Source organism: Vibrio sp. ECSMB14106, from assembly GCF_000972265.1.
Classification (GTDB): domain Bacteria; phylum Pseudomonadota; class Gammaproteobacteria; order Enterobacterales; family Vibrionaceae; genus Vibrio; species Vibrio kanaloae.
The window spans coordinates 1-57,671 of record NZ_LAUM01000011.1 but is presented as its reverse complement, the minus strand read 5'-3'; the positions used below and the strand labels follow the sequence as shown (position 1 = coordinate 57,671).

The 57,671-nt window shown below is 45.1% G+C and carries 52 protein-coding genes, 1 tRNA gene and 1 other RNA gene (1 of these 54 running past the window's edge); 19 read left to right on the top strand and 35 right to left on the bottom strand.

What is annotated here, in order from left to right; translation table 11 throughout:
- The 10 genes from ftsW to rsmI form a co-directional block, all read right to left on the bottom strand.
- On the bottom strand, nucleotides 1–419 hold the 5' portion of the coding sequence (gene ftsW, locus WR49_RS09875; RefSeq protein ID WP_046223880.1) for a cell division protein FtsW. It extends 778 nt beyond the left edge of the window; only the first 419 of its 1,197 coding nucleotides appear in the window; its start codon is at nucleotides 417–419; the stop codon falls past the left edge of the window.
- Between the two features lie 22 nt (nucleotides 420–441).
- Nucleotides 442–1,758: a UDP-N-acetylmuramoyl-L-alanine--D-glutamate ligase gene (gene murD / locus WR49_RS09870; protein ID WP_046223879.1), complete on the bottom strand. Its 1,317-nt coding sequence runs from the start codon at nucleotides 1,756–1,758 to the stop codon at nucleotides 442–444.
- A gap of 62 nt (nucleotides 1,759–1,820) precedes the next feature.
- Nucleotides 1,821–2,903, bottom strand: a complete 1,083-nt coding sequence (gene mraY, locus WR49_RS09865) for a phospho-N-acetylmuramoyl-pentapeptide-transferase (protein ID WP_017056044.1) — start codon at nucleotides 2,901–2,903, stop codon at nucleotides 1,821–1,823.
- Nucleotides 2,900–4,273, bottom strand: coding sequence for a UDP-N-acetylmuramoyl-tripeptide--D-alanyl-D-alanine ligase (locus WR49_RS09860; RefSeq protein WP_017056043.1), 1,374 nt, complete (start codon nucleotides 4,271–4,273; stop codon nucleotides 2,900–2,902). Before WR49_RS09860 ends, mraY begins: the two co-directional genes overlap by 4 nt.
- On the bottom strand, nucleotides 4,273–5,757 hold the full coding sequence (gene murE / locus WR49_RS09855; protein WP_046223878.1) for a UDP-N-acetylmuramoyl-L-alanyl-D-glutamate--2,6-diaminopimelate ligase: 1,485 nt from the start codon (nucleotides 5,755–5,757) through the stop codon (nucleotides 4,273–4,275). The genes WR49_RS09860 and murE overlap by 1 nt, the downstream gene beginning before the upstream one ends.
- Nucleotides 5,758–5,775: 18 nt before the next feature.
- Complete coding sequence (locus WR49_RS09850; RefSeq protein WP_046223877.1) at nucleotides 5,776–7,533, bottom strand: penicillin-binding transpeptidase domain-containing protein; 1,758 nt, start codon at nucleotides 7,531–7,533, stop codon at nucleotides 5,776–5,778.
- Nucleotides 7,530–7,847 carry a cell division protein FtsL gene (gene ftsL, locus WR49_RS09845; RefSeq protein WP_017056040.1) on the bottom strand — a complete coding sequence of 106 codons (318 nt, stop codon included), beginning with the start codon at nucleotides 7,845–7,847 and terminating at the stop codon, nucleotides 7,530–7,532. The genes WR49_RS09850 and ftsL overlap by 4 nt, the downstream gene beginning before the upstream one ends.
- Nucleotides 7,848–7,850: 3 nt before the next feature.
- The gene (rsmH, locus tag WR49_RS09840) at nucleotides 7,851–8,801 is read right to left on the bottom strand and encodes a 16S rRNA (cytosine(1402)-N(4))-methyltransferase RsmH (RefSeq protein ID WP_046223876.1); all 951 of its coding nucleotides are present in this window, start codon (nucleotides 8,799–8,801) and stop codon (nucleotides 7,851–7,853) included.
- A gap of 227 nt (nucleotides 8,802–9,028) precedes the next feature.
- Nucleotides 9,029–9,468: RNase P RNA component class A (gene rnpB / locus WR49_RS20805), an RNA gene on the bottom strand.
- A gap of 183 nt (nucleotides 9,469–9,651) precedes the next feature.
- A complete protein-coding gene (rsmI, locus tag WR49_RS09835; RefSeq protein WP_046223875.1) occupies nucleotides 9,652–10,518 on the bottom strand; it encodes a 16S rRNA (cytidine(1402)-2'-O)-methyltransferase in 867 nt (288 codons plus the stop codon).
- Between the two features lie 61 nt (nucleotides 10,519–10,579).
- Between rsmI and WR49_RS09830 the strand changes: the two genes are divergently transcribed.
- The 4 genes from WR49_RS09830 to WR49_RS09815 are packed head-to-tail and all read left to right on the top strand — an operon-like array spanning nucleotide 10,580 to nucleotide 13,997.
- Complete coding sequence (locus WR49_RS09830) at nucleotides 10,580–12,397, top strand: penicillin-binding protein activator (RefSeq protein ID WP_017056037.1); 1,818 nt, start codon at nucleotides 10,580–10,582, stop codon at nucleotides 12,395–12,397.
- Entirely contained in the window at nucleotides 12,384–12,782 is a 399-nt protein-coding gene (locus tag WR49_RS09825; RefSeq protein WP_017056036.1) for a YraN family protein, read from the top strand. The genes WR49_RS09830 and WR49_RS09825 overlap by 14 nt, the downstream gene beginning before the upstream one ends.
- A gap of 2 nt (nucleotides 12,783–12,784) precedes the next feature.
- Nucleotides 12,785–13,375 carry a phosphoheptose isomerase gene (locus WR49_RS09820; protein ID WP_010434705.1) on the top strand — a complete coding sequence of 197 codons (591 nt, stop codon included), beginning with the start codon at nucleotides 12,785–12,787 and terminating at the stop codon, nucleotides 13,373–13,375.
- 16 nt (nucleotides 13,376–13,391) lie between these two features.
- Nucleotides 13,392–13,997 carry a BON domain-containing protein gene (locus tag WR49_RS09815; RefSeq protein WP_017056035.1) on the top strand — a complete coding sequence of 202 codons (606 nt, stop codon included), beginning with the start codon at nucleotides 13,392–13,394 and terminating at the stop codon, nucleotides 13,995–13,997.
- A gap of 91 nt (nucleotides 13,998–14,088) precedes the next feature.
- Here the strand turns inward: WR49_RS09815 and sspB are convergent, their stop codons facing one another.
- The 8 genes from sspB to zapE form a co-directional block, all read right to left on the bottom strand.
- Nucleotides 14,089–14,583 (bottom strand): ClpXP protease specificity-enhancing factor, encoded by a 495-nt coding sequence (gene sspB / locus WR49_RS09810; protein ID WP_046223874.1) that lies wholly within the window; start codon nucleotides 14,581–14,583, stop codon nucleotides 14,089–14,091.
- A gap of 5 nt (nucleotides 14,584–14,588) precedes the next feature.
- The gene (gene sspA, locus WR49_RS09805) at nucleotides 14,589–15,224 is read right to left on the bottom strand and encodes a stringent starvation protein SspA (RefSeq protein WP_017056033.1); all 636 of its coding nucleotides are present in this window, start codon (nucleotides 15,222–15,224) and stop codon (nucleotides 14,589–14,591) included.
- 97 nt (nucleotides 15,225–15,321) lie between these two features.
- Nucleotides 15,322–16,059, bottom strand: a complete 738-nt coding sequence (locus WR49_RS09800; RefSeq protein ID WP_017056032.1) for a cytochrome c1 — start codon at nucleotides 16,057–16,059, stop codon at nucleotides 15,322–15,324.
- Nucleotides 16,056–17,321 (bottom strand): cytochrome b, encoded by a 1,266-nt coding sequence (locus WR49_RS09795; RefSeq protein ID WP_017056031.1) that lies wholly within the window; start codon nucleotides 17,319–17,321, stop codon nucleotides 16,056–16,058. Before WR49_RS09795 ends, WR49_RS09800 begins: the two co-directional genes overlap by 4 nt.
- Nucleotides 17,321–17,911 (bottom strand): ubiquinol-cytochrome c reductase iron-sulfur subunit, encoded by a 591-nt coding sequence (gene petA, locus WR49_RS09790; RefSeq protein WP_017056030.1) that lies wholly within the window; start codon nucleotides 17,909–17,911, stop codon nucleotides 17,321–17,323. Before petA ends, WR49_RS09795 begins: the two co-directional genes overlap by 1 nt.
- A 331-nt stretch (nucleotides 17,912–18,242) precedes the next feature.
- A complete protein-coding gene (rpsI, locus tag WR49_RS09785; protein ID WP_004740758.1) occupies nucleotides 18,243–18,635 on the bottom strand; it encodes a 30S ribosomal protein S9 in 393 nt (130 codons plus the stop codon).
- 13 nt (nucleotides 18,636–18,648) lie between these two features.
- Nucleotides 18,649–19,077: a 50S ribosomal protein L13 gene (gene rplM, locus WR49_RS09780; protein ID WP_017056029.1), complete on the bottom strand. Its 429-nt coding sequence runs from the start codon at nucleotides 19,075–19,077 to the stop codon at nucleotides 18,649–18,651.
- A 247-nt stretch (nucleotides 19,078–19,324) separates the two neighbouring features.
- Complete coding sequence (gene zapE, locus WR49_RS09775; RefSeq protein WP_046223873.1) at nucleotides 19,325–20,428, bottom strand: cell division protein ZapE; 1,104 nt, start codon at nucleotides 20,426–20,428, stop codon at nucleotides 19,325–19,327.
- A 219-nt stretch (nucleotides 20,429–20,647) separates the two neighbouring features.
- On the opposite strand from zapE, the gene zapG reads away from it, so the two are divergent.
- The 3 genes from zapG to degS all read left to right on the top strand — a co-directional run bounded on the left by zapG (nucleotide 20,648) and on the right by degS (nucleotide 23,860).
- A complete protein-coding gene (zapG, locus tag WR49_RS09770; RefSeq protein ID WP_046223872.1) occupies nucleotides 20,648–21,103 on the top strand; it encodes a Z-ring associated protein ZapG in 456 nt (151 codons plus the stop codon).
- Nucleotides 21,104–21,229: 126 nt separating this feature from the next.
- Nucleotides 21,230–22,585 carry a DegQ family serine endoprotease gene (locus WR49_RS09765; RefSeq protein WP_046223871.1) on the top strand — a complete coding sequence of 452 codons (1,356 nt, stop codon included), beginning with the start codon at nucleotides 21,230–21,232 and terminating at the stop codon, nucleotides 22,583–22,585.
- A 210-nt stretch (nucleotides 22,586–22,795) separates the two neighbouring features.
- Nucleotides 22,796–23,860, top strand: coding sequence for an outer membrane-stress sensor serine endopeptidase DegS (degS, locus tag WR49_RS09760; protein WP_017056025.1), 1,065 nt, complete (start codon nucleotides 22,796–22,798; stop codon nucleotides 23,858–23,860).
- 155 nt (nucleotides 23,861–24,015) lie between these two features.
- On the opposite strand, the gene parC is transcribed toward degS, so the two are convergent.
- From parC to nudF, 6 genes are all read right to left on the bottom strand, one after another.
- Nucleotides 24,016–26,274, bottom strand: a complete 2,259-nt coding sequence (gene parC / locus WR49_RS09755) for a DNA topoisomerase IV subunit A (protein ID WP_017056024.1) — start codon at nucleotides 26,272–26,274, stop codon at nucleotides 24,016–24,018.
- Nucleotides 26,275–26,277: 3 nt separating this feature from the next.
- Complete coding sequence (gene parE, locus WR49_RS09750) at nucleotides 26,278–28,158, bottom strand: DNA topoisomerase IV subunit B (RefSeq protein ID WP_046223870.1); 1,881 nt, start codon at nucleotides 28,156–28,158, stop codon at nucleotides 26,278–26,280.
- A gap of 239 nt (nucleotides 28,159–28,397) precedes the next feature.
- Entirely contained in the window at nucleotides 28,398–29,003 is a 606-nt protein-coding gene (gene yqiA / locus WR49_RS09745) for an esterase YqiA (RefSeq protein ID WP_046223869.1), read from the bottom strand.
- Nucleotides 29,004–29,034: 31 nt separating this feature from the next.
- Entirely contained in the window at nucleotides 29,035–29,859 is an 825-nt protein-coding gene (cpdA, locus tag WR49_RS09740; protein ID WP_046223868.1) for a 3',5'-cyclic-AMP phosphodiesterase, read from the bottom strand.
- A gap of 59 nt (nucleotides 29,860–29,918) precedes the next feature.
- Nucleotides 29,919–30,359 (bottom strand): DUF1249 family protein, encoded by a 441-nt coding sequence (locus WR49_RS09735; protein ID WP_017056020.1) that lies wholly within the window; start codon nucleotides 30,357–30,359, stop codon nucleotides 29,919–29,921.
- A gap of 4 nt (nucleotides 30,360–30,363) precedes the next feature.
- Nucleotides 30,364–30,993 (bottom strand): ADP-ribose diphosphatase, encoded by a 630-nt coding sequence (nudF, locus tag WR49_RS09730; RefSeq protein WP_046223867.1) that lies wholly within the window; start codon nucleotides 30,991–30,993, stop codon nucleotides 30,364–30,366.
- 227 nt (nucleotides 30,994–31,220) lie between these two features.
- On the opposite strand from nudF, the gene tolC reads away from it, so the two are divergent.
- A complete protein-coding gene (gene tolC, locus WR49_RS09725) occupies nucleotides 31,221–32,546 on the top strand; it encodes an outer membrane channel protein TolC (protein WP_017056018.1) in 1,326 nt (441 codons plus the stop codon).
- 136 nt (nucleotides 32,547–32,682) lie between these two features.
- Here the strand turns inward: tolC and hldE are convergent, their stop codons facing one another.
- From hldE to WR49_RS09710, 3 genes are all read right to left on the bottom strand, one after another.
- Nucleotides 32,683–34,113 carry a bifunctional D-glycero-beta-D-manno-heptose-7-phosphate kinase/D-glycero-beta-D-manno-heptose 1-phosphate adenylyltransferase HldE gene (hldE, locus tag WR49_RS09720; RefSeq protein ID WP_046223866.1) on the bottom strand — a complete coding sequence of 477 codons (1,431 nt, stop codon included), beginning with the start codon at nucleotides 34,111–34,113 and terminating at the stop codon, nucleotides 32,683–32,685.
- Nucleotides 34,114–34,233: 120 nt separating this feature from the next.
- Entirely contained in the window at nucleotides 34,234–37,083 is a 2,850-nt protein-coding gene (glnE, locus tag WR49_RS09715) for a bifunctional [glutamate--ammonia ligase]-adenylyl-L-tyrosine phosphorylase/[glutamate--ammonia-ligase] adenylyltransferase (RefSeq protein ID WP_017056016.1), read from the bottom strand.
- Between the two features lie 218 nt (nucleotides 37,084–37,301).
- The gene (locus tag WR49_RS09710) at nucleotides 37,302–38,558 is read right to left on the bottom strand and encodes a methyl-accepting chemotaxis protein (RefSeq protein ID WP_017056015.1); all 1,257 of its coding nucleotides are present in this window, start codon (nucleotides 38,556–38,558) and stop codon (nucleotides 37,302–37,304) included.
- Between the two features lie 97 nt (nucleotides 38,559–38,655).
- Here WR49_RS09710 and WR49_RS09705 point away from each other — a divergent pair, with 97 nt between their 5' ends.
- Nucleotides 38,656–39,405, top strand: coding sequence for a potassium channel family protein (locus tag WR49_RS09705; RefSeq protein WP_046223865.1), 750 nt, complete (start codon nucleotides 38,656–38,658; stop codon nucleotides 39,403–39,405).
- Between the two features lie 39 nt (nucleotides 39,406–39,444).
- Here the strand turns inward: WR49_RS09705 and WR49_RS09700 are convergent, their stop codons facing one another.
- Nucleotides 39,445–40,962, bottom strand: coding sequence for a CYTH and CHAD domain-containing protein (locus WR49_RS09700; RefSeq protein ID WP_046223864.1), 1,518 nt, complete (start codon nucleotides 40,960–40,962; stop codon nucleotides 39,445–39,447).
- A gap of 207 nt (nucleotides 40,963–41,169) precedes the next feature.
- On the opposite strand from WR49_RS09700, the gene WR49_RS09695 reads away from it, so the two are divergent.
- The 3 genes from WR49_RS09695 (at nucleotide 41,170) to WR49_RS09685 (ending at nucleotide 44,059) form a co-directional block, all read left to right on the top strand.
- Nucleotides 41,170–41,850 (top strand): TIGR00153 family protein, encoded by a 681-nt coding sequence (locus WR49_RS09695; RefSeq protein ID WP_017056012.1) that lies wholly within the window; start codon nucleotides 41,170–41,172, stop codon nucleotides 41,848–41,850.
- Between the two features lie 129 nt (nucleotides 41,851–41,979).
- A complete protein-coding gene (locus WR49_RS09690) occupies nucleotides 41,980–43,242 on the top strand; it encodes an inorganic phosphate transporter (protein ID WP_017056011.1) in 1,263 nt (420 codons plus the stop codon).
- A 205-nt stretch (nucleotides 43,243–43,447) separates the two neighbouring features.
- Nucleotides 43,448–44,059: a TIGR04211 family SH3 domain-containing protein gene (locus WR49_RS09685; RefSeq protein WP_046223863.1), complete on the top strand. Its 612-nt coding sequence runs from the start codon at nucleotides 43,448–43,450 to the stop codon at nucleotides 44,057–44,059.
- Nucleotides 44,060–44,179: 120 nt separating this feature from the next.
- Here WR49_RS09685 and WR49_RS09680 read toward each other — a convergent pair whose 3' ends face one another.
- Both WR49_RS09680 and WR49_RS09675 read right to left on the bottom strand, forming a co-directional pair.
- Nucleotides 44,180–45,130 (bottom strand): general secretion pathway protein GspB, encoded by a 951-nt coding sequence (locus WR49_RS09680; protein WP_046223862.1) that lies wholly within the window; start codon nucleotides 45,128–45,130, stop codon nucleotides 44,180–44,182.
- Complete coding sequence (locus tag WR49_RS09675; protein ID WP_197078528.1) at nucleotides 45,130–46,800, bottom strand: ExeA family protein; 1,671 nt, start codon at nucleotides 46,798–46,800, stop codon at nucleotides 45,130–45,132. The genes WR49_RS09680 and WR49_RS09675 overlap by 1 nt, the downstream gene beginning before the upstream one ends.
- A 36-nt stretch (nucleotides 46,801–46,836) precedes the next feature.
- On the opposite strand from WR49_RS09675, the gene WR49_RS09670 reads away from it, so the two are divergent.
- Nucleotides 46,837–48,153 (top strand): multifunctional CCA addition/repair protein, encoded by a 1,317-nt coding sequence (locus WR49_RS09670; RefSeq protein ID WP_046223860.1) that lies wholly within the window; start codon nucleotides 46,837–46,839, stop codon nucleotides 48,151–48,153.
- Between the two features lie 100 nt (nucleotides 48,154–48,253).
- Here the strand turns inward: WR49_RS09670 and WR49_RS09665 are convergent, their stop codons facing one another.
- Genes WR49_RS09665 through folB form a run of 3 tightly spaced genes read right to left on the bottom strand, consistent with a single transcriptional unit; the run spans nucleotide 48,254 to nucleotide 49,910 of the window.
- Nucleotides 48,254–49,057, bottom strand: a complete 804-nt coding sequence (locus WR49_RS09665) for an undecaprenyl-diphosphate phosphatase (protein WP_017056006.1) — start codon at nucleotides 49,055–49,057, stop codon at nucleotides 48,254–48,256.
- Between the two features lie 14 nt (nucleotides 49,058–49,071).
- The gene (gene folK, locus WR49_RS09660; RefSeq protein ID WP_017056005.1) at nucleotides 49,072–49,554 is read right to left on the bottom strand and encodes a 2-amino-4-hydroxy-6-hydroxymethyldihydropteridine diphosphokinase; all 483 of its coding nucleotides are present in this window, start codon (nucleotides 49,552–49,554) and stop codon (nucleotides 49,072–49,074) included.
- A complete protein-coding gene (folB, locus tag WR49_RS09655; protein ID WP_017056004.1) occupies nucleotides 49,551–49,910 on the bottom strand; it encodes a dihydroneopterin aldolase in 360 nt (119 codons plus the stop codon). The genes folK and folB overlap by 4 nt, the downstream gene beginning before the upstream one ends.
- 138 nt (nucleotides 49,911–50,048) lie before the next feature.
- Here folB and plsY point away from each other — a divergent pair, with 138 nt between their 5' ends.
- Nucleotides 50,049–50,645, top strand: coding sequence for a glycerol-3-phosphate 1-O-acyltransferase PlsY (gene plsY, locus WR49_RS09650; RefSeq protein ID WP_017056003.1), 597 nt, complete (start codon nucleotides 50,049–50,051; stop codon nucleotides 50,643–50,645).
- Nucleotides 50,646–50,737: 92 nt separating this feature from the next.
- Here the strand turns inward: plsY and WR49_RS09645 are convergent, their stop codons facing one another.
- A complete protein-coding gene (locus WR49_RS09645) occupies nucleotides 50,738–51,553 on the bottom strand; it encodes an alpha/beta fold hydrolase (RefSeq protein WP_046223859.1) in 816 nt (271 codons plus the stop codon).
- Nucleotides 51,554–51,651: 98 nt separating this feature from the next.
- Nucleotides 51,652–52,671 carry a tRNA (adenosine(37)-N6)-threonylcarbamoyltransferase complex transferase subunit TsaD gene (gene tsaD / locus WR49_RS09640; protein ID WP_046223858.1) on the bottom strand — a complete coding sequence of 340 codons (1,020 nt, stop codon included), beginning with the start codon at nucleotides 52,669–52,671 and terminating at the stop codon, nucleotides 51,652–51,654.
- 258 nt (nucleotides 52,672–52,929) lie between these two features.
- On the opposite strand from tsaD, the gene rpsU reads away from it, so the two are divergent.
- The 5 genes from rpsU to WR49_RS09615 all read left to right on the top strand — a co-directional run bounded on the left by rpsU (nucleotide 52,930) and on the right by WR49_RS09615 (nucleotide 57,667).
- A complete protein-coding gene (gene rpsU / locus WR49_RS09635) occupies nucleotides 52,930–53,145 on the top strand; it encodes a 30S ribosomal protein S21 (RefSeq protein WP_004396009.1) in 216 nt (71 codons plus the stop codon).
- Nucleotides 53,146–53,170: 25 nt separating this feature from the next.
- Nucleotides 53,171–53,614 (top strand): GatB/YqeY domain-containing protein, encoded by a 444-nt coding sequence (locus tag WR49_RS09630; RefSeq protein ID WP_017056000.1) that lies wholly within the window; start codon nucleotides 53,171–53,173, stop codon nucleotides 53,612–53,614.
- A gap of 119 nt (nucleotides 53,615–53,733) precedes the next feature.
- Nucleotides 53,734–55,485 (top strand): DNA primase, encoded by a 1,752-nt coding sequence (gene dnaG / locus WR49_RS09625; RefSeq protein ID WP_046223857.1) that lies wholly within the window; start codon nucleotides 53,734–53,736, stop codon nucleotides 55,483–55,485.
- A 99-nt stretch (nucleotides 55,486–55,584) separates the two neighbouring features.
- Nucleotides 55,585–57,426 (top strand): RNA polymerase sigma factor RpoD, encoded by a 1,842-nt coding sequence (gene rpoD / locus WR49_RS09620; RefSeq protein ID WP_017055998.1) that lies wholly within the window; start codon nucleotides 55,585–55,587, stop codon nucleotides 57,424–57,426.
- A gap of 165 nt (nucleotides 57,427–57,591) precedes the next feature.
- Nucleotides 57,592–57,667: transfer RNA gene (locus WR49_RS09615), tRNA-Ile, on the top strand.
- Nucleotides 57,668–57,671: the final 4 nt, after the last annotated feature.

The window sequence follows — 57,671 nt, the reverse complement described above, 5'->3', positions numbered from 1 at the left end:
ATAAAGATAAACAGCGATAGTTTAGCGACTTCGGCAGGTTGTAAGTTAAACAGCCCAAGTGGAATCCAACGCGATGCACCGTTAACCGATTTACCTACGGCCAATACCACGATCAGTAGAAAGAATGATAAACCCAGTAGATACGTGCTGTATTGAAACCAGCGCTTCATCGGTATCTGTAGGATCACGCTGGATACGCCTAACGCCAAAACAAGGAAGATGGCGTGGCGAAACATAAAATGAAATGGCTGATCGGTTAAGCGAGCGCTGATAGGAAACGAAGCCGACGTTACCATCACCAACCCCGTTAACATTAACCCAAGAGCAATCCATACCAATTGACGATCGTAAAGTGCCTCTCGTGTGGCGCGGTTCAGCCACTGCCAAATGAATTGGTTAATCTCTTTCACTCTTAGCACTAAATGTTAGTCCTTCAACACGTTAAGCATACTCATGAGCAAGTTCAGTGAACGCATCACCTCTCGCCATGAAATTATTAAACTGATCGAAGCTTGCACAAGCAGGAGACAGCATCACCATATCCCCCGGAGCGAGCTGTTTAGAAATACTCTCAATAATATCGTGCATAGTTTCAAACGTCTTAGCCGATGGATGCAGAGGCATAAACTGCATCGCATCTTCACCGAAGCAACATAGCTGAACACGCTCTAGTTCTGATAACACAGGTTTAAGCTCACTAAAATCGGCTCCTTTCCCTACGCCGCCTACCAAGAGATACAAAGTACCTTGACACTCTAAACCAGTAAGAGCCGCTAATGTGCTGGCCACATTGGTCGCTTTTGAATCATTGACCCACTTGATCGCGCGTTTATCAGCCACCACTTGGCAACGATGAGTTAGACCATTGTAGACTTTCAGAGCTTCAAGGCTCTTTCTGTAATCAATACCAACTTGCTTCAATAGTGCTAAAGAGACTAACGCATTCGCCACATTATGACGTCCAACCAATGTTAAATCTTGGGTAGGAATTATCAGTTCATTGTTATCCACTAGCCATTCGATGCCACTACTCGTTGCAACACCAAACTCTTGGTCATCGAGACCAAATGTCACCAACGGCATCGTATGCTCTGGATAAGTCTCTTTGTCTTCGCGGTTTACAATCGCACACTGAGCATGATTAAAAATTCTTAACTTGGCATCACGATAATCGTCCATACCTTGATAGCGATCCATATGATCTTCTGACAGGTTCAAAAACGCTGCCGCCACTAGCTTTAGATTCGATGTTGTCTCTAATTGAAAGCTTGATAGCTCAAGGACATACAAATCGGCATCGAGCTCAAGAAGGTCTAAAGCTGGGATGCCAATGTTGCCACCGACACCAACGTTAAGACCAGCGGCTTTAGCAAGCACACCTGTTAGATCGGTCACCGTACTCTTGCCATTTGAACCTGTAATTGCCACAACAGGTTTATTCACCGCCCAGCCAAACAACTCGATGTCACCAACAACAGGCGTGCCCGCTTGAATAACATCTTGTATTTCTGGCGTCGCTAAGGCGATACCTGGGTTAGCAACTACCAAGTCAGCTTCCGCTAACCATTGGCTGTTCCAACTTCCAGAATGCAGTTTCACCGATTCAGGTAATGATTCTCTGCCCGGTGGTAGCTCACGAGTATCAATCACCTTAACATGAGTATGAGACTGATATTTTACGAGATGTTTAACGACAGAGAGCCCGGTAATACCGAGCCCTACAACCACTACATTTTGAATATTCTGCCAACGTTCCATTTTAAACAAGACGCTCTTAATAGTTTGAAAGAGCCTCTACGAGTTGAGAGGCTCGCTTAGGGTTAACGGACTTTCAATGTCGCTAGACCAATCAGTACTAATACCATTGAGATGATCCAAAAACGTACGATTACGCGCGGCTCCGGCCAACCTTTAAGTTCATAATGGTGGTGAATCGGTGCCATTCGGAAAATACGCTGACCACGCAGTTTGTAAGAACCCACTTGCAGAATAACGGACAAGGTTTCCATAACAAAAACACCACCCATAATAACCAGTACCAACTCTTGGCGGACTAACACAGCAATGACACCCAATGCACCACCCAGCGCTAGAGAGCCAACATCGCCCATAAATACTTGAGCAGGGTATGTGTTGAACCATAAGAAACCAAGCCCAGCACCCACAATTGCCGTACAAACCACAACCAGTTCAGATGTGTATGGGATGTATGGAATGTGTAGGTATGCCGCGAAGTTAACGTTACCCGTAGCCCAAGCAATCACAGCAAAACCAGCCGCAACCATAACCGTTGGCATAATAGCTAAGCCATCTAGACCGTCTGTTAGGTTTACCGCATTACTGGTACCAACAATAACAAAGTACGTCAGTACTATGTATAACAAGCCTAACTGTGGCATCACTTCTTTGAAGAAAGGAACAACCAGTTGTGTTGCCGCGGTATCTTGCCCGTGAGCATACAGAGCAAACGCCACAACCAATGCAATAGCCGACTGCCAAAAATACTTCCAACGAGCAATCAGGCCATCGGTATTCTTGCGAACAACCTTACGATAGTCATCAACAAAACCGACCGCACCGTAACCACCAAGTACAACTAATACCGCCCAAACGTAAGGGTTTGAAAGATCAGTCCACATCAATACCGTAATAATGATCGCAGCTAAGATCATCACACCACCCATGGTCGGTGTACCACGTTTGCTAAAGTGGGATTCAGGTCCATCATTACGAACAACTTGACCAATTTGTAGCATTTGCAGACGCTCAATTAAACGAGGTCCCATCCACAACGACAGACACAAAGCAGTCAAAATACTCGCGATTGCACGAAACGATAAGTATTCGAACAAACGGAAAAAAGAAAAGTGTGGCTGTAGTAGTTCTGCAAGCCAAATTATCATGAAAAGTTCTCCTTTAAAGCAGCGGCTATTTTACTCATTCCTGCACTATTTGCGCCTTTTACCAACAAGGTATGTGACGCGTTTTCTGGCAAGCATAAGTGCTGCTCTATGTGCGCGATCATCGCTTGATGCGTGTCAAAGTGAGTACCATGACAGATCTCACTAATCACTTTGGTATCATTACCGTAAGTGAGTACATGCTCAAAAGCGAATGGGGCAGCATATTCACCGACTTGACGGTGAAGTGCAAGGCTTTCATCACCTAATTCAGCCATATTGCCTAAAATTAGCCAACGTTGACCTTTGAAGCTTGACAGCAATTTAGCTGCCGCCTTCATTGCTGGCACGCTGGCGTTATAACTGTCATCTATTAGCTTGATATTCTGACTTAATTGTTGAACCTCAACTCGTCCTTTAACCGAGATAAGATTCGCTAAACCATTTTTCACTTCATCCAGCGTGGCACCAAATTGAATACTCAACGCTGAAGCAGCTAACGCATTCGCTACGTTATGCTGACCAATAATGCCAAGCTCAATCGGCATAGCGCCTTGCGGTGTTTGCATCTCAAAGCAAGCTTCGCCCAGATCATTAATGCGAATATTCTTAGCAAAGTAATCCGCCGTGTTGTCGTTTTCTGAAAATGTCAGTACCATTTTATCTGCAAGTACTTCACTCCAAAAGTCGCCACCGTTACTCTCTAAATTAACAATAGCAGTATCACCGGTAGCAAGCCCCTGAAAGATTTCACCTTTCGCTTGTTTAACACCATTAATTGAACCAAAGCCTTCTAGGTGCGCGGCAGCAACGTTATTAACCAACGCCACCTGTGGTTTCACAAGCTGCGTAGTATAGGCGATTTCACCAATGTGGTTCGCGCCCAGCTCTATCACAGCATAGTCATCATTTGGTTCACTGCGCAGCAAGGTTAGTGGGACTCCAATATCATTATTGAAGTTACCCGCCGTAAATAGCACCTTGCCACGTTGTTGTAGAATACTTGCGACCATCTCTTTAACGGTCGTCTTACCGCAGCTGCCTGTAATCGCCATGGTTGGGACGTTACATTGCTCGTGAATCCAAGCACTTAGCTGACCTAAAGCAAGTTTAGTGTCTTCAACAACAACTTGAGTAATATTTAGGTCAAGTTTTCGTTCGACTAACAACGCGCTCGCATTTGCCTCCACCGCTTGATGGCAAAAATCATGCGCATCAAAACGTTCACCAACGATAGCGACAAACAGTGCGCCTTCTTCGACGGTGCGAGTATCAGTAGAAACGGCATTAATTACGCTATTGTTTGACTTACCAGCCTCAATTAGCTCACCGCAGACAGCAGAACAAATCTGCTCGAGTGATACATCAATCATTATGAAATACCTAAAAGTTGAAGCGCAGACTCTCTGTCTGAGTAATGGATCGTTTCGTCTTTCAATACTTGGTAATCCTCATGGCCTTTGCCAGCCAAAAGAATAATGTCATTGCTACACGCTTGCTCTAAAGCAAACTTAACCGCTTGATAGCGATCATGCTCGACGAACGCCGATTCTGGTTCATTTAAACCAGCAAGCATGTCTTTGACAATAAGGGCTGGATCTTCGCTGCGAGGGTTGTCGTCTGAAATAATAATTTTGTCGGCGAACTGCTCTGCCGTTACCGCCATCATTGGACGCTTACCGGTGTCGCGATCACCACCACAACCGAAGACTGCCCACAGTTGCCCAGAGCAATGCACGCGCAGTGCCGCCAACGCTTTTTCTAGTGCATCTGGTGTATGAGCGTAATCGACAACCACTTTTGCCTTATTCGGAGTTTGGAAAAGCTCCATACGGCCAATGACAGGTTGAAGCTGAGGCGCAGTGTCGACCAAGGTTCGCTTGTCGATACCTAACGAAAGCAAAGTCGCAAAAGCAACCAGTACATTTGATGCGTTGAACTGACCAATCAGTGGAACAGAAAGCTTCCCTTGTCCCCAACTACCATCGAAAGACAGTTGAATACCGGTTTCTGCATAAGCGACATCAGATGCCCATACCGATTGTTGATAGCCCGTTAGCGGTGACAATGAAACGGCTATGGCATTAGATAAATCTGACACCCAAGCTTTACCCACGTCGTCATCCACATTAATGACTGCGTGCTTACATTTGTGGCGAGTAAACAGGCTCTTCTTAGCCAATGCGTACTCTTCCATCGTGCCGTGATAATCAAGATGATCACGACTCAAATTAGTGAATACACCAACTTCGAAGTCCAAGGCTTTAACGCGACTTTGCACCAAACCATGAGAAGATATTTCCATTGCTGTGTAAGCTGCGTTTTCTTCCGCTAACTCACTCAGTGTGCGTTGTATTTCAATAGCACTGCCGGTGGTATTCGCCGCGATTTTTAGATTGTCTAAAAAGCCATTACCTGTGGTACCCATTACCGCAGAACGTTGACCAACAAGATCAAGCCACTGAGCAAGTAATTGAGTGATGGTGGTTTTACCATTAGTACCTGTAACGCCAATCAGCTTAGTCGCTTGAGAAGAATAAACTCGGCCAGCCAGTTCAGAGAGAATTGAATTTAGCTCTGCTACATAAACAACAGGAACTGCATTTAACCACTCAATCAAGCCATGAGCTTTGCCATCACCAGCCTGTGCAATGACGGCTTTCGCACCTTGCGCGACGGCTTTGTCAATAAAGCGACGACCATCAACGGCATGTCCAACGATGGCAACAAAAATATCACCGTCTTTGATTACACGGCTATCCAACTCCAACTGCTCAACCGTAATCGCATCCAGTTCAGATGAACTAAAATCCCCCCAAGGAGAAAGTAAAGATGACAGCGTGAGGCTATTACTCATATTGAATCCTGATTGGCTCTATTCTTGAAATTTGTTTTCATCAGCAGGGACATTCAGTATTTGCAGTGCACCCTTCATGATTTCAGAAAAAACGGGAGCGGCTACCGAACCACCGTAGTAAAGATCGCCTTGAGGCTCATTGACCACCACAACCAGTGCAACTCTTGGGTCGCTAACCGGGGCAAAACCTGATGTAACAGCGATATACTCATCACTATAACCACCAGCTTCGGCTTTACGAGATGTACCCGTCTTGGCTGCCACTCGGTAACCAGGCACTGCGGCTCTTGTTGCCGTACCGCCTTTTTGGGTTACCCCTTCTAGCATTTGCAGGACCAGTTCAGCATTTTCGCGCTTGATGATCTGCTTAGAGAAACTTCGATCGTTACTCTTAATAATATGAATCGGCTCATACATGCCTTTATTCGCCAGTGTCGCATAAGCATGCGCTAGCTGGAGCGGCGTCACAGATAGGCCGTAACCAAATGATAAGGTGGCAATTTCAAACTTAGACCAACGGCGTCGATTCGGGAAGATACCACTGGTTTCCCCTACTAGGTTTAGACCAGACATTTCACCCAGTCCGACAGAACTATACATCCCAAGCAAGGCTTCTAGTGGCATATCAAGCGCTAATTTTGCTACACCTATGTTACTCGACTTCTTTAAAATCGTTGCTAAATCAGCTTTGCCAACTTTCGATGTATCACGAACACGGCTACCACCAATACGCATGATGCCATTACCAGTATTGATAACCGTATCAGGGTTAGCTGTGCCATTTTCTAGTGCGGCTAAAAGCACGAAAGGTTTCACTGTCGAACCCGGTTCCATCGCATCGGTTAAGACACGGTTACGCATCTTAAAACTTTGCAGGTCAGCACGGTTATTCGGGTTATACGAAGGAGCATTAACCATCGCCAAAACAGCGCCAGTTTTTACATCCAATAAAATTGCAGAACCCGAAGTCGCTTTATGATCAGCGACCGCCTGCTTAATTTCTCGATAGGCTATTGCTTGTAAACGCTGATCAATGGTGAGCTCTAATTGCTTACCTTGTTCGCGCTCCTCTAATGCAATATTCTCTACCACACGGCCATAACGGTCTTTACGTATTGTTCGCTTACCCGCCTCACCAGTGAGCCATTGATCATAGCTGCGCTCTACGCCTTCAAGCCCATGACCATCGATACCCGTCACACCAATCAAGTGCGCACTGATCTCCCCCGCAGGGTAATAACGACGAGATTCAGCTTTAAGGCCAACGCCGACCAGCTTTAGATCTCGGATATACTTAGCCATTGCTGGGCTAACTTGCCTTTGCAGATAAATAAATCGACGGGACTTGTTACTAGAAATTTTATCGATCATCGATTGTCGTTCTAAACCAAGTACATCCGCTAACGCATACCAACGATCGATTTGGGCCATGCCATTTTTATCGAAAATAGTTTTTGGGTCAGCCCATACCGCTTCAACCGGAACACTAACCGCAAGCGGTTCGCCATTGCGGTCTGAGATAATACCGCGAGCAGAAGGAATTGCCTTCACACGTACAGAACGAAGGTCGCCCTGGCGAATCAAGTTATCTGGTTCAATGATTTGGATATAGGCCACACGGGCAACCAATGTCGCAAAGGCAAGGAACACGAAAGCAATAACGACGTTAAAACGCCATTTAATTAGAGTTGAATTAGAATCCTTTTCGCTCTTCACACGCTCTTTCGTTGATTTATTAACGGCTCTCGTGCGTGCTTTTTCCTTTTTAGCGGTCATTTTAGTGTGATCACAACTTCTTTGTCAGAGTCTGGACGTTTCATGTCTAGCTCTCTTTTTGCCGATGCTTGAACACGACTATGTTCAGCTAGTGCTGTCTCTTCAAGCATTAAATTACGCCACTCATCATCAAGTTGCTCTCGCTCTACCAATGCCGTGTCTTTTTGCGTGATCGCCTGACGTGACATATGTGTTGTGAGAACGACCCCCATCGCACTCGCGAAGATACAGATAAGAAGCACCAATGGGACCTTGCCCACAGAGATCAAATCAAAAAATATTATCTTGGCTAAATTAGGCTTAGAGGTCTTCATTGACTAAAGTTTTTCTGCAATTCGTAGTACTGAACTACGTGAACGAGTGTTCTCATCCACTTCATCTTTCGATGGTTTAATCGCTTTACCAACAGGCTTAAGGTCAGCACTACCTAGCGCTTTGATCTGCTCTTCTGTTAGTGGCAGGCCATGAGGTACTTGAGGGCCTTGGCTCTCTTTGCGAATAAAGCGTTTCACCATGCGGTCTTCAAGTGAGTGGAAGCTGATCACCGACAGTCGACCTTCTGGAGCAAGGATGCTTGCCGCACCTTTTAGTGCCGTATCAATTTCTTCAAGCTCACTGTTGATGTAGATACGGAATGCTTGGAAAGCACGGGTGGCTGGGTGCTTTTTCTCTTTGAAGTTTTTTGGCGCTACATCAGAGATAAGCTTAGCCAATTGGCCAGTACGCGTTAACGGTTCGTTCTCTTCGTTCTCTTGATAAGCAATGATGCCTTTCGCGATACGACGAGCGTGTTTATCTTCACCGAATTCACGGATAACCCATGTGATGTCATCAAGATCCGCTTCGATTAACCATTGAGATACCGGATTACCCGTAGTTGGATCCATACGCATATCCAATGGGCCGTCTTTCATAAAACTAAACCCACGCTCAGCATCATCCAACTGCGGTGAAGAGACACCCAAATCCAATAAAACACCATCCACTTGACCGACTAAATCATAACGCTCTGCGTATTCAGCAATACCTGAAAATGGACCGTGAATAATCGTAAAACGAGGGTCATCAATCTTTTGTGCTTCTGCAATCGCTTGTGGATCGCGGTCGATACTAAAGAGTCGCCCATACTCGCCCAGTTTAGACAGGATTGTACGGCTATGACCACCACGTCCAAAGGTACCATCAATGTAGGTACCGTCAGGTTTTATCGCAAGTCCGTCAATAGATTCGTTAAGCAATACTGAAATATGTTTGAATGCTTCTGTCATAGTCTTCTCAGTGAGTGGATTGAGCCATTAGTTCGGCAATAATTGGTTCTATTAACGTTTTAGTGTACTGATTTCACACTGTATCTCCACCATATTGTGTACAGGCTTTGGAATTTTTGCCCCAAATTTATATCAGGATGAAAGATTTTAAGGAAATCTAAATCATTTACGTCAATATAAAGCAAAAAACCCATCACTACCGTTAAGTAATGATGGGTTCTTTATATAGGTGGAGTTGACACATACGCCGGGTTCTGTTCCGCTTGCGCGGTGGTAACCATTCGTCTAGGCCTGCAATCGCTCACAGGCTCAAGCAATCTACCCGCCCCCAAACACGAGCAATGCTATGTGAGGGCCTATTTGATCTTGCTCCGGGTGGAGTTTACCTTGCTACGAACTGTTGCCAGTCGCACGGTGCGCTCTTACCGCACCCTTTCAGCCTTACCTGTGCCTCTTCCGAAGAAATGAGGCCATCGGCGGTCTTCTCTCTGCTGCACTTGTCGTGGGCTCGCGCCCCCCAGACGTTATCTGGCACCCTGCTCTATGGAGCCCGGACGTTCCTCCCCTTTACCAGTCTCCCGAAGGACTTCAACATCAGTTTCCCGAAGGACCTCAATGTCAGTCTCCCGAAGGACATCAATAAAGCAGCGATTACCCGTTCAACTCCGAGGGCGGATTGTATAGAGATTAATGTGCAGTGTCTAGCGAGATCACAAATATGCTGCAAACCGTTAAGCAAGTGCACAAATTTCACACAATTTAGGCACAAAAAAAGGAGCGACGGTATCACCTTCACTCCTTAGAACCTTTTCAATACAAGTTAGCTACTCTATAAAATATAAAGCGCACTCTAGTTGTCTAGATGCTCTAAGCCCCATTTGTATAAAGCGTTCTTTTTCAGGTTATAGATCTCGGCCGTCATCGCCGCTGCTTTTTTAAGGGGCAGTTCTTTGGTTAGAATGCCCAATGTGCGAGTCGCTTCATCAGGCAGCTCTGTGGTTGCTGCTTCACGGTAACCATGAATCAGTAGCACCATTTCACCGCGCTTACGGTTCGAATCTTCTTCAATCCACTCAATCAACTCACCTAATGGCAGACCTTGAATCGTTTCAAAGGTCTTAGTCAACTCACGCGCCAACACAACCTCACGGTCGGGCCCTAGAATATCTAGCATGTCTTGCAGAGAGTCGGAAATACGATGCGGTGATTCATAGAAGATACACGTGCGCTCTGCCTTTGAAATCTCTAAGAACTTGTCTTTACGACCCTTGCTCTTTGGCGGTAAGAAGCCTTCAAAGCTGAAACGATCAGATGGCAAACCAGAAGCACTGAGCGCCGTAATCACAGCACAAGCACCAGGAAGTGGCACAACTCTCACACCCGCTTGACGACATTGCGATACAAGATGGTAACCTGGGTCACTGATTAAAGGGGTTCCCGCATCAGAGACTAATGCGATAGACTGACCTTCTAATAACTTTTCAACTAGAACTTGCGCTTTGGTTTGTTCATTATGATCATGTAGAGCAAACGTTCTGGTCGGTATATTGAAGTGAGCGAGAAGCTTACCCGTGTGACGTGTATCTTCGGCTGCAATAACATCGACACTTGATAAAATTTCAATTGCTCTTTGAGTGATATCTCCCAAATTTCCGATGGGGGTTGGCACAATATAGAGAGTTGGGCTCTCTGTGAGCAAGGTTTTGTTATCTGTCATTTGTTTACCATCACTTCAACGATTAATATAGATACAAATTTATACGGAATTTAAAGAACTCATGGCAACGATGAACCATAAGAGACTCAGTGTACCACGCTTACTCACTCCAATTGCATTAGCAATTACATTGGCGGCTTGTTCTTCAGGTCCTCAAGCACCAACGCGTGTTGATATCACACTCGATCCAGCGCAATCAACTGAAAGTTACATGATCCAGGCAGATAGTAGCAAAGGTAGTCTACAAAACGACTGGTTAATCATGGCGCTTAAAGCTTCTGTGCAAGCAGGAAAAACCGATCAAGCGACTCTACTTATCAAACGCTTAGCGAGACAAGAGCTGAGTGAAATCCAGCAAGCCGAATGGCAGCTAGCTCGAGCGCAGCTGTTGGTTAATAACTCGCAACCAGGTCAAGCCTATAAACAATTGAACTTTCAGCCTTGGTGGAAGCTTCCCAACGAGCAATGGAAAGATTATCACGAGCTACGCGCGGATCTTTTAGAGATGAAAAGCGAATATTTCGAAGCGGCTCGTGAGCTAGTCCTTTACTCTGAATACGCTGACAGCGACGACGAAAGCCAACAGCAAACCGCCGACCGTATTTGGCAAAACCTGAATAGCTACTCTCAATACGAGATTCTTGAACTCAAAACGTCGCCTACAGAAGACGTTCTTGCAGGTTGGTTGCAACTGTCTATTTATACTAAAACACTGAATGCTAACCTTCCTGAACTACAGAAAACACTGTCTGATTGGTTGGCAGAGAACCCGCGTCATCCTGCCGCGACCTACACACCCCAAGCAATCAATGACATTGTCGCTTTAGAGATCAGTAAACCAACCAGCACAGCTCTGTTACTACCATTAACTGGCAAGTACGGTAAGCAAGCACAACTCGTCCGTGATGGCTTCATTTTCGCTATGATGAATGACAAAGAACGTGAAGAAGACGCAACGCTGACTGTGTTGGACACCAACATCCAAAGCATCGTTGAAATAAAAGCAACGTTGGAAGAAAACAACGTAGATTTTATTGTTGGCCCGCTAATTAAGAACAACATAGTCAAGCTTCAAGAAGCACAACAAGATCATGAAAAGGCTATCCCAGCACTTGCGCTAAACATCCCAACTCAACTAGAACCGAATAGCAATATTTGCTATCTCGCCTTGTCGCCAGAGCAAGAAGTCGCTCAAGCCGCGAAACACCTTTTTTCTCAAGGCTATAAGTACCCGCTAATCCTAGCTCCGAAAGGGCGCCTAGGTGACAGAGTTGAGCAAGCGTTTAAGAAAGAGTGGAAAAAATACAGCAACAACGATGTCGCCATGAGCTTTTTCTCTGACAAACGCCAATTACAACGCAATGTGAATCAGGTATTCGGATTACAAGAAAGCCAGCAGCGTATCGCTCAAATGGATGGACTACTGAACCTAGACCTAGAAACCGAGCCTCGCAGTCGTCGCGATATAGATTCAGTCTACATTGTGGCTAAAAACTCAGAACTCACGCTGATCAAACCTTTCATCGAGGTTGCAATTAATCCTGATGCAGACCAACCCGCATTGTTCTCAAACTCACGTAGTAATAGCGGTGATAGGCAGTATGAAGATCTAACAGGTGTTTTTTACAGCGACATTCCTCTGTTAGTTGACAACAAAAACGAACTGAACAAAGAGCTAAATGACCTATGGCCAGCCAACTCAAACGGCCAAAAGCGTCTACAAGCGCTAGGGATGGATGCTTACTACCTGATGGGTGCACTGCCATTGATGAAAGCCGTTCAGGGGCACAGTATTCCAGGTGAAACAGGTGTATTGACCATCGATAACAACTGCGTTGTACAACGTGAAATCAGTTGGGCAGAACATGGGGCTTTTTAGCCGAAAATGTTTAACTAAACCAACAATCACCCACAAACAAGTGGGTGATAAATACGAGGCTATGGCAAAATCTTATCTGATAAACCACGGTTTATCGTTAGTTCAAGAAAACTTCATAGCAAAATGTGGTGAGATTGATCTTATAATGCGCCATAACAACACGGTTGTGTTTGCTGAGGTAAAATACCGCAAGCAGACCCGCTACGGACATGCCGCTGAAATGGTGACAGCCAAAAAGTCACAGAAGCTGCTCAAAACAGCTAATATCTGGCTGATGAAGCAAGGCCTGTCGGTGCACTCTACAGATTTCAGGTTTGATATCGTTGCCATTGAAGGGCCGAATGACAATATCAACTGGATTCAAAACGCGATTACCCAAGGATAAACATGCTAGACAGCATTAAAGAAAGTTTTACAGAAAGTATTCAAATCCAAATTGCGGCTGCAGAAGCATTGCCGGACGCAATCACGCATGCCGCTCAAGCCATGGTTGCGACCTTGCTGAACGGGAACAAAATTCTTTGTTGTGGTAATGGTGGTTCGGCGTCGAATGCTCAGCAATTTGTATCGTGCCTACTCAATCGCTTTGAAACCGAGCGCCCTAGCCTTCCAGCTATGGCACTAATGGCAGACAACACTACGCTAACAGCAGTGGCCAACGACTACCACTATGAAGAGATCTTCTCTAAGCAGGTACGAGCGTTTGGTCAAACCGGGGATATTTTACTGGCTATCTCGACCAGCGGTAACAGCAAGAACATCATTAAGGCAATGGAAGCGGCGGTTACTCGTGACATGACAATCATCGCCTTTACGGGTAAAGATGGTGGCGAGATGGCTGGTCTACTTGGTGAGCACGATGTCGAGATTCGTATCCCTTCACACCGTACCGCGCGCATTCATGAAGTACACATGGTGACACTACACTGCCTATGTGACCTAATCGATCAAGTACTCTTCCCAGCCCACGAAGAGTGATATACGGAGCATCACAATGAAATCATTAACCTCTATGAAGCTATTTAAGCTGATTAGTGTTTCGCTACTTACACTATCCCTATCTGGTTGTGCTGGCCTTTTCATTGCTGGTGCAGCAACCACTGCGAACTTAGTCACTGATACTCGAACAACCAAAGAGATTTGGAACGACAACAATATCGAATTTGAAGTAGCAGCTATTACCAACAAACAACCCTACCGTGGCAATGTTCGCATCACCGCTAGCTCTTACCGAGGTTCAGTGGTATTGATGGGACAAGCGACCACAGACGCTGAGCGTCGTGCTTTTGAAAACCAAGCTAAAGATGTGGCTGGTGTAGAGAGCATCCATAATCAGGTTCGCGTTAAGCAGCCATTGTCTATCAGTGCCATCAGTAACGACAGCTGGATTACCACTAAGGTGAAATCAGCATTGTTGGCTAAATCAGAGCTAAACGGTATAAAAGTGAAGGTAATTACTGAAGATTCAGAAGTATTTCTGCTTGGATTGGTTTCCCGAGAACATGCAGATATCGCGACAGAAGTCGCACGCAATATCTCAGGGGTAAAACAGGTAATACGCGCTTTTGAATATGGTGACGAAGAGACGGCCGTTAACTAGCCTTAAGCCAGTCAATGGAAAGCTATATAGCAGAAAATAAAAAAGCAGCGACGAGTCGCTGCTTTTTTCTTTGGTCGCTATTTAACTAACGCTATTTGATAACACGAAGGCTTGGACGGCCTTTTGCTGGGCGAGGTGGCTCAGAATCTGAGTCAGGCTCTTCAGCATCTACGTCTGCCGTCGCTACGCTCAAAGATGGTCCTTTTTCTGCATCTTCAAAAGGAGCTTCTTCAATCCCTTCTTCAAACGTTTCCATGTAGGCCTCTTCAGGTTCAAACATGGTACCAGCACCATTCTCACGAGCATAAATTGCTTGTACTGCGTAAAGTGGCACAATCACAGAGTGTGGACGACCGCTAAAGCGAGCACTAAATGTCACAGCTTCGTTACCCAGTTCGAGTTGTCCAACCGCACGAGGCGCAATGTTCAGAATGATCTGACCATCTTGAACAAACTCTTCTGGAACTCGTACACCCGGCAAGGTTGCTTCAACAACAAGGTGTGGAGTCAGTTCGTTATCAACCAGCCAGTCGTAAAATGCACGAAGCATATATGGTCGGCGTGGTGTCATATTTGAAATATCCATAACGCTTAGCGAACCAGTCGCATCTCACGCTCAGCTTCAGTTAAAGAAGCTAGGAATGAATCACGTTCAAAGACGCGGTTCATGTACACTTTAAGCTCTTTAGAACCTGGGCCAATCAGTTCGATACCAAGCTCGGGTAAACGCCATAGTAGCGGAGCTAGGTAACAGTCAATTAAGCTAAACTCTTCGCTCATGAAATACTCATATTCAGCAAAGATAGGAGCAAGAGTCAGTAGGTCGTTGCGCAGTTTAACGCGAGCTGCTTCAGATTCTTCAGCATTGCCTTTAACTACCTTCTCTGCAACTGAATACCAGTTACGCTCAATTCGGTACATCATTAGACGGCTATTACCACGAGCAACCGGGTATACAGGCATCAATGGTGGATGAGGAAAACGCTCATCAAGATATTCCATAATGATCTTTGAGTCATATAGAGCAAGCTCACGATCAATAAGAGTAGGTACTGATTTGTACGGGTTCAATTCAACAAGCTCTGCTGGGAGATTTTTCTCATCAACCAACTCAACTTCAACACTTACGCCTTTTTCAGCAAGAACAATGCGCACCTGATGGCTATACATATCAGAGGCACTTGAGAAAAGAGTCATCACAGAACGTTTATTGGCAGCTACAGCCATGGAGCCCTCCAGTACACTTTAAATAAAAACAATGGAGGCCTAAAGCCTCCATTGAACATTAACATAATTTGGAAATTAGCGAGGCATTATAGCACAATTAGTGCACATCACGCCAATACTCTTTCTTCAGCAAAATCACGATGATAGTGAAGATTACTAAGAAGGCCATTACCCACCAACCCATAGCGTGACGCTCAAGTTGAACAGGGTCACCTGAGTAAACCAAGAAGTTAACAAGGTCACGAACTGCTTCGTCGTATTCACCAGTACTGAGTTCGCCAGAGCCGTCAGTTTCAGTACCAACAACCACTGTTACCTCTTCGCCATCTACCATATGAGTATCGTAGATTGGCGTTGGAATACCTTGCAGCTCTTCAAGAACATGCGGCATACCAACACTTGGGAAAACAATGTTGTTCACACCAAATGGACGAGACGGATCTTCATAGAAAGTACGAAGGTATGTGTATAGCCAGTCAGCACCACGCACACGAGCCACCAAGGTTAGGTCAGGTGGCGGAGCACCAAACCAACTTGCCGCTTGTTCTGATGGCATAGCGTTAATCATTAAGCTACCGACTTTCGCTTCCGGATCGAAAATCAGGTTTTCCTTCATTAGATCGACAGGGATCTCTAAATCATTCGCAACACGCTCATAGCGTTGGTACTGCGTTGAGTGACAAGCGAAACAGTAATTCATAAACAGCTTAGCGCCGTTTTGCAATGAAGCTTTGTCAGTTAAATCATTGTTCGCTTTGTCTAATGGTACGTTTGCACCCGCTGCCATCGCCAGTGACGGCAACATAGCAAATAAAATTACAATCCACTTTTTCATTTGAATGTCACCCTTTCTGGTAATGGTTTCGTCACTTCATTTTTACTGTAGAACCACAGTAGAACGAAGAACATGAAGTAACCTAAGCTAAATATTTGAGCCAGTAGCGTATACGTTGGCGTTGCTGGAAGCGCACCAAGTATACCAAGGGCAATAAAGCTTATTGTGAATTGGATGATATTAATTAAATGCAGTTTGCTACGGTAACGGTAAGAACGCACTTTACAACGGTCGAACCATGGCAGTAGGAATAGCACCACAATAGATGCCCCCATTGCTAAGACACCTATCAGCTTATCAGGAACAGCACGAAGTACAGCATAGAACGGTGTGAAGTACCAAACTGGAGCAATATGCTCTGGTGTTTTCAGTGGGTTTGCAGCTTCAAAGTTAGGCGGCTCAAGGAAGTACCCACCCATCTCTGGGTTAAAGAACAGTACATAACAGAACAAGAATAGGAAGCCGGCAACACCAACCATATCTTTCACAGTCCCGTATGGGTGGAAAGGGATAGAGTCGATGATGTCGTATTTCTTCGTGTAATCCTTGTGGAATGGGAACTGAGTTTTATAGTCGTCGCCCATTGTACCTTTAGGAAGCTTAGTTTCGATACCGTCAGGGTTATTCGAACCAACTTCGTGCAGCGCTAGTACGTGAAGTACGATAAGCAGCAATAGTACGATTGGTAGAGCGATAACGTGCAGTGCGAAGAAACGGTTCAGCGTTGCACCAGAGATGATGTAGTCACCACGGATCCACAGCGTTAGGTCATCACCAATAACAGGGATTGCACCAAATAGAGATATGATTACCTGAGCACCCCAGTAAGACATTTGACCCCATGGTAGTAAGTAACCCATGAAAGCTTCAGCCATAAGTACTAAGAAGATCAACATACCGAAGATCCAAAGTAACTCACGAGGTTTTTGATAAGAACCGTAGATTAGACCACGGAACATATGCAGGTAGATAACGACGAAGAATGCCGAAGCGCCCGTCGAGTGCATGTAACGCAGTAACCAACCGTATTCCACATCACGCATGATGTATTCAACAGATGCAAATGCGCCATCGCCAGATGGTACGTAGTTCATTGTTAGCCAAATACCGGTAAGGATTTGGTTAACCAGTACCAACATTGCTAAAGAACCAAAAAGGTACCAAAAGTTAAAGTTCTTAGGCATTGGGTATTCAGATAAGTGCTTTTTATAAGCATTCATCGCGGGTAGACGTTTCTCTACCCAATCAAGAAGTCCTTGCATTATGCGTCTCCCTCGTCCACACCGATCATGATCTTAGTGTCACTCAAATACATATGCTTTGGCACCACAAGGTTCAACGGTGCCGGTACACCTTGGAATACTCGGCCTGCCATATCAAACTTTGAACCATGACAAGGACAAAAGAAACCAGACTTAACACCCTGAACTTGCTCTGCGAAAGAATCAGGCAAATAAGTAGGAGAACAACCTAAATGTGTACAGAAACCAACAGCAACGAAGAATTCCGGCTTAATCGAACGGAACTCGTTCTGTGCGTATTCTGGTTGTTGTTCAGTTTCAGATTGAGGATCACGAAGTTGACCACCGATCGACTTTAGGTTCTCAAGTACCGATTCAGCTCGGCGTACAACCCATACAGGCTTACCTTGCCACTCGACACGAACCATTTGTCCCGGTTCTAACTTACTGACTTCCACTTCCACCGGTGCACCTGCAGCTTTCGCCTTGGCACTCGGGTTCCATGATTTTATAAAAGGCACGGCTACAGCAGCTGCTCCTAAACCACCAACAACGGCTGTTGTTGCGGTTAAGAAACGCCTGCGACCGTTATTTAAAGGCGCGTTGCTCATCCAAACATTCTCCCATTTGCTCTTTATGGATTGAAATTATTCCGATTAAAGAGCATGGCTAACAAAATATGTATTTAGTTCTATTTATTGACGGCAAATGATAAATAAAACCCTACTTTTTGACAAGATAAAGCTACCTTTTTGTAACAATCATGAGGCAAAGCGCACATTGGGTTACAAAAGCTTTCAAAATATAAGAATTTGGAAATAAAACGAGGGATGGAAAGCATTTAGAGGGGGGTATAAAAACAAAAAGCCCGGCATATAGCCGAGCTTTGAACCACAATTCCAGTAATAAAACTGAGAGCGTGTGCTTTTTCGTAAAGAAAAATTAACGCTTAGAGAATTGAGGTTTACGACGTGCTTTACGTAGACCAACTTTCTTACGTTCAACGCAACGAGCGTCACGCGTAACATAGCCAGCTGCACGTAGAGCAGGACGTAGAGTTTCATCGTACTCCATAAGAGCGCGAGTGATACCGTGGCGGATTGCGCCAGCTTGACCAGAAATACCACCACCAGAAACGGTGATGTAAAGGTCAAGTTTCTCAGTTAGTTCAACTAGCTCAAGAGGTTGTTTAACAACCATACGAGAAGTTGGACGACCGAAGTAAACATCAAGGCTACGCTTGTTGATTACGATCTCACCAGAGCCTGGTTTGATGAAAACACGAGCTGCTGAGCTTTTGCGACGACCAGTGCCGTAGTATTGATTCTCTGCCATTGTCTTAATCCCCTTAGATGTCTAGTACTTGTGGCTGTTGAGCAACATGGTTGTGCTCAGCACCAGCGTATACTTTTAGCTTACGGTACATTGCGCGGCCTAGAGGACCACGTGGTAACATACCTTTAACAGCTAGTTCGATAACCATCTCTGGCTTCTTGTCGATCAACTTTTCGAAAGTGATAGACTTAAGACCACCTGGGAACTCAGAGTGACGGTAGTAAACCTTACCCTTAGCTTTGTTACCAGTTACAGCAACTTTCTCAGCGTTAACAACGATGATGTAATCACCTGTGTCTACGTGAGGAGTGTATTCTGCTTTATGCTTACCACGAAGGCGAGAAGCGATTTCACTTGCTAGACGGCCAAGAGTTTTGCCTTCAGCGTCTACAACATACCAGTCGCGTTTTACAGTTTCTGGTTTAGCAACGAAAGTTTTCATGCTAATAATTACCTATTTAAAAAATTTACACTTAAGGAATACTCGCGTATTCCCACTGTCTAAGAGTTACCATTCATCACCCCTTCGAGTGTTGGAAAACTCTTGGCATAACGTGATTTTACTCATCGCTAGAGGCCCGCAGTAACGGTAGGTCGCAGGATTATAGAGAAGAGCGAAGAAAAAATCACCTCTTTTTGAACAAAATCACGATTTTTTTAATTCTATTTCTTATTCGAGATAATCAGAGCTAGCTTAAGTGTTCTTTTGCCAAATATTCATGGCTCTGCATTTCGATTAAACGAGACTGACAACGTTTAAATTCAAACTCTAGCTGGCCATGGGTATACAATTTTTCTAGCTCAACTTCCGCTGAAATAATCAATTTCACGTTGCGCTCATAGAACTCATCCACTAACGCAATAAAGCGTCTTGCTGCATCATCTGAAGTTGCGCCCATTTGCACAACATCCGCCAACAGAACGGTGTGATAAACCCGAGATAGCTCTATATAGTCATTTTGGCTACGCGCCGACTGACAAAGCTGAGCGAAAGTGCCGTGTAAAACGCCATCACTCACTTTAATGACATCCAGCTGACGGTGATTGACCTCAATCTGTGTGAACTTTTCTTTATCGTCACCAACTAACTGGGCGTAATATTTTTCGAGATTGATATTCGCTTGGCTATCCAGCGGGTAATGATAAATTTCAGCCTGCTCTAAAGTACGTAGACGATAATCAATGCCGCTATCAACATTAAGAATGTGGCAGTTATCTTGAATAAGTTTGATAGCGGGTAGGAAACGTGCTCGCTGCAAACCATTACGATACAAATCCGCAGGCGGAATGTTTGAGGTAGCAACCAAAATAACATTTCGAGCAAATAACTCTTGGAACAAGGTGCCTAGGATCATGGCATCCGTAATATCTGAAACGAAGAATTCATCGAAACAAACAATATCCGCTTCTTGCTTAAACTTATCCGCAACTAAAGGCAATGGATCACTGACATTCCCGAGCGCTTTTAACTCGTCATGTACGCGATACATAAAACGGTGGAAGTGAACTCGCATTTTTTTAGTGGTTGGTAGTGCGTCGTAAAACGTATCCATTAGATAAGTTTTCCCACGCCCGACACCGCCCCAAAAATAGAGACCTTTAGGTGGCTGTGGTAATTCTGTTTTTTTGCCCAGTAATTTTTGAAATCGAGTCAGTTGAGGAATGGGCGTATTCATGTAATCTTGGAATTGATGAAAAAGTTCATCTAAAGATTTAACAGCTTGCTCTTGTGCTGGATCTCTTTGAAATCCATGTTCTTTTATATCTTGTTCGTATTTTTTAACGGGATTCATGACGATATTTCCACAATGAAAGCGACATCAGACAGCGAAGAAAAATGCACCTAAACAGTACGAGAGAGCATGACATGCGGCGAATAAATCAGCATCAAACTGCTAGGTAGCGCACACGCATTTCTCTTTATACTGCGGCTTTCTCATAGTACCATGGAGCAGTATCACGTGTAACCAAGCAGTAATAAACATGTTAAAAAACAATAATAAGGAGCTGTTATGTCTTGGATGTATGCCGTTGCCGGTTTACTAGTAGGAGTTATTTTAGGAGTCGCTATTTCTCGTTTTATGACACCGGAATACAAAAAGCAAAAGAACGTACAGAAAGAATTAGATAGCGCAAAGTTTGCCCTTGAACAGCAACGACAAGAGCTTGCTGATCACTTTGCGAAATCAGCAGAAATGTTAGATACCTTAGGTAAGGACTACACGAAACTGTATCAACACATGGAGAAAACAAGCTCAGAGCTAATCCCAAACATGCCAGAGCAAGACAACCCATTTGTAAAAACAGCTGCTGCCCATTCAGATAAGCCGCAAGAGAAATCGACATCTAAAAAGGAAGCTCTTGAAGAGCAACCTAAAGATTACGCCAATGGTGCAACGGGTTTATTTAAAGAACAAAAGAAAGAGATCATTGATACTCCAGATGTTGTCACAGCAAAAGCATCGTAAACATTTAACAATTCAATGAACTTTACAAAGGTTTTTGAGTCATAACTTTCACTCAGGTCACTTGAAACTTCTCATACTTATACCAAATATGAGAGATGTAAGACCTTAACTAGAGAGGAGTTTATGATGAAAAAACCTTTGCTTGCTTTATCAGTACTGACCTTAAGCTTAAGTTCAATCATCACCCCAATTCAAGCGACAGCTGCACTTCCCCTAAATGTCGGTAATGAACAGTTACCGAGTTTGGCCCCTATGCTTGAGCAAGTTACCCCCGCTGTAGTGAGTATTGCCGTCAAAGGCAAACAGGTACAACGTCAGCGAATCCCTGAACAATTTCAATTCTTTTTTGGTCCAGAACAAACACGAGAGCGGCCGTTCCGTGGGTTAGGTTCTGGTGTCATCATTGATGCTAAGAAAGGCCATATCGTGACCAATTACCATGTAATTAATGGTGCCGACGATATCAAAGTAAAACTTCATGATGGCCGAGAGTACGATGCCGAGCTCATCGGTGGCGACCAAATGTCTGATATAGCATTACTCAAATTGGAAAAAGCCAAGAATCTCACCCAAATAACAGTCGCAGACTCAGACAAGTTGAGAGTCGGTGACTTTAGTGTGGCGATCGGTAACCCATTTGGACTTGGGCAAACGGTGACATCAGGTATTGTTTCTGCACTAGGTCGTAGCGGTCTAAACCTAGAAAACTTTGAAAACTTCATCCAAACGGATGCCGCGATAAACAGTGGTAATTCTGGTGGTGCACTGGTGAATCTTAACGGTGAACTGATTGGTATTAACACCGCCATCCTTGGTCCGAATGGAGGTAATGTCGGTATCGGTTTTGCTATTCCATCCAATATGATGAAAAATCTAACAGAACAGATCCTCAATTTCGGTGAAGTAAAACGCGGCATGCTTGGTGTTCAAGGCGGAGAAATCACCTCTGAGTTAGCAGAAGCGCTAGGGTATGAATCCAGTAAAGGTGCCTTTGTCAGCCAAATTGTCCCCGACAGCGCCGCAGACAAAGCAGGTCTCAATGCGGGCGATATTATTGTTTCTATCAATGGCAAGCGTATTGATACCTTTAGTGAGTTAAGAGCTAAAGTGGCAACCTTAGGTGCAGGCAAGCAGATTGAACTTGGTGTAGTTCGTGACGGAAAGCGTAAGAGCTTTGATGTAACCCTTGGTGAATCGAGCAATAGTAAAACACAAGCAGAAAAGCTCCATGAAGGACTTGCCGGTGCAGAGCTTACTAACACAACAGAAAGTGACTCAGCAACGGGCGTTAAAATATCGAGTGTAGCTCAGGGCTCACCAGCAGAGGCCTACCAACTGCTCAAAGGCGACATCATCATTGGCGTAAACCGTCAACCAATTAAGAATCTTGCTGAATTTAGAGAGCTCCTTGAGAAACAACCAGGCATATTGGCGCTTAATATCCAGCGAGGCGATAGGACTATTTACCTCGTTATTCGATAGTTATACGTCAGCGTAATAACAGGGAGGCTCAGTAAGTTTGCTTTAAACTTACTCAGTCTCCCTTTTCTTTAGATGAATCAAAATGCTATGCTTCGTTAGGATGTGTGATCTTTCTAGCTGATTTTGACAGCGAAAGACCGACACGCCCTAGTAATCAAGTCAGTCATCCATCTACGGATGCTTCATACCTTACTTGTTGAAGAGGGAAACATGCTGTCCTTTCTATTTCGTTCTATTTCCCTTGGACTCGTTTCAGCGGTGCTTATTCTTCTCGTATTTCCAAGCTTAAGGCCAGCGATTGTTTCTGATGTTACAAGCCCTAAAGTCGATAATATTACCTCGCTTCAGATTTCGTTTAACCAAGCTGTACGCCGCGCAGCACCTGCGGTAGTAAATATTTATAGCCGTAAGTATGCAGAAAGCGATCGCAGTAAGCTGCTCACTCAAGGTTTAGGTTCTGGAGTTATTGTCAGCGAAAAAGGTTACATCATTACCAACTTCCACGTTGTTGCTCAGGCTGACCAAATTGTAGTAGCACTTCAAGATGGACGCGTAGCCGCCGCGCAACTTGTCGGTTCAGACAAACGTACCGATATCGCGATACTTAGAGTCAGCGGTGATAACCTACCTGTGATTCCACTTAACCCCAATTACAACGCGAATGTCGGGGATGTGGTACTGGCTATCGGCAATCCGTACAACCTAGGTCAAACGACAACCTTTGGTATCATCTCGGCAACAGGCCGATCGTCAATCAGTGCAGACGGTCACCAAGCCTTTATTCAAACCGATGCGGCAATTAACGAAGGTAACTCAGGTGGGGCATTGGTGAACTCACAAGGTGAACTAGTCGGCATTAATACAGCTTCGTTCCAACAAGCCACCGATATGGAAACCTACGGAATCTCTTTTGCGATCCCCTATCCACTTGCTAATAAAATCATGGAGAAGATCATCGCTGATGGTCGTGTCATTCGTGGCTATATCGGCATCGATGGGCAAGACATCAATTCAGTCACATCACGTTTGCTTGGAACTAAGAACATTGGCGGGATTGTTGTATTAGGCATAGATCCGAACGGCCCAGCGGCCGATGCTGGGTTTGAAGCACAAGATATTATTGTCAGTATCAACAATACTCAAGTTAATGGCCGTCAGAGTGTTATGGACATCGTGACTGATCTGCGACCGGGCACAGTCATCGATGTCGGCGTATTACGACAAGGTGAAAGCAAGACACTTAAGGTCACCATAGCCGAAGACACGCGCCTGTAAATCAAGTATCACACTTAGCCGCTATCTACACGGTTTGTCTTATCTATACAGTTTGTTTTATCTACACAGCTTAATGAGCTAGAACACATAGACAAAAAACCCAGCTTTCAAGCTGGGTTTTCTTTTATCAATCATGACATCACACGGCCATTTTTTTATGACTCGCTTGGGTCATCGATATCGATGCGAGTCACTCTCTGCAATCCTCTCGGCAATAAGCCGCCACGACGACCACGCTCACCTCGGAAGTTTTCAAGATCCGCAGGTTTTAAGCCAAGCTTACGTTTACCCGCGTAGATTGTCAGCGTTGCATTCTCTGGGATAGCCATCAAATGCGATACAAACTCTTCGCGCTCTTTTGCTTTCGCAGAAGGAATATTGATGATCTTATTACCCTTACCTTTAGTTAGTTGAGGTAAGTCTTTAATCGGGAACAACAACATACGCCCTTGGTTCGTAATCGCTAAGATCTGGTTACTGTCCAAGTCAGCAATCGGACTTGGCATCATCACTTCAGAAGCTTGTGGCAAGTTCACCAACGCTTTACCGCTCTTGTTCTTAGAAAGCAGATCGCCCCCCTTACAAACAAAACCGTATCCAGCATCGGAACCGACTAACCAGAGCTGCTCATCCTCACCCATCACCACTTGACGGATAGAGGTACCAGGGCTAACGTTCAAGCGACCAGTAATAGGCTCACCTTGGCTTCGTGCCGACGGTAATGAGTGTGACTCAAGGGAGTAACTTCGGCCGTCACTACCCAAGAACACCGCTTGTTGGTTACTCTTACCCTTAGCACTTGCTAAGAATTTGTCACCAGACTTATAGTTTAAGCCTTCAGCATCAACCTCATGCCCTTTAGCATGACGAATCCAGCCTTTCTCAGAAAGCACAACTGTGATCGGTTCACTCGGAACTAAATCACGCTCTGTTAGTGCTTTGGCTTCTGCACGCTCAATCAATGGTGAGCGACGGTCATCGCCATACTTTTCAGCATCCGCTTGAATTTCTTTCTTGATCAGCGTGTTTAAACGACGCTCAGAACCCAATAGCTTTTCAAGCTTATCACGCTCTGCTTCTAGCTCTTCTTGCTCGGCACGAATCTTAAACTCTTCTAACTTGGCTAAGTTACGAAGTTTTATATCTAAGATAGCATTCGCTTGTGTTTCCGTAATATTGAAGCGGCTCATCAATACAGGACATGGTTCGTCTTCTGTACGAATGATCTCAATCACTTCATCAATATTCAGGTAAGCCACCAGCAAGCCTTCTAAGATGTGCAGGCGAGCGAGTACCTTATCGAGTCTGTATTGCAAACGACGGCGAACCGTTGTACGACGGAATTCAATCCACTCTTTTAGGATTTGAACCAGACCTTTAACTTGAGGGCGACTGTCTAAACCAATCATGTTCAAGTTAACGCGGAAGTTCTTCTCTAGATCCGTCGAAGCGAACAAGTGACTCATCAGTTGATCACAGTCGATACGGTTCGAACGAGGAACCACGACGATACGCGTTGGGTTCTCGTGATCCGACTCATCACGCAGATCGTCAACCATTGGTAGCTTTTTAGCGCGCATCTGGTTAGCGATTTGCTCAAGTAGCTTAGCGCCTGACACTTGATGAGGCAGAGCGGTGATAACAATATCAGAGCCTTCTTTGTGCCAAACAGCGCGCATCTTGATGCTGCCTCGGCCAGTACGGTAAATCTTTTCAATATCCGATTTCGGCGAGATGATCTCTGCTTCCGTTGGATAGTCAGGACCCTGCACGCTTTCCATGATGTCCGATAGCTCAGATTTAGGGCTATCGATCAACTTAATGGTTGCCTCGGCAATCTCACGCACATTGTGTGGTGGAATGTCGGTTGCCATACCTACCGCGATACCCGTGATACCGTTTAGTAAGATATGAGGCAGACGAGCTGGCAGCATTTGTGGCTCTTTCATCGTGCCATCAAAGTTAGGTTGCCATTCAACCGTACCTTGGCCTAACTCACTCAGCAAAACTTCAGCAAACTTAGACAGTTTCGCTTCGGTATAACGCATTGCGGCAAATGATTTCGGATCATCCGGAGCACCCCAGTTACCTTGACCGTCTACCAATGGGTAGCGGTAAGAGAACGGCTGTGCCATCAATACCATCGCTTCGTAACAAGCAGAGTCACCGTGTGGGTGATACTTACCTAGTACATCACCAACGGTACGTGCCGATTTCTTATATTTCGATGCGGCCGATAGACCAAGCTCAGACATCGCGTAGATAATACGGCGCTGAACGGGCTTCAAGCCATCGCCGATATAAGGCAATGCACGATCCATGATCACGTACATTGAGTAGTTTAAGTAAGCGTCTTCGGTGAACTTGCGCATAGGCAATTGTTCAACGCCATCAAATGTAATTTCGTTAGACATCCATTATACCTCGGCCATATCACCGTTAGTCTGTAGCCATGTACGGCGATCATCTGCACGTTTCTTACCAAGCAGCATGTCCATCATCTCATTGGTCGCTTCGCTGTCATCAATGGTTAATTGAACAAGGCGACGAGTATTTGGATCCATGGTGGTTTCGCGCAACTGAAGTGGATTCATTTCACCCAGACCTTTGAATCGTTGCACGTTAATTTTGGCTTTCTTCTGCGATAGTCGCTCAAGCACACCATCTTTCTCTGCGTCATCAAGTGCGTAGAACACTTCTTTACCGCAATCGATACGATACAGAGGGGGCATTGCCACATAGATGTGCCCTTCTGCAACCAAAGCAGGGAAATGGCGAGTAAACAGTGCACAGAGCAGTGTCGCGATATGAAGACCATCCGAGTCTGCATCGGCAAGGATACAAATTTTACCGTAACGCAGGCCTGACAAATCATCATTGTCAGGATCAATACCCAAAGCAACCGAGATGTCGTGTACTTCTTGTGAAGCCAATACTTGGTCAGCAGATACTTCCCATGTATTTAAGATCTTACCGCGAAGTGGCATCACTGCTTGGAACTCACGGTCACGCGCTTGTTTCGCAGAGCCACCCGCCGAGTCCCCTTCCACGAAGAAGATCTCAGTGCGGCTTAAATCCTGAACCGAACAGTCGGTAAGCTTACCCGGCAGTGCTGGGCCTGACGCGATCTTCTTACGCACAACCTTTTTGCTCGCGCGCATACGGCGGTGCGCATTCGCAATGCAAGCTTCAGCTAGTTGTTCTGCTAATTGTGGCTTTTCATTCAACCAGAGGCTAAACGCGTCTTTTACGACACCAGAAACAAAAGCTGCAGTTTGACGAGAAGATAGACGCTCTTTTGTTTGACCAGCAAACTGCGGATCTTGCATCTTCACCGATAGTACGTACGAACAACGGTCGAAGATATCGTCACCGGTTAACTTCACGCCACGAGGCAGAAGATTACGGAATTCACAGAACTCACGCATTGCATCAAGCAGGCCTTGGCGGAGACCGTTTACGTGTGTACCACCTTGTTTGGTCGGTACTAAGTTCACGTAACTCTCGGTGATCATTTCACCGCCTTCTGGCTGCCAGATGATCGCCCAATTCGCCATTTCCGTTTCAGCAACAAACTCACCGACATACGGGTCTTCAGGCAGTAAGGTGTAACCTTTCACTCCCTCTGCAAGATAATCTTTTAAACCATCTTCATAGAACCATTTGTGTTCTTCACCACCCACTTTGTCGACAAAGGTGATTTCTAAACCAGGGCAAAGTACTGCTTTCGCTCGTAGGTTGTTGATAAGGCGAAGTGTCGAAAATTTAGGACTATCAAAGTACTTAGGATCAGGCCAGAAATGTACGGATGTACCACTGTTACGATTGCCGCAAGTACCTGTTACGGTCAGTTCTGTTACGGCATGACCACCTTCAAGTGCGATCTCGTGAACCTGGCCTTCTCGGCGCACAGTCACTTCAACGCGTTTTGAAAGTGCGTTTACAACCGAGATACCAACACCGTGTAAACCACCAGAAAACTTGTAGTTATTGTTTGAGAATTTACCGCCGGAGTGGAGCTTAGTTAGGATCAACTCAACACCAGAAATCCCTTTTTCAGGGTGAATATCAACGGGCATACCACGGCCGTCATCAGTAACTTCTAGCGATTGGTCTGCATGAAGCACAACTTTAATTTTCTTAGCGTGTCCTGCTAATGCTTCATCGACCGAGTTATCAATGACTTCTTGGGCAAGGTGGTTCGGTCTTTCTGTCTCGGTATACATTCCCGGGCGGTGTCGCACAGGATCGAGACCTTCAAGTACCTCGAGGTCTTTTGCATTATATTGTTCAGTCATAATACGGAGTTTACTCAAAAAGTTTGCGTCAGTTCACTGGCTCTAGTTTCACTAAAGCAGAATCATTACTATGAACCGTCATAGTAGAGCGAACGAGCGAAGTATTGGGGAATATAGTCTGGAAGCTGAGTAATGATGTCAAGCTAGTTCAAAAACTAAGACATCAAACTATGATATTTCACCATTGATAGATGAAATAACAGGCAAACAAGAGAAAATCGATCAGCCAGTGAAGCAGATTATAGCTTTAGAAAGGTGATGATTTGTTGTGGGTAGCGCTCAAAATCAACAAAGCTATGATCCCCACCCTTTTCTACTGTTTGTGTTGCACCTTGGTACTTCTCTATCGCTTGTCGGTAATCCAGAACTTCGTCTTCCGTTTGTTGAAGTAACCAGAAGTCACTCGGGTTTTTGAGAGCCGGAACCTCTAACGCCTTCAATTCCTCGATATGTTTTGCTTCCAGTACATATCGTTCATCTGTGTAAGGATTTACTTGCTCACCCAAATAATCAGCAAGAAGCTCATACGGCTTCACTGCTGGGTTAACAACCACCGCTTTAAAACCATAGTGACTATTAAGCCATGTTGAAAGGTAGCCCCCCAACGAACTGCCGACTAATGCTATCTGGTATTGATCTTTATACTGTTCCACCAACTGCTGCAAATGAAGTGCTGCTTGCTGAGGGAAACTCGGCAGCTGAGGTGCAATCACCTTAATATCAGCACGATGCTTTGCACAGTAGTCAGCCATCACTGTCGCCTTGTGAGAACGTGATGAGCTGTTAAATCCGTGAATATAGAGAAGCAGCGGTGGCTTAGCAGTTTGCTGATTAGAATCAGACATTAATAGCCTCCTACATCGTTAGTCACTGGCATCAATAACCAGCCGCATCGAAATCAGGTAAAAATTGTCCATGAGGCAGGCGACGAACTTGCGTGCTTACCGTGCCGTCTTGATGTAATTCAATCTCTCTCCAGCCTGGAGACAAAGTATCCACCGCAAAGTCATTCGAGTTGGGTTTGAATTGCACACAAGTCGACGGGGTTGCCATAACTTGTACACCATGATGATCTCGATTCATGTCCTGATGAACGTGTCCACAAAGTACGGCTTTCACATTGGTATGCTGTTGGACCACATCCCAAAATTGCTCTGCATCTTTCAGGTTATGTTGATCCAGCCATGCACTGCCAACCAATAGCGGATGGTGGTGTAAAAGAACCAAGGTATTACGTTCAGGGAATTCCGACAATTTTTGCTCTAGCAGATCAAGTTGCTGATCACTGAGGCGCCCGTGCGGTACACCAACCACTTGTGAGTCCAGCATCACCATTTGCCAGTTATCGCCTAGCAAGACGTGCTCAACACACTGTATTTGTGGTGATGGTAGAACACTGCCCATATTAGGCTTGAAGTCATGGTTTCCTGGCAGCCAGTAACATGGCTTTTCCAAAGGCTGAATTCCTGACTCAAATTTCTGGTACGATTCAGCACTGTGATCTTGAGAGATATCACCGGTTGCCAGAATCGCTTGATAGTCAAAGCCTTGACTAACAATGCCATCGACTACAGCACGAAAGCTATCTTGAGTGTTGATGCTTAATAAGCTGCCGTTGCTCGGCGCAAACAAATGCGTGTCCGTTAGCTGAACAAGCTTAATACTGCTCTCATCAAATTTTGAAGTGTGTGATAATTCCAAAATAACAAATCCAGATACGTTACTGTTTAGACTTTAAAGTGTGCTTTAAATAGGCTCAATTAAAAAGTAATTGGGGCTCGACTGATACCGGTTTTTAAACAAAACGTTAACCATTCCCCAAGAAATTTATTCAATTGGAACTTCTCATCCTTTTGCAGAAGCTTAGCGTTGGGGTAGTCGTACTTCGCTTTGACTCGTGAAAAGTCTCCACTAGCGCACACTTCTGCAACTCGAGCGTCGTGATATAGCCTGACAGACATTTTTGGCAAAGGAAACACTGGCATCGCGTCACTCTGACATATGTCTATTAATGTGGTGTATTTTGTGACCTCATTCACTGTCAACTGATAAACCATATTAACGGCTTGATAGCAGCGAACGTCACCAACCTCATGCCCAACCGGTAACAGAGCATTGAGCTTGGCGTAGTTCGTCTCATAAACTCGCATCAACTCAGCAAGATCAACATGATACGGCTTTTTGACCGCTATATTTGGCATGACGTTAATCTACCCACTCTGACTGTAATTCTTGGTAGTTCAATTGCAGCCACTGTAGCGCAATGATCGTGGCTCCATTTTCAAACACACCGTCTTTTACTAACTGATAAGCGGCTTCGCGACTCATCACTTGTACACGAATGTCTTCACCTTCGTAATCCAACCCGTGTACCCCTTTGGCTGTGGTTGCATCAACACAGCCAACAAAAACATCGAGCTTTTCTGAGCAGCCACCAGATGAAGGGTAATACGAAGTAATAGGTAGTACAGATCCGACTTCGACTCCCGCCTCTTCCATCGCTTCTCGACGAGCAACGTCTTGCGGAGGCTCATCCGTATCAATAATTCCAGCAACGATTTCGTATTGCCATGGGATCTCATGCTCTAAAGCACCAACGCGAATCTGTTCAACGATCACGACTTCATCGCGCACAGGATCATAAGGTAGCAAAGCGGCAGCATGACCACGCTCAAACATCTCACGTTCTATTGGTTGGCTCCAGCCTCCCTCAAACAGTCTATGTCTAAATGTATATTTAACCATTTTGAAAAAACCACGAAACAGCGTCTCTTTTGAGACTATTTCCACATCTTGCGGAGTAAACTCATGTCGTTGCTTGTCATACTGTTGCATTTGGTACCTCGCTAAGTGATCTTTACAGTTTACTCATTGTCCGAGTTAACTACCAAGGATAAGGTTCAACTTTTTGTATAAAATTTATAATTAAAGTTAAGTTTAAAAAAATAAATATTGCACAAGTGGACAGTTAATTGTAAAAATGTGCAAAGTTTCGAGTAAATCACCACCAAACTGGGTTAAACTCTTTTAAAGAAAATTCTATGAAAGGCAGGAATGGGAAAATGAAAAAACTGCTTCCACTATTTATCAGTGCAGCAATTGGCAGCCTGAGTTCGTCAGCTTTCGCTGATACGCTAGCTGAAGTTTACGACCAAGCAAAACAGAACGATCCACAACTTCTTCGTTCAGCAGCGCAGCGCGATGCCGCTTTTGAAGCAGTAACGTCAAGCCGTAGTGATTTGTTACCACAAATTAATCTAACAGCGAACTACGACATTAACCGTGGTGATAGAGATACCTCTGGTACAGGTAGCTCAAGTATTGATAACAACACTTGGGGAGCAGCGATCGGCTTCACTCAAGAGCTTTATCAACGCTCTTCATGGATCACGCTAGATACAGCAGAAAAAACGGCTCGTCAATTTGATTCAGCTTACGCGGCCGAACAACAAGCTTTGATCCTTCGTGTTTCGACAGCATACTTCGAAGTACTTCGAGCTCAAGATAACCTAGAGTTTGTTCGTGCAGAAAAAGCAGCAGTTGCTCGTCAACTAGAACAAACTAAGCAGCGTTTTGAAGTGGGTCTTTCAGCAATTACCGATGTACATGATGCGCAAGCTCAATACGATGGCGTTTTAGCTGATGAAGTTCTTGCAGAAAACGACTTAACGAATAGTTACGAAGGTCTACGTGAGATTACAGGTCAGGAACACGCTAACCTAAGCATCCTAGATACGGATCGCTTCTCAGCAAGCAAATCTTCTGACTCTGCAGTGGCACTTGTAGAACAAGCTGAACAAAAGAACCTTAGCCTACTCGCTGCACGTATCTCTCAAGACGTAGCAAAAGATAACATTTCTCTAGCAAGCTCAGGTCACTTACCAAGCTTAACGTTAGATGGTAGCTACTCCCTGTCAGATCAATCAAACAGCTCTCAAAATTATGATCAAGACAACCTAAATCTAGGCTTAAACTTAGTTGTGCCTCTATACACGGGTGGTAACACAACTTCTTTGACTAAACAGGCTGAATACAACTACGTTGCAGCAAGTGAAGATCTAGAAGCAACTTACCGTAGCGTTGTAAAAGACGTACGTGCATTCAATAACAACATCAGTGCTTCAATTGGTGCTCTGCGCGCTTACGAACAATCTGTGGTTTCAGCTCAATCTGCTCTAGAAGCAACAGAAGCCGGTTTTGATGTTGGTACTCGCACTATCGTTGACGTACTGGATTCGACTCGTCGTCTATACGATGCGAACAAAAACCTTTCAGATGCTCGTTACAACTACATCCTAAGTGTACTTCAGCTTCGCCAAGCGGTTGGTACGCTAAGCGAACAAGACATTGTTGATGTAAATGCAGGTCTAAAAGTAGCAAGCAAGTAATTATAAACCCCTAATTAAAGACTCTAATGAGAGTCTTTAATAAAGTGATTAGATTACAGTTACAAAAATGCCGCTCATTGAGCGGCATTTTTTTTATTGATAAAAAGCTATAGCTTAGAAGCTAAAAGACAGAACGTTAGCCTCGACCACCTTTGATCGCTTTGATGATTTCAGTCGTAGAGCAACCATCTTCAAAGTTAAGCACTTTCACTTCACCACCAGCCGCAATCACTTCCGCACCACCCGCGATCTCTTCAGGTTTGTAATCGCCACCTTTCACTAGAATGCTTGGTAGTACCTCAGAGATCAAACGTTGCGGTGTATCTTCAGAAAACGGAACCACCCAATCAACCGCGCCTAAGCCAGCCAATACCGCCATACGACGATCAGTTGGATTGACAGGGCGACCTGGCCCTTTTAAGCGTTTCACTGACTCATCAGTATTTACTGCAACGATCAAACGATCACCCAATTCAGCAGCATGGTTCATGTAAGAAACATGGCCGGCATGCAGAATATCAAAGCAACCATTGGTCATAACCACTTTCTCGCCTTTCGCACGAGCACGTTTCACCGCTTCAACCAATGCAGCTTCAGAGATCACGCCGTAGTCTGTATCTTGGCTACCGTGAATCGCTTCCGCTAACTCAATCGTCGACAGCGTCGATGTACCTAACTTACCGACTACCACTCCAGCTGCCGCATTTGCTAACGCACACGCCTCATCCAGTGGTTTGCCCGCAGCAACTGAAGCCGCCAATACCGAGATAACGGTATCGCCAGCACCCGTCACGTCATACACTTCTTTCGCTTGAGTCGGCAAGTGGAATGGTGCCTGACCTTTACGCAGCAGTGTCATACCATGCTCACTACGAGTCACCAACAAGGCTTCAAAGTCATACTTCTCAATCAAGGCTATGCCCTTCTCGACTAGATCTTCTTCTGACTTAACCTTTCCTGCCACCAGCTCGAATTCCGACATATTTGGCGTAAGCAGAGTCGCACCACGGTAGCGTTCTAAATCGGCACCTTTGGGATCGATAAAAACCGGAACGTTCGCAGCACGTGCTTTTTGAATAAAGCTCTGCACATGCTCCAAAGCGCCTTTTGCGTAGTCAGATAGGATTACCGAACGTACATTAGGAAGTGCTTGTTCCATGCGAGACAAAATAAGTTCAGGATCCGTGTTCTCAAATTTCTCTTCAAAATCAAGACGAATCAACTGCTGACCACGGCTCATCACGCGCAGTTTGGTAATCGTTGGGTAATCTTTCAACTCAACAAAATCACACTTAACCTTTAAAGCAGCCAAGGTATCTTTTAACACCTCGGCTGGTTCATCTTTACCAGTTAAGCCAACAACATGAGCATGGCCACCAAGAGAAGCAATATTCATTGCAACGTTGGCAGCACCACCTGGACGCTCTTCGTTATTTTCTACTTTTACAACAGGGACAGGTGCTTCTGGTGAAATACGGCCAGTTGGGCCATACCAGTAACGATCAAGCATTACGTCACCGACAATAAGAACACCTGATTGGCTGTAGTCAGGTAGAATTGGTTTCATTGTTGAACTCCAAAAATCGAATCTGGCTAGAGTCTAGCACACCGATTACAGTGGCTAAAACATATAAAAATGAGTAAAGCCTATCTCTATAGGCACTGCGAAAGATAAGCAAAAGACAACTTATACTTCCATCCATTGCTTCCAAGCTTGAACCACATGTTCTCTTTCCATTTCGAACTTATCAATCGCTACGTCTGCATCCAGGTTAAGTAAGTTTCGATGGTGAATTTCATCACGCAACGTTGTATAGGCATTGATCAGTGCCATACCTTGTTGCTCGTCCATAATCCCTTGCGACAGCAAACTTTCAAAGATTCTCACATTGTCGCACCAGCGAGTGAGTTTCGGCTTTTCATTACTGTATCGCAGCACTAAGTATTGCGCTAAAAACTCAACATCAGTAATCCCACCCGCATCTTGCTTAAGCATGAAACGACCGGATTTTTTACCACCTAGATGACCACGCATTTTTTCACGCATATCAACAACCGACTTTTTTAAAGTGGCTTCGTCACGTGGAAGACACAACACCTCATGACGCGTTTTATTGAACGCTGTAGCCAACCGTTCATCTCCGAAAATCATACGGGCGCGAGTCAAAGCTTGATGCTCCCAGGTCCAAGCGTCCTTGTGTTGGTACTCATCAAAGGCATCTGTTGGGCTAACCATTAGACCAGAGGCACCCGAAGGACGCAGGCGAGTATCCACTTCGTATAAAATCCCAGAAGCGGTTCTGGTTGAGAAAATATGAATAATACGCTGTGCCAACCTAAGGTAAAACTGACGTCCATCGATCTCTTTCTTACCATCAGTATAGATATCAACAGGACAGTCGTGCATGAATACGATATCGAGATCGGAATTATAGCCAAGTTCCCAGCCTCCCACTTTGCCATAGCCAATAACTGCAAACCCACGACCTTCGCGGTCTTTCACATGAGTTGGTTCACCAAACTTCGCTGACACCTGTAACCAAGCTTGATTGACACCCGCTTCGACAATCGCTTCTGCTAAATACGTCAAGTGGTCACTCACCTTCATGACAGGTAGAGCACCCGCAATATCCGCGGCTGCAATTCTCAATATACAGGTCTGCTTAAACTGACGCAGGCCTTCCATCTGCTGCTCCATATCATCTTCAGGAATACGAGCAAGATAATCACGTAATTCTGTCTTGTAAGACTCAAGCGGCACTGGGTTATAGAGCTGCTGAGGGTCGATAAGTTCATCAAGCAGGATTGGGTAACGTCCAAGCTGCTCAGAGATCATTGGGCTGGCGGTACATAATCGAACTAACTGAGTCAGTGCAGCAGGGTGTTCATCTAATAGCTCGAGATAGGTGGTACGCGTGACTATTTTGTGCAATAAATGCAATACCCGAGACAAACCAAACTCTGCATACTTATTGGTATACAGAGCTTGAAAGACTTTAGGCATTAAACGATTTAAGACCTCCCTCCCACGTGGACCAAGGGTTTTCTTAGCAAGGTCAGCTTTAAACTGAATGATCGTTTTCGCCGCTTCTGGTGGGCTAACTACTGCGATGTCGTGTTCTAAGACATGCTCAATCACATCGGGTTTATGAGCCATATCCCACAACTCACTGAAGTAACTCGCGACGGGGTTCGCATCCTCTTCTTCCATCCCAATAAGATCTTCAAATACGGTATGTACATTCGCCATATGTGCACGAGTTGCAGTAATCAAGCTATCCCAATCAGCAAATTGCATCGCAACAGCAAGCTGCAGTTGTTCATGCTCACTATCTGGTAAGGTTTGAGTTTGCTTGTCAGCCATCGCTTGTAATAGGTTTTCAAGTCGACGCAAGAACACATAAGCATTGCGTAAATGGTCAACCTCTTCGGCCTCTAATAACTGAAGAGATTCAATAGCACTTAACGTTTTCAACAAGCCTCGACTACGAAGACTCGGTTCGCGCCCACCACGAATTAACTGAAAGACCTGAGCAATGAACTCAACTTCACGAATACCACCAGAACCAAGTTTAATATTGTTTGATAAACCACGACGACGTACTTCACTGCTGATCATCGACTTCATCCGGCGAAGAGACTGAATCGCACTAAAGTCAATATAACGACGGAACACAAATGGCCGCATCATCTGGCGTAATTCTTGGTATTCGGGGTACATTTCACTACCCATCACTCGCGACTTAACCATCGCATAACGTTCCCAATCACGGCCTTGTTCCTGATAATAGTCCTCAAGTGCGGCATAGCTCATCACCAATGGGCCACTCTCACCAAACGGACGCAAACGCATGTCAACTCGATAACAGAATCCATCAAAGGTTTGCTGATCAAGCGCCTTGATAATACGCTGGCCTAAACGAGTAAAAAACTGCGCATTGGCGATACTACGTCTTGCGCCTTGCGTTTCACCATTTTCAGGGTAAGTAAAAATCAGGTCGATATCAGAAGAGAAGTTGAGCTCACCGCCACCTAGCTTGCCCATACCAATGATCAGCATCGGCTGCGCTTCACCTTGTTCGTTGCAAGGCGTCCCCCACTCCTTACAGCAAATATCGTACTGCCATTGATAGGTTTCGAAGATCATCGCCTCAGCCAACATCGATAAATGATTTAAGCTCTGCTCTAACTCCCAAGACCCCATGAAGTCACGCCAGGCGATATAAGTCATTTCTCGATTACGGAACTGACGCAACACATGTTGACCACTCATTTCATCTGCGCAACCAGACAACAATTCGGCCAATCGCTCACGATAGCCTTCAGCTCGCTCTTCACATGACAACATGGCCGGTAAGGTGTTAGATAAAATCGTATCACGTTGTAAGCTATCACCAATAAAACAGCTCAAACCCAATACATACTTAAGGTCGTCAATCAATGGCTCGGGCCAATGATTAATGGCTTCACTTTGATGTTCTAACAATTGCTCAAAAGCAGACTGCGAATGAGTGACGAGTTGAGAAGGCAATAGCATGTTTCTTCCTTGTATTAGCTGCGCGCTGAACAGTCAGTTCTGCTCTTAAATAAATAGTATTAACAGCAGAGTATTAATAACTAAAGATAAGTTATACCAAAGTTACGCCAATAAAAAACGCCCACATGAGTAATGTGGGCGTTTTATCGGTGAACTTATCGAGTTAAGCCTTTGTCTCTAAGACATAACTCTTAGAGGTAAAGATTAGGCTTTAAAGGCTAAACCTTAAACTGCTTAATCTTACCGTCGAGCTCTTGCGCGTTGCTTTCCATAAGCTGGGAAGTCTCAAGAAGCTCGCCAACCACCACTACAGATGCTTCAACAAGTTCACGAACATTGGTCAGGTTAACGCTCATCTCTTCAGCAACACTGCTTTGTTGGCCCGCAGCGGTTGCGATCTGGAAGTTCATATCATTGATTTGGTTGACTTGGCTGACGATACCATCAAGCTCAGAGCCTGCATTAGTCACCAGATCAACGCCTTCTGCTGCTTCCACAACACTTTTCTCCATCAGCCCAACCGCGGAGTTAGCACTGCTTTGCAGGTGGCTGATCATGTCTTGGATTTCTACTGTCGCTTGCTGAGTACGCTGTGCAAGATTACGAACCTCATCGGCAACAACAGCAAAACCGCGACCCGCCTCACCTGCACGCGCCGCTTCAATCGCTGCGTTTAACGCCAGTAAGTTGGTTTGTTCTGAAATACCTTGGATAGTACCAACCACGCTGCCGATTGAATCAACGCGCTCTTCAACTTGGTTTACCGCCGCAGCTGAAGCTGCGATGTCGGAAGACAGTTCACTCATCTTAGAAACCGATCCCTGCACGAACTTCTGACCTGTCAATGCTTGGCCTGATGCCTGCTCTGTTAGAGAAGAGGCACTTTGTGCATGTTCGGCTACGGTTTGTACCGTTGACGTCATCTCACTCATTGCTGTCGCAAGCTGATCGATCTCATTGAACTCTTCTTGAGCCGAATCTTTGGTTTCCGACATGCTGATGGTCATCACTTCTGTCAAAGCAAATAACTCATCTGAAGAGGCTACCTGAGTTTTGATCATGTCGTTCAATTGAACTCGCGTTTTTTCGAGTTCGCGTGCCACATCGCCGTATTCATCCTTACAATCCATATGAATTGGCACTGACAGATTCTTGTCTGCCATCGTTTTGATTGCATCATTCAAGTATTGCGTTTGACGGAGCATAACGCGAGCTGCTGCTAATAGAAGAACCACAAATACAATGATCATCAAGGCGGTTTGCCAAGCTACTTGAACGAGGTAAGTTTCATAATGCTGCTGGGCAACTTGGGTATTGTTTGTTGCTGCAAGCAATGAATCGTAAAACGTACTTGCGTCCCATAGCTGCTTTGAAATGATCAAAATCGTGCTGAATACCATCAGCATGATCATTTTCGGAACGAGACGAACGTCAGAGATTACCCTTTCCCACGGCTTGAATGACACTTTAGTCATTGTCAGTTCTCCATTAACTCTTATATATTGATGGCTTCTATATCCGCGACATGGCTATGTCAGTCAAAATTCGCAATTTATTTTGAGCCTCGTATGAATGTTAAATAGTATCAAAGACACAGCCAAGCCGATGAGCTTATTATCACTGATTCTCTCTTTCCTAGCGTTATTTGTGATCTCAGGCTTATTGTTTGCACCAATTGATAAAGAATCGAAACAAGTCCTTATCGGCCTCGATTTTATAATCTGTAGTGTTTTTCTTTTTCAGCTCACAATAGACCTACTCAGATCACAAAACAAAACCGAATTCTTAAAAGTTCATTGGATCGACTTTTTGGCGAGCATTCCAATGATCGAACCGCTTCGTTTTGCTCGTATATTTCAGATATTGCGTGTCATCTTGGTATTACGCTCCAGCAAGCGCATTTTCAGAGAACTGTTTCGCAACCGCAGAGAGACCACTCTCGCCTCAATCATTCTGTTATTGGTAATTTTGCTTACTATCGGCGCCGGTACCATTCTGTTGTTAGAACACAAAGCTCCTAACGCAAACATTACTACCGGCTATGATGCTTTGTGGTGGGCTTTCGTAACAATCAGTACCGTTGGTTACGGTGATCACTTTCCAGTGACCAATTCAGGAAAACTGGTTGCTTCTCTAGTTATCGTTTGTGGGGTAGGTGTTTTTGGTATGATTTCAGGTTTGATAACCTCACTCATCACTTCTCCAACCGATTTACAAAATCAGCAATTGGAGAATAAAGAACGTAAACTGGATAAGATTCTAGAGCAGCAACAATTGATACTCGAACGGCTAGAAAGGCTTGAGCAACAAACAAAAAAATAGGACCGAAGCCCTATTTTATCATTCATATTGGTGTGGGGTTTAGTCTTGCCAGTACGGCTCAACTTCTACACTGATTTGGCGCGTCTGCTCCATTGCATGCAAAATGGACACTTCTTGGCGAGCTAACCAACGTTCCAATTGAACTTTCTCATCACCTTCCAACTTTTCAGTCAGCGGCTCTAGCGTTCTTAGCATCAGCAAATCATCAATCCCTTGTACCATGTCGGCCCACGGTAAGCGGAAACTGTTGCGTTCAACATCGTCGTATAAACTCGCAAAACCGACGCCGGTATATAGACTGCGCATCAAACGGTATTGTTGGTCAATATACGCTTGGCTCGTCATCACTCGTTCTGGTGGAAAAACTTCCATGAGATCTGCCCACGTACGATCAAGCTGTTGCACCGAAAACCATTCAATACCACGAGCCATTTGCTCACGAGCTTTATCGTCTAAAAACGGCTGCCAACCACGAGATAAAATCCAACGGCTTAGGTCTAATAATAGCCCTGTGTAGCGAGAAGAACTCAGTAAGGTAAGAAGCTCTTCGCGGTCTGGAAGTTGATCTTGCATCTCTTTCAGCTCAGTCACTAAAAACTTACGGGCATCTAACTTACGCAGGACATGGCCTTTATCTTCCAGCAAATCTTCAAAGTGGTCATAGGTTTTTAGCCAATCGAGTTCTTGCTCAAGCCACTTCAACTCTTGGCGTAAAATAGCACTTGCACGTCTTGGTACAATACCGCCATAAATGGTGAAGGTTTGACGAATAAAGCTCAGCGAATGACTGATCTCATGCAGTGCTTCTATTGATTGGCGTTCTGTGAAAATCTGCTCATGATAATGCCAATGAGCGAGAGCATGCTCTAACGATTGAATAAAACACGATTCAACGGTGTCACTTTTGTCGGTATCAACTAAGGTTAAAGGAGTCACTTCATCTCCTTGGTAACCTTGAGCAAGACGATACCCTTTGGCTGCCTTACTGAGGTTACCGAGGCGCATGCCACCATGCTCAGAAAATTGGCGAGATAGAGTAAACAGAGCGTCCGTTTGGCCTGATTTAAGTTCTAACTCAACTTCACAAATAGGCTCTTGCAGTTCACCAGACTCAACAAAGCCTTGGTCGAACGCAACCTCAACCTGGCTACCATCAGGCATGCCAATCAACCATTGTTCACGAGTGAAGTTAGTAGAGAAAAGAGGCGTAAGCTCAGCTTGCAGCGCGTCGATATCTTTCTCCTCTGGCCAAATGTCCTCAGGGTGCAAAGATAACTTAGGTTCGTTATTGTCGTGTTCGGCATTGTATTCAGGCCTTTGATGCAAGCCGGCAACAACACGTCCTGCAGTCTTTACGGTTTGTACAAATACGTCATCAAAGCGTCGAATGCGCAAGCCGATATCGTGCTTACGTAACCAGTTGTCAGGGGTGTCAAAGTAGATGTTACCTAGCTCACGACAACTGTGCTGAAGTACTTTAGTTTCAGAAATTTTATTGCGTAAAGTCTCTGAAAAATCAGGCGAAACAAAAAACTTCAGTTCTATCTCGGTTTCCATAGTTATACCTTTCTGTGAAGATAGGGACAGGATATTGCCAATTTGAACACTCGGCAAGTCAGAAATATCGCCCTTATGATGATCTAAAACAGTTTTAATGAGAGATTGATTAGGTTAACATGCGCGACTTTGTAGCCATCGCTTAACATTTCACCGTGAATATGGTGTATGTTGTTTTAAGGTTATTATTTATTAGGTTGGATGACCATGCCAGTAAATACAATTATGGGGTTATTTGCAAAGTCCCCAATTAAACCTTTGCAGCGTCACGTGGTATGCGTGAACGAATGTTGTTCTCACCTGATTAATTTCTTTGAAGTATCTTCAAAAGGTGATTGGGAAAAAGCATCAGAAATTCGAGCTCAAATTTCTCACCTTGAGAAAGAAGCTGACGTACTAAAACGTGAAATTCGCCTGAAACTTCCTCGCGGTTTGTTTATGCCAGTTGATCGCACCGATATGTTGGAGCTATTAACTCAACAAGACAAACTTGCAAACCTAGCGAAAGACATTGCTGGCCGTGTATATGGTCGCCAACTTGTCATTCCAGCGCCAATGCAACAGAACTTCATCGCTTACGTTAAACGTTGCCTAGACGCAGCGAACCAAGCACAAAAAGTAATCAACGAACTAGACGAATTACTTGAAACTGGCTTTAAAGGCCGTGAAGTAACACTCGTTGCTGAAATGATTCATCAATTAGATGTTATTGAAGATGATACCGACGCGATGCAGATCGAACTACGCCAGCAGCTAATGGCGATTGAAGGCGATCTGAATCCAGTTGACATCATGTTCTTATACAAGATTCTTGAATGGGTTGGTGGTATTGCAGATCAAGCACAGCGTGTTGGCGCTCGTCTTGAAGTAATGCTTTCTCGATCTTAAATCATACGTTAACCATATAACGAAGAGCACTTTTTCAACCAAACCACTTATGCGCTGAGTATTTCTCTCGCTGAGCGGTTTTTTGCGTCTAAATTTGCTCCGCTTGTTATCAAACAACTAGGTATTACGATGGATATCCTTGCTAACTACGGCACTGTCCTGATTATTGTTGCAGCAGCTTTCGGTTTCTTGATGGCTATTGGTATTGGTGCAAATGACGTTGCGAACGCAATGGGCACCTCAGTAGGCTCTAAAGCTCTAACTGTAAAACAAGCGATCATTATCGCAATGATCTTTGAGTTCGCAGGTGCTTACCTTGCGGGTGGCGAAGTAACTGACACGATCCGTAAAGGTGTTATCGAAACATCTCTCTTCGCTCATCAACCGGATGTACTTGTGTACGGTATGATGTCTGCGCTACTGGCTGCTGGTACATGGTTGCTTCTAGCATCATACATGGGCTGGCCAGTATCAACGACTCACTCTATCATCGGTGCAATCATCGGTTTTGCTTGTGTGTCTGTAGGTACTGAAGCTGTAGACTGGAACAGCGTCCAAGGTATTGTGGGTAGTTGGATTGTCACACCGTTGATTTCCGGTATCTTTGCCTATCTCATTTTTGTAAGTGCTCAGCGACTGATATTCGATACAGAAAACCCGCTGTTTAACGCTAAACGTTTTGTACCTGTGTACATGTTCATTACGACAATGGTTATTGCACTTGTAACGATCAAGAAAGGTCTTAAACACGTTGGCCTTCACCTAAGCGGTACTGAAGCATGGTTATGGGCGGCAGGTGTTTCTGCTGTCGTCATGGTTGGCGGTTACTTATACATTCAAAAGAAATTTGCTAATCGCGAAGAAGACCATGGCTTTGCTGGCGTTGAAGGTATCTTCAGCGTGCTTATGGTTATCACGGCTTGTGCCATGGCATTCGCACACGGTTCAAACGACGTAGCTAACGCGATTGGTCCTCTATCTGCGGTTGTTTCAACCGTTGAGCACATGGGTGAAATCTCAGGTAAGAGCACTATCGCATGGTGGATTCTTCCTCTCGGTGGTATTGGTATCGTTGTTGGTCTTGCTACCATGGGTCATAAAGTAATGGCAACGGTTGGTACTGGTATTACAGAACTAACACCTAGCCGTGGCTTTGCCGCTCAGTTAGCTACAGCATGTACGGTTGTACTTGCTTCTGGTACTGGCCTTCCAATTTCAACCACGCAAACATTGGTTGGTGCGGTTTTAGGTGTAGGTTTTGCTCGTGGTATCGCAGCGTTAAACCTAGGCGTTGTGCGTAACATCGTAGCTTCTTGGATTGTAACACTGCCAGCAGGTGCTCTACTTGCTGTTGTATTCTTTTATGCAATTCAGGCTATGTTTACCATGTAATAGCCCTTGCGCTAGTAAGCACTAGCGTCAGAAAACGGTAAGTTTCAGTAATGATATGTAAATGTCATGTCATTATTGACTCAAACGCACAGAAAGGGAGGCTTTGCCTCCCTTCTTTGTTGCACCACATAAAAAAACTAAATATCATTTGCTGATTGAGGCAGACTCATACGCCTACCCAATTTGAATCGTTAAGGGATTTACTGTGAAAAAACTGATTAGCTTAGTTTTGTTCGCAATGATTGCGGCTCCAGCTGCCTTTGCACAAGACCGTTATATTGCTGACAAACTGTTTACTTATATGCATTCTGGCCCAAACAATACCTACCGTATTATCGGCAGTGTTGATGCTGGTGAAAAGATTACATATCTACAAACAAACAAGAGCACGGGTTACACTCAGATCCAAGACAACCGTGGCCGTAAAGGTTGGGTTGAGAGTAAGTTTGTAAGCACTCAAGAAAGTATGGCACTGCGCATGCCGAAACTAGAGAAAGAGTTAACAGAGGTAAAGGGCAAACTAGCCAATGCACGCCAAAGTGCTGACAGTGAAAAAGCAGGTCTAGCCAGCTCTCTAGAGTCTCGTAACAAGCAAATTGCTGAACTTGAGCAAAACTACAGCGAGATTAGCCAACAGCTCACGAGCTCTCAAACAGAAAACCGTGAACTGCGTGCTAAACTAGATACTCAGAAAGATGACCTATTATTGAAGTACTTCATGTACGGTGGTGGTGTTGCTGGTGTTGGTTTACTTCTTGGCCTTATCCTGCCACACATTATGCCTCGTCGCAGAAAGTCGCCAAACGGTTGGGCGTAAGCTTATCGTTTTGTGTCAGGTACAGTGAACTCAGTATCAAATATCAAAAAGGAGCACCGCGGGGCTCCTTTTTATTTGCCTGTCACTTTGGTCATCAACTCAAACAATCTCGCTTTTCCACTAGCCTTGCCATTCGTACAGGGCTGGGATCTCTATCTTCTGCTGGTTGAACTCAATAATCACCGATTGGGGCTTAACCTCTAACAACTGAATCTCTTGTCCTATCCACTCCCCTTGAGCCACTTCTTGGCCATTCACTTTGACCCAGCGTTTGGTTTCACTACTCGAGTACATATGAGTTTGTAGGTCTAACTTAGGCAACACTCCAGATAAGCTATTGGTATGCGTTTCCAACTCAATGACCTGAGAACCCGTTTTCCCTGCGGGTCTAGAATCCATCGGCTCAGGCGCGCTTTGTTGCTCGCCCATGATGGATTCAAGCTTCAATGCCAATTCAGGTGGTAACTCACTGAAGTCTAAACCTTTCAGCAAGTCACTATCCGATTGCAACTCGTTACTCTCACCGGTCATACTTGACTGAACCGTTGGTTGAGCACGACCTGACTCAGCACTGGCTGTTGTTTGCGTTGTGCTATTAGTATTGGCCATCACTACTGCTGCGTCAGCTGCGACATTGGTACTTTCAAGCTCAATCTGCGTATACATTTCTTGGCGAGGTAATACTTTTAACGTTTTACTTGTCGGCGCTACACGAACAGCAAACAACGCTTCATCAACTTCCACCCCTGTAGCTTCAGTCTGTGTTCTGGTTTCAATCCTTTGAGTTTCAAGCTCAGGCTGAGTCTTTGACTCTGGTTGCACGAGACTGACTGGTTGATTGGCCGAGAACAACTGTTGTTGGCTATACGATTGATAAGCCAGAACGCCACCCACCAACAAAGAAGGAACCAAGATTAAGAGCAACCCCATCGCTAACGATGAACCTCGTTTGTTGCTAACCCCTTTTGCAGAATTAGGAACATGATGATTCTGGTAGCCTTTGAAGGCGGGTTTATTAATAGAAGATTGTTTGTGAGACGACAGTTTAAGTTCGTGCATAATACGTGACATTAGCTTTCGCCCCCTTCTAGTGACATCAACTTGGGAGAGTCAAGTTGAGCTAATCTTTGTAATCTTGTTAACGTCTGTTTTCCAGCGATGCCGTCTACAGATATCCCCTGCCAAGCCTGAAAAGCTTCAACTTTCATTTTTAACTCATCGTCGAACACATCACTGCCAGAGACACCTTCACCCAATACTTCAGACAGTAACAGATCAAGCAACGCAATCGCCTCACCTCGATGGCCTTGTTTAAGCATCTCTCTTAGCGGCTGTTTCCAAATCGCGACATAATCGCCTTGCCAAATTTTCTCTAAGGATTGCTTCGGCATCACCAAGAGCTTTTCATTCACCAGTAACTCGACAGAATCCTCAGACACACCATACAGCACAGCAAACACTGGCTTTTGGTCTATGTCGAGATTAAGTACCACAGGTACACTAAGTTCTAACAATGTATCTAAATTGGCCTGCTGCTGCTCGCACACAAAGACACTTTGTGGCTCACTCAAGCACAAACCATCTCGCAGGGAAGATTGATACCCCCACAGGGTATAAAGATCCTGAATAGCAAGAGATCGGTTAGTTCCCAGCATCAAGTGCTGCTGAATGTGTTTGGGTAATTCAAACTTAGAAGGTTCAGGCTCAACGACTAATTTAGGAGCCTCTGCTACCAAAGAGCGCTGAGCTTCTACAGATACTGGAAGTTGTGCTTCGTTGGAACTTTTAGGCGGTAACCATGAATCTATGTATGCTGGGGCAAAGTTAAACGTCGCTACCGCGAGGCCAACACTTAACGTGGCAATTCCTACGTATTGAAATAATGTAGCTGCTACGTGGGTAACTCGAGGGCTTTCAACATGATACACCTCAGCTTGAAAAGCCATAATCTGCTGACAAGCTCGGTTAACCGTCTCATTTGAGGGCATTTGCTCACCATCATGGAAAGCTAACTGCAGTGCTTTATCACACACCAAGTTAATCAACCTTGGAATACCATGAGTATATTGGGCGATCAGCTTGATAGAACGGTTGGAAAACAACATCTGCTCACCACCCGCGGTTTCCAAACGAAACGCGATGTACTTACCCGTTTCTTCAGTATTAAGAGGCAGTAAGTGATAACGACCAGTAATGCGCTGAGCAAGCTGACGCAATTGCGTGGTCTGTAGATGTTGCTGCAATTCCGGTTGGCCAACCAACAGCACTTTTAACAACTTGCGACTGTCGGTTTCCAAATTGGTTAGAAGGCGTAACTGCTCCAACACATCGGCAGCGAGGTGCTGAGCTTCATCAATAACCAATAAGGTTTGAATACCGTCTGCATGGCTATCAAGCAGAAAATGATGAATCGCCTGACTCAGCTGCTTGAGCGATGCTTGTTCAGGGTATTCCACCTCAAACTCATCACAGATAGCTTCAAGCAAATCGGTATTCGAAAACGTAGGGTTGAGTATAAGGCCTGCTTGAGTCTGATTATCGAGTGAAGACAACATCGCTTTAGCGACCGTTGTTTTACCAGTACCAACCTCACCAGTAAGCATTGCAAAGCCCCCACCCTCGCCTAAACCGGCTTGTAGGTTCTGCATCGCCTCTTGGTGGCGCTGACTCAAAAACAAATAGCGAGAATTTGGTACAATCGAAAATGGCATCTCAACAAAGCCAAAATATTCCTTATACATGTGCTGCCCTATAATTACGATTAATGGAAAGTACCATTGCTTGCCGTAAAGTCCAGCAGTGATAAAACATTTCGAGGTGATAAGTTGCAAATATACGATAGCCTACCAAAAGGTAATGGCCTACAACGCTATCTTGTCGGTGGAGCAGTGCGCGATAAACTGCTTAATATTGACAGTTATGATAGAGATTGGGTCGTGGTAGGAAGTACCCCTCAAGAGATGAAAAGCCTTGGTTTCTCGGCTGTAGGTAAAGACTTCCCCGTATTCCTGCATCCAAAAACTAAAGAAGAACACGCACTGGCTCGTACCGAAAGAAAGTCAGGCTCTGGTTACACCGGCTTCGAATGTTACTTTGCCCCAGACGTAAGCCTAGAAGAAGATCTGATGCGTCGAGATCTGACGATCAACGCCATCGCTCAAGATGACAAAGGCCAGCTTTACGATCCTTACCACGGCCAACAAGATCTCTCAAATCGCATTTTAAGACATGTTTCCGATGCTTTTGTTGAAGACCCGCTTCGTGTGCTGCGTGTTGCGCGTTTCGCTGCCAAACTTCACCACCTCAACTTTACAGTCGCACCTGAAACCATGGTGATGATGAGTGAGATCGTGCAATCTGGTGAACTGGCACACCTTACCGCAGAGCGAGTTTGGCAAGAGTGGCACAAATCACTCAGTACACCACACCCTGAAGTGTTCCTCTCGGTTTTAAGAGAGTGCGGTGCATTAGCGGTCGTTCTTCCAGAAATTGATGCCTTGTTTGGTGTACCTCAACCTGAAAAGTGGCACCCAGAAATCGACACGGGGATTCACACTCTGATGGTGGCTCAGCAAGCTGCGCTATTAAGCCCATCGTTACCCGTGCGTTTTGCCGCTCAAGTGCATGATTTAGGTAAAGGTATTACGCCAGAAATCGAGTGGCCAAGCCACAAAATGCACTGTCATACTGGCTTGAAGATCATTAAGAAGCTATGTGACAGAGTAAGAGTGCCTAATGAATTTAGAGATCTCGCACTGTTAGTCTGTGAGCAACACTCTAATATTCACCGTGCGGGTGAACTCAAACCGACGACCTTTCTCAAGGTTCTCAACAAGTTTGATGTTTGGCGCAAGCCTGAGAGGCTCAACGACATATTGCTTTGCTGCCAAGCCGACCATGCAGGCCGTAAAGGATTAGAAACTCAGCCTTATCCTCAAAAAGCGCGTTTTGAGGCAGCTTATCAAGCCGCGTTACAAGTCGAAGTTAAAGCGATTATTGCCGATGGTTTTCAAGGTAAAGATATTCGAGAAGAGCAAGAGAAGCGTAGAGCTACCGCGATTGAAAACGCCCTATCAGAACTTGCAGATCATTGATCTTCATAACGCTGATTACCATGCATTAAAAAACCCGCGACTAAGCGGGTTTTTTCGTTTCAATCTTTAGGACGCAACATTTGCCTACGTAAGTCGAGTGCTACTGCATCATTAAGAAAGCAAACAGACCAAAACCGAGAATCAAGCGGTAGATAACAAACGGTGTCATGCCCATCCGCGAAATAAGCTTCAAGAAAAAGTAAATGCAGATATAAGCACTAATAAAAGAAACCGCGATACCCGTAAGCAAAGTACCTACATGGATTGGATCACCACTCGTCACCAGCTTTAGACCTAAGTAACCACCAGCCAAAGTGATGATTGGAATAGACATTAAGAATGAGAATCGAGCCGCGGCTTCACGAGTAAAACCAAGATAAAGTGCCGCGGTAATGGTCGCACCAGAACGCGATGTCCCCGGAATGATCGCCATTGCCTGAGCGAGGCCAATAAACAACGCTTTTTTCCAACCGGCTTGATATTCGTCATCACGCAGACTTGAGTTTTTATCGACCCACCATAGCAACAGACCAAAGACAATTGTGGTCGTGGCAATGACCCACGCACTGCGTAAATAAAGCTCGACAATATCTTTCATCAGCAGGCCAAAGATACAGGCTGGAATCGTCGCGAGAATGATCATCCACGCCAATTTTGCTTCCTTACTGCGATCCCCCTTAAATACCGAGCCAAAGAAAGCACTCAAAAGAGACACAACTTCTTTGCGGAAATAGATCACCACAGCCGCCAAAGTACCGACATGGACAGCGACATCAAAAGCCAAGCCTTGATCTTCCCAGCCTAATACAGCCGAAGGAAGGATTAAGTGAGCGGAACTGGAAATAGGTAGAAATTCAGTAAAGCCTTGTACCAACGCCAACATAAACGCTTCAAAATAACTCATTACTTACCTTAAAATTATAATTTTATATTTACGACAGAGAGCGAGTCTAATTGCTGCATCTTCTGCCATATTTCACGGACAGTTCTTCCGTCTTGCGGGATCACTCTCGCAGGACAGAGATCATAAAGTGGTTGTGTTACAAAAGGGTATTTATAGATATCACTGCGTGGTAATTCTGGATCACTCTCAGAAACCACCTCTCCAAACAGCACAATATCAAGGTCGAGCTTTCGATCTTGAAGTTTATGCGCATCTTGAGAACGACCCCATTTAAACTCAATTTTACGCAGTTGCTGTGAAAATTCAGTCAATGAGAGTGATGTGTCGAGTTCTATCACAAAGTTATAAAACGAGTGGCTATTAAAACCGACAGGCTCACAGTGATAGATTTTAGAGCATTTAAGGTTAGTCCCTAACGATTGAAGCTCTGTCCATGCCACCCTTGCATGCTTGTCGCGGTCTATGTTCGTGCCAACACCAACATAGGCTATTGTCATGCCTGACCTCTTTCGATGATCACGCCAACGGATTTTGCTTGTGGTACCGCGCCCGGCTTCGCTAAACGGATCTTAATCCACGGCACTGAAAATTGAGTCATAATTAATTCAGCGACTTCTTCTGCTACACGTTCAACCAATAGGAATCGGCCATTAGCAATATGTTCAAGTACGGCCGTGCTCACTGTCGAGTAGTCCAAAGCATCAACCACATCATCACTCTTGCCAGCTGGGCGGTTGTCATGAGCCATTTCAATATCGAGCACAAGTTTTTGTTTAATCTCTTGCTCCCAATCGTAAACACCGATCGTTGTAATTACTTCTAGCTGTTCAATGAAAACTTTATCCAGTGCCATGACTTGTCCTTTTAGAGGTCGGATACCCATATTGGGGAAAAAAACGTATTATTAGCGTAATTCCAGATATGATACCAATTACTCTTAGATTGAGCATTATTTTCCCACCGTTAAGCTTATAACCGTTTAAGGAAAGACATGACCCCATTGGCACTAATCATGATCATTGCAGCCTATTTGCTAGGCTCAATCTCTAGTGCGGTCTTGATATGCCGAGTCTTAAGGCTCCCAGATCCAAGAACGGTGGGCTCGAATAACCCCGGAGCAACCAATGTGTTACGTGTCGGAGGCAAAGGTGCCGCGGCATCAGTACTACTCTGTGACATGCTTAAAGGCACGATCCCCGTCTGGCTTGGTTACTATCTCAAGATCGATCCGATCATTTTAGGAGTTGTGGCGATTGCGGCATGCCTTGGTCATATGTACCCAATATTCTTCCACTTTAAAGGTGGTAAAGGCGTCGCAACGGCACTCGGAGCCATCGCCCCAATTGGATTCGATCTAACGGGAATGATCATGGCGACTTGGTTAGTGATGGCGTTTTTGTTTCGCTATTCTTCTTTAGCAGCAATAGTCACTGTGCTACTTGCCCCATTTTACGCTTGGTTAGTCAAACCTCAATATACGCTGCCAGTTGCCATGCTATGTTGCTTGATCGTACTGCGTCATCACCAGAATATCCGTCGCCTACTTGATGGCAGTGAACCAAAAATTGGACAAAAAAAATCGACTTAAACCGTTCTATATGTCTAGCCGAAGCAAGCAGAAGAAACAAGTGTAAGTCGAACAAAGTTACAGCCAAGTAATGATACTCGACTCTGAATAGATTAAAGTAGGTGCTTGTCTAAAAAGCCTTTCAACATCTTATTCACAAACTCTGGTTGCTCTAGCGAGCTAATATGGCCAGCATCAGGAATCACCACCAGCTCACTGCCAGTAATGCAATCATGCATTAAGTAAGACTCAAGTACCGGACGCGGTTTATCTTCTTGTCCAACGGCAATCAAAACCGGCAGAGCAAAATTCTCTACAGCTTCAATCATATCTCGGCGACCAAACACCATTCGACCAATTCGCGCGACTTCTTCAGCTTGCTCACCTTCAAGAGCCGATAGCTGCTGAGTAAAGCCTACAACCAAATCGGGTGTGTTTGTTTGAGCATCGTTAGCAAAAAACAATGGCACAACCGCTTCTACAATCGGTTGAGGGACCATCTTTGTTTGGGTGATGGTATCTAACATGTGGAAGTATTTAGCGTGAGCGACTTCTGGCTCTAGACCAACGAAAGTATCCATTAGAACCAAAGACTTGATTCGCGCAGGTGCTAGCTCCGCTAACTCGGCTCCCCACATGCCGCCAACCGATAAGCCAACAACAGAGAACTCTTCGATGTCCAAATGATCCAGCAATGACAACACGTGCTGAGCGTAGTCCTTCAAGTTACGCATCGAGTTCGGTGCAGCTTGAGACTCACCATGAGACCAAAATTCTGGCACAATACAACGGTACTGAGTTTTCAACGCCTCAATCTGTGGCTTCCACATCGCGCTATCCCAAAGGTAGCTGTGACCCAATACAACAACCGGGCCCTCACCTTCATCTAGGTACGCCATCGATTGATTGTCTACAATGAACTGTTTCATTTTCTTCCCTAATCTCTACTACGCATATCGTTCAAGTATATAAATCGACGATACATAAAAACGGCCGCACAAGGCGACCGCATGTTAAACACTCTGCTTTATTCAGCAATTGGCTCAAGTTGATCAATCGGCCAACGCGGTGTAGCGTGAACGGATAAATCGGCTGTTTCACCATTTTTCAGGCGCTGCATACCTGCGTAAGCAATCATGGCGCCGTTATCAGTGCAGAACTCTGTACGTGGGTAGTACACCTCACCACCAACTTTTTTGGCCAGTGCTTCGAGCTCAACACGCAGTTGTTTGTTGGCACTTACACCACCGGCAATCACTATACGTTTCATGCCCGTCTCTACCAAGGCACGCTTACATTTGATGACCAAGGTGGCACAAACCGCTTCTTGGAACGCGTAAGCAATATCCGCACGAGTCTGATCATCATTGTCGTTGTCACGAATCGTATTCGCTGCAAAGGTTTTCAGACCAGAAAAACTCATGTCTAGGCCCGGGCGGTCTGTCATTGGACGAGGGAACTTAAAGCGACCTGGTGTGCCTTTTTCTGCGAGTCGAGATAGCAACGGACCACCTGGGTAATCTAAGCCCATCAACTTCGCCGTTTTATCAAACGCTTCACCCGCCGCATCATCAATCGATTCACCAAGAATTCGATACTCGCCAATACCTTTCACTTCAACCATCATCGTATGACCGCCAGAAACCAGCAACGCTACAAATGGGAATGGTGGCGGGTTATCTTCTAGCATAGGCGCAAGAAGGTGACCTTCCATGTGGTGAACAGGCACCGCAGGCACACCCCAAGCGTAAGCAATACTGCGGCCAATGGTTGCACCTACAAGCAGTGCGCCCACTAAACCTGGGCCAGCCGTGTAAGCCACACCGTCAATGTCTTTCGACGTTAGGTTTGCTTCTGCTAATGCCGCTTTAATAAGAGGAATTGTTTTCTTCACGTGGTCACGTGAAGCAAGCTCAGGTACTACACCACCGTAATCGGCGTGCAGTTTTACTTGGCTGTATAATTGATGAGAAAGTAGCCCTTGCTCATCATCATAAATCGCGATTCCTGTCTCATCACAAGAGGTTTCAATACCAATAATGCGCATAATTTTCTCGGCACGCTTTCGTCTAAAATGGGAAATTAGCGCAATATTACCCTGCCTAAGCGCTTCAAACAAATATTGTACAGACTATAATCGACAAAGTGCTTTACAAAGCCACTGTGATCGGATTAAAATTCCGCACCATTTTTGATCAAGCTGGTTAATGGCCAAACGCGAATAGAGAGTTAGCTCGATGGGTAACTTCTCTGATTTGGTACTGAGTGGCCAGCGATAATGAATAACCCCTGAGGTGAAAGGCATATGCCAATAGTTAAAGTACGTGAAAACGAACCGTTCGACGTTGCACTACGTCGTTTCAAGCGCTCTTGTGAAAAAGCAGGTATCCTTTCTGAAGTTCGCCGTCGCGAGCATTACGAAAAGCCAACTACAGTTCGCAAACGCGCTAAAGCAGCAGCTCAAAAGCGTCACGCTAAGAAGCTAGCTCGCGAAAACGCACGTCGCGTTCGCCTGTACTAATAACTTAATCCATAAGGACTGAGTTATGGCTCTTATTGAACAACTCAAAGAAGAGCAAAAATTAGCGATGAAAGCCAAGGACAAACCGCGCCTTGGTACTATCCGCTTAGCTCTTTCAGCAATCAAGCAACGTGAAGTTGACGAACGGATCACTCTGAACGACGACGACATCCTTGCTGTATTAGTTAAAATGGTTAAGCAACGTCGCGATTCTGTTGCTCAATATGAATTAGCAAATCGTCAAGATCTTGCTGATGTGGAACAAGCAGAAATTGCTGTACTTGAAGGCTTTATGCCTCAACCGTTAACAGAAGAAGAAGTTATTGCACTACTTGATAGCGCAATCGCTGAAGCTCAACCAGCGGGCATGCAAGACATGGGTAAAGTAATGGCTATCTTGAAACCACAAATTCAAGGGCGTGCAGATATGGGTAAAGTTAGTGGTTTAGTTCGCTCTAAACTCGCTTAATCCCAAATCAAATTGCAACAAGCCGTGCAATCCTTCGGAACGCACGGCTTGTTTGTATCTATAACCTATTCACACTATTATGATCCACACTCTCAGTTAGTGCATTTTTCTAAGGTTTTATGGCAGGACACATCCCGCGTAGTTTCATCGATGATCTCCTAGCGCGTCTCGACATTGTCGATATTGTGGACGCACGCGTGAAACTTAAGAAAAAAGGCAAAAACTATGGTGCTTGTTGCCCATTTCACAACGAAAAAACTCCCTCTTTCAGCGTAAGCCAAGAAAAACAGTTTTATCACTGCTTTGGTTGTGGCGTGCATGGTAATGCCATCGACTTCATGATGGAGTTCGAACGCCTCGACTTTGTAGAGGCGATTGAAGAACTTGCTTCATTTCTAGGCTTAGATGTGCCAAGAGAGCAACGCAGCGGCGAAATATCAACAACACCAAGAGCCAACAGCGAACAAAAACGTAACCTCTATGATTTGATGGGCGGCATCAGCCAGTTCTATCGCTCACAACTCAAAATATCAGCCAACAAACCTGCGATTGAATACCTAAAAAATCGTGGTCTGTCTGGCGAAATCGTCCAGAAGTTTGGTATTGGTTACGTTGCCGACGAGTGGGACTTGGTTCGTAAAAATTTTGGGCAGCAAAAAGAAGCCCAAGACATGCTTGTCACTGGCGGCATGTTAATAGAGAACGATAAAGGCAACCGATACGACCGATTCCGTGGACGCGTGATGTTCCCGATTCGCGATCGTCGCGGCCGAGTAATCGGGTTTGGTGGTCGTGTTTTAGAAGATGGCACACCGAAATACCTAAACTCACCAGAAACGCCGATCTTCCATAAAGGTAAAGAGCTTTACGGCCTTTACGAAGTGCTGCAAGCCTACCGTGAACCGCCGCAAATACTTGTGGTTGAAGGTTACATGGATGTCGTGGCACTCGCGCAATATGGTGTCGATTACTCAGTGGCATCACTGGGCACCTCGACAACTGGTGACCATGTTCAAATGTTGTTCCGCCAAACCAGTACTGTGGTTTGTTGTTACGATGGTGACCGAGCAGGCAAAGAAGCGGCATGGCGCGCACTAGAAAATGCCCTTGAGTACCTAAAAACCGGCAACACGCTTAAGTTTCTGTTCTTGCCCGACGGTGAAGACCCAGACAGCTATATTAGAGAGCATGGTAAAGCTGCTTTTGAACAACTGGTCCACAATGCGACGCCGCTTTCGGCCTATTTGTTCGATAACCTGATTGAAATACACAAGTTGAACTTGGGAACAACCGAAGGGAAATCAGCACTGCGTGCACACGCCAGCGCCTTGATTAACAAAATTCCTGACAGTTACTTCCAAGAACTGCTCGAAAAACTGCTCGATGAGCGAACTGGATTTGATAACCAATTGAGACGTGCGCGTGTTCATACACAGAACACGACACCTCAACCGCATAAAGAGCTCAAGCGCACTCCGATGCGTGAAGTTATCGCTTTGCTTATCCAAAATCCGAGCTATGCTGATATGGTGCCGGATTTATCAAGTGTCAAAGGCTTACAACTGCCGGGACTAAGTTTATTCGTCGAAGTACTTGATATCTGCCAAGTGAACCCCCATATCAGCACAGGCCAATTATTAGAAAATTGGCGAGAAAGCAAACATGAGGCTCTTCTGTCTCGTCTCGCGAGTTGGGAAATCCCCCTCGTTGAAGACAACCAAGAAGACATATTTTTAGATTCATTGGACAACATCCTTGCCCAGTGCGTTGAAAAACAAATTGAAAACCTGCAGGCCAAAGCAAGAAGTGTCGGTTTATCAGCCGAAGAAAAAAGGGAGCTGCTAGCTTTAATGCTAGATCTAAAAGCGTAACCCTGTTTGATTAGTCAGCATTTAATAAATTTGTTAACATAATTGGTTTGCATTTGAGAATGCAACGTCCTTCACCAGACCTGAAGTTGGATATCATCTATGGATCAAAATCCGCAGTCACAGCTTAAATTACTTGTTATTAAAGGCAAGGAACAAGGCTATCTGACCTACGCCGAAGTAAACGACCACCTACCTGCAGAAATCGTGGATTCTGAGCAGGTAGAAGACATCATTCAAATGATTAACGACATGGGTATTAAGGTAGTAGAAACTGCACCTGATGCTGATGATCTAGCATTAAATGATGACGATGCCAATATAGATGAAGATGCAGCTGAAGCTGCTGCTGCTGCGCTTTCAAGCGTAGAAAGCGAGATTGGCCGTACTACAGACCCAGTTCGTATGTACATGCGTGAAATGGGTACCGTTGAACTACTGACTCGTGAAGGCGAAATCGACATTGCGAAACGTATTGAAGATGGTATCAATACGGTTCAACTATCTGTTGCTGAGTACCCAGGCACCATTCCATACATTTTGGAACAGTTTGACCGCGTACAAGCAGAAGAGATTCGCTTAACAGACCTGATCAATGGCTTTGTTGACCCTGATGACGATGGCACTGCAGCGCCAACGGCAACACACATCGGTTCAGAGCTTGCTAAAACAGATCTGGAAGACGAAGACAAAGAAGACGCTGAAGACGACGAGGAAGAGGAAGAAGATACAGGTATCGATCCTGAACTTGCTCTTGAGAAGTTTACAGCACTTCGTACTAGCTATCAAAACCGTCAGCTAGCAATCAATGAATACGGCCACGAGAGCCCGAAAGCAACACTTGCAACAACAATGATGCAAGACGTATTCAAAGAATTCCGTCTGACGCCAAAACAGTTTGACTACCTAGTAAATGAACTTCGCACGTCAATGGATCGAGTACGTACTCAAGAACGCCTAATCATGCGTCAAACCGTTGAGTACGGTAAAATGCCGAAGAAATCTTTCATTGCCCTATTTACTGGTAATGAATCTAGCGAAGCATGGTTGGATGAAGTTCTTGCTTCAGACAAGCCATACGCTGAAAAGATCAAACGTAACGAGCACGACATCCGTCGTTCTATCCAAAAACTGGATATGATCGAGCGTGAAACGTCTCTAACGGTTCAAAGCATTAAAGATATCAGCCGTCGTATGTCTATCGGTGAAGCGAAAGCTCGTCGTGCGAAAAAAGAGATGGTTGAAGCAAACTTACGTCTAGTAATCTCGATTGCTAAGAAGTACACAAACCGTGGTCTACAATTCTTGGATCTAATCCAAGAAGGTAACATCGGCCTAATGAAAGCCGTAGATAAGTTTGAATACCGTCGTGGTTACAAATTCTCTACTTACGCTACGTGGTGGATCCGTCAAGCAATCACTCGTTCGATTGCTGATCAAGCTCGTACTATCCGTATTCCGGTTCACATGATCGAAACGATCAACAAACTAAACCGTATCTCTCGTCAAATGCTACAAGAGATGGGTCGTGAACCACTACCGGAAGAACTGGCTGAGCGCATGCAAATGCCTGAAGATAAGATCCGTAAAGTACTGAAAATCGCTAAAGAGCCAATCTCAATGGAGACACCAATCGGTGACGACGAAGATTCGCACCTAGGTGATTTCATCGAGGATACGACTCTTGAGCTACCTTTAGACTCTGCAACGGCAACAAGCCTACGCGGTGCAACAAAAGACGTTCTTGCGGGCCTAACTCCTCGTGAAGCTAAAGTACTGCGTATGCGTTTCGGTATCGACATGAACACAGACCACACTCTTGAAGAAGTGGGTAAGCAGTTCGACGTAACTCGTGAGCGTATCCGTCAGATCGAAGCAAAAGCACTGCGTAAACTTCGTCACCCAAGCCGTTCAGAAACCCTGCGCAGCTTCCTAGACGAATAATCACACGCCTTAATGTGGTTAGCTTTTAAGCTTAAAATAGAAAAGGTGAGCGTTGGCTCACCTTTTTTGTGCCTGTATGATTTAAGTGGCTAAGATGTAAGCGGAATTGGCCCCGATAGAGTCTAGACACCATTGAACGGTTCCCCTATAATCTATGCCCTATACGGCCCCTTAGCTCAGTGGTTAGAGCGCACGACTCATAATCGTTCGGTCCCCAGTTCAAATCTGGGAGGGGCCACCAAATT

Excerpts from the sequence above, each read along its gene's own strand:
- sspA (WP_017056033.1), bottom strand. The coding sequence starts at position 15,224 with ATGGCTGTAGCTGCCAATAAACGTTCTGTGATGACTCTTTTCTCAAGT.
- WR49_RS09695 (WP_017056012.1), top strand. The coding sequence starts at position 41,170 with ATGCCAGTAAATACAATTATGGGGTTATTTGCAAAGTCCCCAATTAAA.
- dnaG (WP_046223857.1), top strand. The coding sequence starts at position 53,734 with ATGGCAGGACACATCCCGCGTAGTTTCATCGATGATCTCCTAGCGCGT.
- glnE (WP_017056016.1), bottom strand. The coding sequence starts at position 37,083 with ATGCTATTGCCTTCTCAACTCGTCACTCATTCGCAGTCTGCTTTTGAG.
- WR49_RS09820 (WP_010434705.1), top strand. The coding sequence starts at position 12,785 with ATGCTAGACAGCATTAAAGAAAGTTTTACAGAAAGTATTCAAATCCAA.
- WR49_RS09860 (WP_017056043.1), bottom strand. The coding sequence starts at position 4,273 with ATGATTGATGTATCACTCGAGCAGATTTGTTCTGCTGTCTGCGGTGAG.
- murD (WP_046223879.1), bottom strand. The coding sequence starts at position 1,758 with ATGGAACGTTGGCAGAATATTCAAAATGTAGTGGTTGTAGGGCTCGGT.
- WR49_RS09800 (WP_017056032.1), bottom strand. The coding sequence starts at position 16,059 with ATGAAAAAGTGGATTGTAATTTTATTTGCTATGTTGCCGTCACTGGCG.
- WR49_RS09850 (WP_046223877.1), bottom strand. The coding sequence starts at position 7,533 with ATGACCGCTAAAAAGGAAAAAGCACGCACGAGAGCCGTTAATAAATCA.
- WR49_RS09680 (WP_046223862.1), bottom strand. The coding sequence starts at position 45,130 with ATGTCACGTATTATGCACGAACTTAAACTGTCGTCTCACAAACAATCT.
- ftsL (WP_017056040.1), bottom strand. The coding sequence starts at position 7,847 with ATGAAGACCTCTAAGCCTAATTTAGCCAAGATAATATTTTTTGATTTG.
- plsY (WP_017056003.1), top strand. The coding sequence starts at position 50,049 with ATGACCCCATTGGCACTAATCATGATCATTGCAGCCTATTTGCTAGGC.
- zapG (WP_046223872.1), top strand. The coding sequence starts at position 20,648 with ATGTCTTGGATGTATGCCGTTGCCGGTTTACTAGTAGGAGTTATTTTA.
- rpsI (WP_004740758.1), bottom strand. The coding sequence starts at position 18,635 with ATGGCAGAGAATCAATACTACGGCACTGGTCGTCGCAAAAGCTCAGCA.
- zapE (WP_046223873.1), bottom strand. The coding sequence starts at position 20,428 with ATGAATCCCGTTAAAAAATACGAACAAGATATAAAAGAACATGGATTT.
- murE (WP_046223878.1), bottom strand. The coding sequence starts at position 5,757 with ATGAGTAATAGCCTCACGCTGTCATCTTTACTTTCTCCTTGGGGGGAT.
- WR49_RS09645 (WP_046223859.1), bottom strand. The coding sequence starts at position 51,553 with ATGAAACAGTTCATTGTAGACAATCAATCGATGGCGTACCTAGATGAA.
- folK (WP_017056005.1), bottom strand. The coding sequence starts at position 49,554 with ATGACAATAGCCTATGTTGGTGTTGGCACGAACATAGACCGCGACAAG.
- mraY (WP_017056044.1), bottom strand. The coding sequence starts at position 2,903 with ATGATAATTTGGCTTGCAGAACTACTACAGCCACACTTTTCTTTTTTC.
- WR49_RS09735 (WP_017056020.1), bottom strand. The coding sequence starts at position 30,359 with ATGCCAAATATAGCGGTCAAAAAGCCGTATCATGTTGATCTTGCTGAG.
- WR49_RS09765 (WP_046223871.1), top strand. The coding sequence starts at position 21,230 with ATGAAAAAACCTTTGCTTGCTTTATCAGTACTGACCTTAAGCTTAAGT.
- parE (WP_046223870.1), bottom strand. The coding sequence starts at position 28,158 with ATGACTGAACAATATAATGCAAAAGACCTCGAGGTACTTGAAGGTCTC.
- rpoD (WP_017055998.1), top strand. The coding sequence starts at position 55,585 with ATGGATCAAAATCCGCAGTCACAGCTTAAATTACTTGTTATTAAAGGC.
- WR49_RS09700 (WP_046223864.1), bottom strand. The coding sequence starts at position 40,962 with ATGGAAACCGAGATAGAACTGAAGTTTTTTGTTTCGCCTGATTTTTCA.
- WR49_RS09815 (WP_017056035.1), top strand. The coding sequence starts at position 13,392 with ATGAAATCATTAACCTCTATGAAGCTATTTAAGCTGATTAGTGTTTCG.
- WR49_RS09675 (WP_197078528.1), bottom strand. The coding sequence starts at position 46,800 with ATGTATAAGGAATATTTTGGCTTTGTTGAGATGCCATTTTCGATTGTA.
- nudF (WP_046223867.1), bottom strand. The coding sequence starts at position 30,993 with ATGCAACAGTATGACAAGCAACGACATGAGTTTACTCCGCAAGATGTG.
- degS (WP_017056025.1), top strand. The coding sequence starts at position 22,796 with ATGCTGTCCTTTCTATTTCGTTCTATTTCCCTTGGACTCGTTTCAGCG.
- WR49_RS09690 (WP_017056011.1), top strand. The coding sequence starts at position 41,980 with ATGGATATCCTTGCTAACTACGGCACTGTCCTGATTATTGTTGCAGCA.
- folB (WP_017056004.1), bottom strand. The coding sequence starts at position 49,910 with ATGGCACTGGATAAAGTTTTCATTGAACAGCTAGAAGTAATTACAACG.
- WR49_RS09705 (WP_046223865.1), top strand. The coding sequence starts at position 38,656 with ATGTTAAATAGTATCAAAGACACAGCCAAGCCGATGAGCTTATTATCA.
- rplM (WP_017056029.1), bottom strand. The coding sequence starts at position 19,077 with ATGAAAACTTTCGTTGCTAAACCAGAAACTGTAAAACGCGACTGGTAT.
- tsaD (WP_046223858.1), bottom strand. The coding sequence starts at position 52,671 with ATGCGCATTATTGGTATTGAAACCTCTTGTGATGAGACAGGAATCGCG.
- hldE (WP_046223866.1), bottom strand. The coding sequence starts at position 34,113 with ATGAAACCAATTCTACCTGACTACAGCCAATCAGGTGTTCTTATTGTC.
- yqiA (WP_046223869.1), bottom strand. The coding sequence starts at position 29,003 with ATGTCTGATTCTAATCAGCAAACTGCTAAGCCACCGCTGCTTCTCTAT.
- WR49_RS09665 (WP_017056006.1), bottom strand. The coding sequence starts at position 49,057 with ATGAGTTATTTTGAAGCGTTTATGTTGGCGTTGGTACAAGGCTTTACT.
- WR49_RS09825 (WP_017056036.1), top strand. The coding sequence starts at position 12,384 with ATGGGGCTTTTTAGCCGAAAATGTTTAACTAAACCAACAATCACCCAC.
- rsmI (WP_046223875.1), bottom strand. The coding sequence starts at position 10,518 with ATGACAGATAACAAAACCTTGCTCACAGAGAGCCCAACTCTCTATATT.
- WR49_RS09710 (WP_017056015.1), bottom strand. The coding sequence starts at position 38,558 with ATGACTAAAGTGTCATTCAAGCCGTGGGAAAGGGTAATCTCTGACGTT.
- tolC (WP_017056018.1), top strand. The coding sequence starts at position 31,221 with ATGAAAAAACTGCTTCCACTATTTATCAGTGCAGCAATTGGCAGCCTG.
- WR49_RS09795 (WP_017056031.1), bottom strand. The coding sequence starts at position 17,321 with ATGCAAGGACTTCTTGATTGGGTAGAGAAACGTCTACCCGCGATGAAT.
- WR49_RS09630 (WP_017056000.1), top strand. The coding sequence starts at position 53,171 with ATGGCTCTTATTGAACAACTCAAAGAAGAGCAAAAATTAGCGATGAAA.
- rpsU (WP_004396009.1), top strand. The coding sequence starts at position 52,930 with ATGCCAATAGTTAAAGTACGTGAAAACGAACCGTTCGACGTTGCACTA.
- sspB (WP_046223874.1), bottom strand. The coding sequence starts at position 14,583 with ATGGATATTTCAAATATGACACCACGCCGACCATATATGCTTCGTGCA.
- parC (WP_017056024.1), bottom strand. The coding sequence starts at position 26,274 with ATGTCTAACGAAATTACATTTGATGGCGTTGAACAATTGCCTATGCGC.
- WR49_RS09830 (WP_017056037.1), top strand. The coding sequence starts at position 10,580 with ATGGCAACGATGAACCATAAGAGACTCAGTGTACCACGCTTACTCACT.
- rsmH (WP_046223876.1), bottom strand. The coding sequence starts at position 8,801 with ATGACAGAAGCATTCAAACATATTTCAGTATTGCTTAACGAATCTATT.
- petA (WP_017056030.1), bottom strand. The coding sequence starts at position 17,911 with ATGAGCAACGCGCCTTTAAATAACGGTCGCAGGCGTTTCTTAACCGCA.